Source organism: Salinibacterium amurskyense, assembly GCF_002797685.1.
Classification (GTDB): domain Bacteria; phylum Actinomycetota; class Actinomycetes; order Actinomycetales; family Microbacteriaceae; genus Rhodoglobus; species Rhodoglobus amurskyensis.
Genome location: NZ_PGFH01000003.1, coordinates 1 through 56060 on the forward strand (window position 1 = coordinate 1; position 56060 = coordinate 56060).

The window sequence follows — 56060 nt, forward strand, 5'->3', positions numbered from 1 at the left end:
TACATTCCGAACCCGGAAGCTAAGACTCTCTGCGCCGATGGTACTGCAAGGGGGACCTTGTGGGAGAGTAGGACACCGCCGGACTTAAATTGTGAGAAAGCCACACCCTCGGGTGTGGCTTTCTTGCGTTAACCAACCATTGTCGACAACCACCCGAAGTGCCGATAGCTAGCGCATCGGCAGGGCTTACGGCGCTACATCCACCCACTCGGCGCCCGCGGGCTCGAGAGTGCCAGCGCCGGCCGTGACGCCGGCAACGCGGGCAGCGAGATCAACTGCGCCCGGAGCGTCCGTTGCTAGCGTGAGAACCGCCTGCGCCGCGTAGTCCGTGCCGAGAACTGTCACTCCGTGCTGGCGCAGCTCGGCTTCTACGCGTCCGGCATCTGCATGGGACAAGGCCAAGCGAAATAGCTCACGGCGTTCGCGGACCACGAGGCGGTGCTGGGCTCGAGCTCCATCGATGGCTAGTGCCGCGGCATCCGAGTAAGCACGAATCAGGCCACCAGTGCCCAGAAGGGTCCCTCCGAAATAGCGGGAGACCACGGCGACGCAATCGATGAGATTGCGGCCATTGAGCACATCAAGGATGGGTCGCCCTGCAGTGCCGGAAGGTTCGCCATCATCATTGGAGCGTCGCACTTGCGAGGGCTCTGTTGCTGAGCCGAGTACGAACGCGGAGCAGTGGTGACGGGCATCCCAGTGAGTCTTGCGGGCGAGTTCAATGACGTCGCGGGCATCCGCCTCGCTTGCGACTCGCACCACGGTGCAGAGAAAGCGGGAGCGCTTTACTTCGAGCTCGGCTTCAGCCGTGGCGCCGGGGCCTCCGCGAAGCGTGTATTCGAGCATCCACCCATTGTGGCTCATGGGGACAGTGTCTGATGCTTGGCGCTTGGCGCTTGACGGGTCACAGGTGCTGGGTGCTGGGTGCTCTGCGTCGGGCGTAGGCTTGAGAACCATGGAGTTGTTTGCCGCAATCGTTCTATTCGTCAGCGCACTGTTCAATGTCGTCGCCTGGCCCCGCTTCTTCAAGCGTGTGAGCGGCGACCCGCGAGCTCGCGATTCCGCTGGCAAGCCGACGGCGTTTTATCGGGTGCATGCGGTACTGCTGGGGATTGCTATTGCGATCGCAGCGGCATCCGTGTTCGCGGGTATTTTGCTGCTCAGCAGCTAACGCAGCGTTGTCGTCGGAGCGGGTTTTGCTCGCATCCGTGGCGACACTGCCGGCTGTAAGCGGTCAAGGGCGTTGAGGAGATAGTCGCGGAGCACGTTCGCGTGGAGGTATCGTGATCGTGGTTCCACCAAGTGGGCAGCTCTGTAGTCGGCGCCGAGTTCGTGACGTTCCGTGGAAGTTCTCGGCGTTAACCCGGGTATGTGGGTGGAGTTGTCAGTATCGTCGCCCAGTATAGGGAGTATGAGTTTTGTGCTCCCTTCGCTGCGGAACCCCCGCCGCACCATCGGCAATCGAACCTTCGATTTTTCGCAGCGCGTGGCGGTGATGGCGATCGTCAACCGCACGCCCGACTCCTTCTACGACGCCGGCGCAAACTATGTGCTCGAAGATGCTGTGGCAGCGTCGCTGCGAGCGGTACGCGATGGCGCTGACTGGATCGACATCGGGGGTGTGCCGTTCGCTCCGGGTGACCCGCTCAGCGTCGAAGAGGAGTGCGATCGTGTGGTGCCGGTTGTCGAGGCACTGCGAGCAGAATCCGATGTCGTTATCTCTGTGGACACCTTCCACTCAGAAGTTGCGCGGCGCAGCATCGCCGCTGGCGCCACGGTGATCAACGACACCACGGGGCTCAGCGATCCGGATCTTGCCCGCGTTGTCGCCGACAGCGAGGCGTCGCTGATCCTGGTGCATTCGCGGGCCCAGCCGCGAACCCAGTTCGCTCGTCCGCAGTACGACGATGTCGCTATTGAGGTACGGGACTTTCTCGAGAGCCGAGTCGAGCGGGCTATGGACGCGGGGGTTCCGGATGACCGTCTCTTTGTTGATCCCGGGCATGACCTCAACAAGAACACGCTGCATAGCCTTGAGCTCACGCGTCGCCTCGATGTGATCACCGACCTGGGTCTGCCCACGCTCGTCGCCCTATCGAACAAAGACTTTGTCGGTGAAGTGCTCGAAAAGCCGAAGCGCCAGCGTCTCGAAGGCTCGCTCGCGGCCGCGGTGGCCTGCGTGCTGAACGGCGCCCGCGTCGTGCGCGTGCACGAAGTGGCCGAGACGGTGGATGCCGTACGAATGGCTGAAGCGATTCTTGGGCTCCGCGAGCCGGCGGTGCTGAAGCACAACATGTCCGACGCCAACGAAAGGTAGACCGTGGCCGCTGCATCCGACATCCACTCCCTGACTGCAGGAACTGCACTGACCGACGAGCAACTGCTCGCGAGCTACGCCGTGGCTGATCGAGCGAAGCCGTGGTTGCGCGCTAACTTCGTGTCGAGCATCGACGGGGCCGCTACTCATGAGGGCGTTTCGGGAGGTCTCGGAACACCGGCGGACGGGCGCGTGTTTCCTCTGCTGCGCAGACTCGCGGATGTCATCGTCGTGGGAGCGGGCACCGTGCGTCACGAGGGCTACCGCAATCTCGCCCTCGACGAGGAGTCGGTGTCCTGGCGAACCGCAAATGGACTCAGCGCGCAGCCGCCCTTCGCGATTGTTACCGCATCACTGCGGTTGGAGCCAAAAGACCTCGAGTCGTACGCCACACGGCCGTTCGTGATCACCACCGAGAAAGCTTCCGCTGAGCAACGCAAACGTATCGAAGAAGTCGCGGACGTCATCGTGGCGGGGGAGTCGCAAGTTGACACCGTGGAGTTGAAGCACGTGCTGACGGAGCGCGGGTATCCTCAACTGCACAGCGAAGGCGGGCCGACACTGTTCGCTACGATGATCGCCCAAGGCGTTGTCGACGAGCTGTGCCTTACCGTCAGTCCACGACTCGAGGGTGGGTCTGCGCGTCGCATTGTCGACGCCGCCGATGCGACCCCGCAAGACATGATGCTGGCCCACGCTTTAAGCGCTCCGGATGGGACGCTGCTGCTGCGCTACACGCGCTCGTAAGCGTGTTGGCTGCTAGCACTCGACGACGTTGACGGCGAGGCCACCCATCGACGTCTCTTTGTAGCGCGAGCTCATATCCTTGCCGGTCTCGGCCATCGTGATGATGACCTCGTCGAGCGAGACTCGGTGAGTGCCGTCGCCCCACAGGGCCATCTTGGCGGCGTTAATGGCCTTGGCCGCAGCAATGGCATTGCGTTCGATGCAGGGAATCTGCACTAGGCCGCCGATGGGGTCACACGTGAGTCCAAGATTGTGCTCCATCGCGATCTCCGCAGCGTTCTCGACCTGCTCGGGCGTTCCGCCCAGAATCTCGGCCAAACCCGCAGCCGCCATAGAGGAGGCTGAGCCGACCTCTCCCTGGCATCCGACCTCTGCGCCCGAGATGGAGGCCATGCGCTTGTAGAGCGCGCCCACAGCGGCGCTGGCCAGCAAGAAGCGCACGGTTGCGTCATCCTTCATCGCTTGGTCGGCGTCTTTCATGCCGGGAGCGTAATGCGTCGCGTAAAACAGCACGGCGGGGATGATGCCAGCAGCGCCATTAGTGGGGGCGGTGACAACGCGGCCACCAGATGCGTTCTCTTCGTTGACCGCGAGGGCGACGAGGTTTACCCACTCTTGCCAGAAGGCCGGGTCGCGATCGGGGTCTTCGGTGCGCAGTCGCGCGTGCCAATCAGGAGCGCGGCGGCGCACATTGAGTGTGCCCGGCAAGTTGCCGGTGCGCTCGAGGCTGTTGTTCTTGCACTCGTCCATGACGTCGCGGATGTGAAGCAGGCCGGCGCGAACCTCCGCCTCAGAGCGGCGGGCGAGCTCGTTGCGCAACATCACGCCACTGAACGAAAGGCCCTCGGAACGGCAGTGCGCGAGCAGCTGCGCCGCCGTGCGGAACGGCAGGGGATCCGCAACGTGATCGAGACCGTTGCTGCCATCGCGGTTGTCTCCCTCGCGATAGATGAAACCTCCGCCGATAGAAAAGTAAGTTGCTTCAAGAACGGGCTCGCCGGCATCCGAGAATGCGGCAAAACGCATACCGTTCGGATGCCCGTCGAGCACAGTCAGCGGGTGCAGGGCAATCTCGGCCTCGCGGAACGGCACTTCGTGACTGCCGGCCAGGCTGAGAGTTCCGGTCTCTTCGATCCTCGCGAGAATCTCTTCCATCTCGGTGGGGAGAACTCGGTCGGGGAGTTTTCCCTCTAAACCGATCAGCACAGCGCTCATCGTGCCGTGGCCTGCACCGGTTGCGGCGAGGGAACCATAGAGGCGCACATTCACGGTGGCGACAGAGTCGAGCATCCCGTGCTCAGCAAGATCAGCGGCGAAGGACGCCGCAGCGCGCATAGGGCCAACGGTGTGAGAACTCGAAGGGCCGATGCCGACCGTGAAGAGGTCGAAGCTGCTGAGCGGCACTTCTTCGAGAGAAGGAGTGGGTACTTCGGTGGTGGGGGTCAGATTGCGAATGGCCACGGTGACTCCATTTCTTCACCGCACAGCGTCGTACGGGCGTCGTTGAGTCCTCTCCGCTCTGTATTGGGCCTGAGAGTTTCCGCACGCTTGTGGCGTCGCGTTGCCCCGTCGGCGAGTCGGGCAGGGCCGACTACTTTTCAGAGTTGCCTATCCACTGCGGTACTGGGGCCTGAGAGATTCCCGGAGAGGGTTTGCTCCTACGGCGCCAACCATCGATCGGAAGGACTCTCCCGCGGCGGAATGACGGCTGTTCACTTGTGCCCTCAGCATACACTCGGGGCCGATTTGGCGGCCGGAAATGTGCACTGAAACAGGTGCTCAGTCGAGCACGCGCGGCCGACGGAGAGCCGTGCTCGCGCGTGCTCGCTGTGTTGCTTAGTCTTCGGGGTCGCTCGGGTCGATGGGAGCGTGGTGATCGGCATCCGTGACACCGCGACGCCAGTAGCCGTCGGCGGTTACCTGCTGCTTGGGGAGCCCCAGCTCGCGGCGGAGATAACGGCGCAGCGGCACCAAGGTTGTCGCTTCGCCGGCGAGGAAGACGAAGGTAGATTCGCCAATCTCGCCGAGGGCACGCAGCGCAGCTTCCAGTTGTCCGAGGCCATCGCGACGGTAGAACCACTGGGCGTCCATACGGGCGTTGAGCTCCTCGCTGAAGTAACTCTCGACGCTCTCGTCGGCCACGTCGAACAGCGCGGTGATGCGCACCGAGGTGGGCAACATTTCGATCCAGCGCGATGCAGCTGGAAGCGCGGTTTCGTCGGCGATCAGGATGACGTGCGTTGCGCCCTGCGGGAGAAGCTTCGAGCCGCGCGGGCCAGCAATGACGATCTCGTCGCCAACTTTTGCTTTTCCGGCCCAGGCGGAGGCGGGACCTTCGTCACCGTGGACGACGAAATCGATGTCGAGTTCGTGGTGCCCGTCGTGGCTGCGGAAGCCGAGCGGGGTGTAGTCACGGGAGAAGACCTTACCCTCGCCGACGCGCTTGAGACCGTCTTCAGTCATGGTGGGTGCCGTCAAAACACCGGTGGCGGGGTCGGGGAAGAAGGCCTTGACGTGATCGGTGGGGCCGCTGCTGATAAACCCCTCGAGCTCGTCTCCGCTGAGCGTAATGCGAGCGATCGACGGGGCGGGGTAGTTCACGGCGCTCACCGAAAGACGGCGTGCGGCGAGAGGGTGCTTGACGGATTCGCGTTCAAAAGTCATAGATTGTGGGCGCGAGGCGCCGGCTCATTTCGCTAAGAAGTTAGGGTTACCTAACTACTGTAGCTCGCCGGGCTGGTGAGGGCTAGGGAGAGTTGCTTCGAATTGCCTTTGAAGCGTCCACGCGCTGAGGTCCTTAGCCCTGAGGCTACGCGCCGTCGCGGTGTTCTAGCTCTGGGCGGCCAGCGTCGTGCTGATTGAGATTTCGCCCTCGAGCGAGCGGTGCACGGGGCACTTATCGGCGATGACGAGGAGCGAATCGCGTTGCTCGTCGGTGAGATCACCGTCGAAGGTGAGTTCGCGCGTAAAGTGCTCGACCATTCCCTCGGTCGACGTGCAGTGGTCGCAGTCGGCGGCTTTGATCCGTTCGCGCGTGAGCCGTACGCTGACGCCCTTGAGAGGCATCTTTTTGCGATCGGCGTACATACGAATCGTGATCGAGGTGCAGCTGCCGAGGCCCGCCAAAATGAAGTCGTACGGGGCCGGGCCGTGGTTTTCGCTGAGCGGTGCGGGTTCGTCGGAAATGATCTCGTGACCGGAAGCAAACACGCGTTGTTCGTAGCGCGCGGGCCCGCTCTCGGTGACGATGACGGCACTGCCGTCGACTGTCACTGTGGCGCTCGGGTTGACCACAGGCGCTGACGCAGTTGCCGATGCAGGCGCTGACGCAGTCGCAGGCGCCGTTGCAGACGCAGTCGCAGGCGCCGTTGCGGTAGAAGCCGCCGTCGAGTTCGACGGCGCGGTGTGAGGTGCGGCAGCAGCATCGGCGCGATCGAAAGCGTAGCGGGCGGCCCACGCGGCAATCATGCTCGCAGCGAAGGCAGCGTCATCCCGGTCGCTCAGTAGGTGGTCGGCGCCATCCAAGGCGACGAAGGACTTCGGATGCCGTGCCGCATCGAAAATTTCGCGAGCGTTGTCGACGCCCACCGTCTGGTCAATCGGGGAATGCAGCACCAGCAACGCGGCATCCAAGTCCCGTAGGCGTTCGCTTTGCGGCTGAGAAGCGATGTCGTCGAGCAGTTGCTTGCGGATGCGGAAAGGGCGGCCGCCCAATTGAACCGTTGCTTCTCCCTCCGCCACAATCTCGGCGCTGGCGTGGGAGAAGAGGTTGCTGATGTGAGCGGGGTCGCTCGGGCTGCCGAGAGTTGCTACGGCGCGGGCTGAGGGCACGCGGTGAGCGGCGGCCAACACAGCAGCACCTCCGAGGGAATGACCGATGAGGATGGTCGGCGCGCGGTAGTTGTCACGGAGATACTCGGTGGCGGCAACGACGTCGTCGATGTTCGAACTGAAGTTGGTGTTGGAGAAGTCTCCGTCGGATCCGCCCAGTCCAGTGAAGTCGAAACGTAGTACGGCGATGCCGTAATCGCCGAGTGCGCGAGAGATGCGAGACGCAGCGAAAGAGTCTTTGGAGCAGGTGAAGCAGTGCGCAAAGAGCGCATACGCCGAGGGCGTTCCCTCGGGAAGGTCGAGGCGGGCGGCAAGCATCGTGCCGTTGGAGCCGGGAAATTCAATCTTCATCGTTCGCTACCGCCTTGTTCTTTGCTGCTCCCAGCGTCTCGCAGGGAGTTACAGAGTGCAACGTCGCCGGGGGCGCGGTTTCTTCCCTTAACCGCACAACGGCCGGCGAAGAGCATGTCTTCACCGGCCGTTGGAGTGTGGCTAGTTACAGTCCGGAGCCTGCGAGCGAACCGGTGATCTGGTCGCCGGAGGGGTCATAAATGAGGCACAGGATCTCGCGGTCGCCCTCAGACCAGCTGCCCTCGGTGGGGTAGTACCAGGAGAAGTCGTACACGGAGTCGTCGTACTCGACACCCATGAAGGTGCTGAATTCGGCGTAGCAGTCGTTAGTGGCCTGCTCTTCGATGACGCTGTCACCGGGGAAATCGCCATCGGCGAGGTACGAAGCGGCGTACACTTCAGCGTCGTGCGGCTCAGCGCAGTCGATGGTCTTCGTGCTGGAGACCTCTCCACCGTCTTGGTTGCCGACTTCGCAGTCACCAATAACGAGGCTGAAAATGTCTTGCGTAGTGCCCGGGCCGGAGTCAACGGCGTCGCCGATTTGGTCGGTTACCTGATCGAGGATGCTGCATCCGCTCAGGGCCACGGCGGCGGCGGCTACCGCGGCAATGGCGATCGTGCGGCGCCAGATTGTCTCTGTCGACATAGAAGTAGGTCTCTTTCGTGTGAATGTGTCGCGCTTCGTACTGCATAAGCCTACTTAACACAGGCTTTTCACAGGTAACGAAAGAGGGTGAACTCCTAGTGAGATCGAAGAAAGTTCAACGAATCGTTATGAAGAATGCCATTTGTGGCGAGCGCACTGCCGTGCCAGGGGCCTTCTTCGCCGTCGACCGAGGTGAAACGTCCGCCGGCCTCCTGCACGATAGGGATGAGCGCCGCCATGTCGTAGGGCTGCAAATCGAATTCGCCCACGAGGTCTAGCGCGCCCTCAGCGAGCAACATATACGCCCACATATCGCCGATGGCACGTGAACGCCACGTGGCGCGCGTGAGCGCAATAGCGGCATCCAAGCGACCTGCGCCATCCCACCCCGACAGGCTGTTGTAGCTGATGGATGCGGCATCCAGCGCAGCCACCTTGCTGACGAAAATCTGCTCGGCCTCGCCATCGCGGGCCTGCGCGAACGCGCCGTGACCGGTTGCGGCCCACCAGCGCTTGCCGAGAGCCGGCGAGCTCACGACACCCACTTGCGGAACGCCGTCGATCACGAGCGAAATCAGGGTGCCCCAGATCGGGACTCCGCGCAAAAAGTTAGAGGTGCCGTCGATCGGGTCGATGATCCACTGACGGTTCGAGTCACCGGCCTCGCCGTACTCTTCACCGAGAATCGAATCGCCCGGGCGTGCAGCAGCAATGCCGGCACGGATGCTGCGCTCGACAGCCTTGTCGGCATCCGTTACCGGAGTGCGGTCAGGCTTCGTCGTGACCTCAAGATCGAGCGCGGTGAAGCGGTCGAGGGAGATGAGGTCGGCATCGCCTGCGAGAGCAAGGGCCAGAGAAAGATCGTCGGCGAGAGTGTATTCGGTCACAGTTACACGCTAGCGGAACCGAGCGTCGTGATGAGCCGCTGGAACGAGTCAAGACGTAGCCGGCCGACCTCGCCCAGAGCGCCGGAAGCGACAGCCTCGGAGATGGCGCAGTCGGGAGCATCCGGCAAGTGCGTGCAGCCGCGGGGGCAGTCTTCAGCGAGTTCGGCGAGATCAGTGAATGACGAAAGAATCTTGCTCGGGTCGATGTGCCCGAGCCCAAACGAACGTACACCCGGGGTATCAACGACCCAGCCAGAACCGACGCGGTACGACATCGTTGACGATGAAGTGTGGCGCCCACGACCGGTAACCGAGTTGACGCGCCCCACCGCACGATTGGCATCCGGTACCAGGGCATTGACGAGCGTGGACTTGCCCACGCCCGAGTGCCCAACGGCTACCGTCGTGTGGCCTTCGAGAGCAGCGCGCAACTCGTCGAGGGGAACCTCATCAGAGCGGCTCGCGATGACCTTCAAGTCGAGACCGGCGAAGTTCTCCAAGAACGGTGCCGGGTCTTGCAAGTCAGTTTTAGTGATGCAGAGAATCGGATCAATTCCCGCGTCGTACGCAGCAACAAGATAGCGATCGACGAGTCGCGGTCGCGGCTCCGGGTCTGCTGCGGCAACAACAATGAGCATCTGGTCGGCGTTAGCGACAATGATGCGTTCGACGGCATCCGTGTCGTCGGCGCTTCGGCGCAAAAGTGTGGTGCGTTCGCGAATGCGCACAATGCGCGAGAGGGTTCCTTCGGTGCCGCTCGTGTCGCCGACGAGATCAACCCAGTCGCCCGTGACGACAGAAACCTTGCCGTGCTGGTTGCGGCCTAGCTCACGAGCGCGGGCGGCAATGATCTGGCGTTCTTCGGGGGTTCCTTCGGCAACCCAGACGCCGTAGCGGCCGCGGTCGACGCTGAAGACGCGCCCTTCGATGGCATCCGAATGCTGCGGGCGAATTTTGCTGCGTGGCTTGTTGGCTTTGGGGTTCGGGCGCATGCGCACCGAACTCTCGTCGTATTCGCTGTAGGCGCGGTCGTCATCATCGTCGTCACCTGTGAGCCAACTCATTGTTAGAGCAGCCCGAGGGTGTCGGTGGTGAGGGGTGCGTCGCCGACCAGCGTGCGCCACAGCTCGGGGAACTGGGGGAGCGTCTTAGCGGTTGACTCGATGCCCTCGATCTCGATGCCCTCAACGGCAAGGCCAATGATTGCTCCGGCCGTCGACATCCGGTGATCTTCGTAACTGTGCCAGATGCCGCCGTGCAGATCGGCGGGCTCGATGTGAAGCCCGTCGTCGAGTTCGGTGACGGATCCGCCGAGTGCGTTGATCTCGGTGCGCAGAGCAGCAAGACGGTCGGTTTCGTGTCCGCGAAGGTGGCCGATGCCGGTGATTGTGCTGGCGGAGGACGCCAGCGCTGCAAGAGCGACGATCGCGGGAGCGAGTTCGCCGCCCGTGGAAAGGTCGAGCTCGATTCCGGGGTAGCGCTGACCGCCAACGACTCCCGCGCCTCCGTCGATCGTGAGTGCGCCATCTTTGCGAATGGCGGTTGCGCCGAACAGCGGGAGCAACTGCTCAAGATCAGCGCCCACCTGGGTGGTGGTATCGGGCCAGCCCTCAATCGTGACAGTTCCGCCCGCAACGACAGCGGCAGCCAAGAAAGGAGCAGCGTTAGAGAGATCAGGTTCGAGAACGACATCGATGGCGCGGATCGGTCCAGCGGGAACAACCCACACGCCAGGCTCGGGGCTTTCGACAACAACGCCGCGCGCAGCGAGGCACTCAACCGTCATCTCGATGTGCGGCATGCTCGGTAGTTTTTCGCCGGTGTGACGCAGCGTCAAGCCATTCTCAAAGCGAGCCGCTGCGAGTAAGAGCCCGGAAACGAACTGGCTGGATGCGGATGCATCGATGCTGACTTCGCCACCGGCTACCTTCCCCATGCCATACAGGCTGAAAGGAAGGGTGCCGCGGCCGTCGTCGGAGACATCGACGCCCAAAGCGCGCAACGAGTCAATCGTGGTGCGCATCGGGCGACGGAGAGCTGCTTCGTCACCATCGAACGCGACAGGGCCGAGTGCGAGAGCGGCAACGGGAGGCAGGAAGCGCATGACGGTGCCCGCAAGGCCGCAGTCGATGGATGTTCCGCCCTCGAGTTCACCGGGGGTGACCTGCAGGTCGGGGCCGAAAGCATTGCCGGTCGGGATCTCCGTGATTCCGACACCGAGCGCGCGCAAGGCCTGGATCATCAGGGCGCTGTCGCGCGAGTGCAGCGGAGAGTGCAGGCGCGAGGGGCCATCGGAGAGCGCCGCCAAGATCAATTCGCGGTTCGTGAGGCTCTTACTGCCCGGCAAACTCAGCGATGCCGAGAGTGCGTGAGTGACGGTCGGCGCCGGCCAGTTTCCGGGCACCGTGGTGTCTGGCACCGTCTCGTCGTCATACGGGCTGAACTCTGGGTTGGAATACTTAGATACGAACATCAGTTACTAAGAGTATCGGCGTTTTAGACCCCACGGAGGAGGCGCCCGTATGACAGCAGTACTGAGTACTCAGCAGGATGTAGTGATCAGCGAACTAGAATTGTCGCTAATGACTACCGACAGAGTTGAGCCCAGCGCCACTGATGCTGCCGCTGACGACAAGCGACGACAGTTTGAAGAGCAGGCGCTGCCCTTTATGGACCAGCTTTTTGGCGCCGCCATGCGCATGACCCGCAATCCCACCGACGCCGCAGATCTCGTTCAAGAGACCTTCATCAAGGCGTTTCAGGCATTCGGTCAATTTCAGCAGGGCACAAACCTGAAGGCCTGGTTGTACCGCATCCAGACCAACACGTTCATCAATATTTATCGCAAGAATCAGCGGAACCCGTATCAGGGCACCATCGATGAACTCGAAGACTGGCAGTTGGGTGGCGCAGAATCGGTCACTCAGTCGGTTTCGACGCGTTCGGCTGAAGCAGAAGCCATCGATCACCTGCCTGACAGTGCGGTGAAGGATGCCCTCCAGTCGATCCCCGAAGACTTCCGCCTCGCGGTCTACTTCGCCGACGTCGAAGGCTTCTCCTATCAAGAGATCGCCGACATTATGAAAACCCCCGTAGGCACCGTAATGAGCCGACTGCACCGTGGCCGTCGCATGTTGCGTGAACTACTGGCCGACTACGCGCGTGACCGCACCCCCGGCACGCCAGCAGCATCAAGGAGCACCAAATGACCGACTGCGGTTGCGAAAAAGCAAAAGCCGAACTCGAGGAATACCTCGACCGCGAACTCAACGAAGCAGATTTTCAGGATGTTTCGGATCACCTTGACAACTGCGAGTCCTGCTCAAGCGAACACCTCGTTGCTCTCGCGCTGAAGCTCAAGGTCAAGCAGGCCTGTCGTGAGACAGCGCCCGATAATCTGCGGAGCGCGATTCTGTCGAAGCTGGCAGACGCGTAACAAGAACTCCCACGCTGAGCACCCTGAGTGCTCACCGCATAACAAAAGCGGGCATCCTCCGAAGAGGATGCCCGCTTTTCGTTAACGCGGTTGCGGTTACGGCTGGGTAATCGCGTGGTCGATCAGTTCAGCCTGCTCGAGAGCGCTGCGCTTCGACGAACCGGTCGCCGGTGAGGCGGATGCCGGACGCGAGGCGAGCTTGATGTCGCGCGACTGAATGTGGCGCTGCAGTTCCAAGCTAATGAACGGCCAAGCACCCTGGTTCTCAGGCTCATCCTGAGTCCACACGATGTCAGCGTTCGGGTACTGGTCGAGCACGGTCGTCATGTCGGCAACGGGGAGCGGGTAGAACTGCTCGATGCGCACGACGGCGATGTGCTTGATCTCGCGCTTGTCGAGCTCAGCGACGATGTCGTAGTACGTCTTGCCTGAGGTGACGATAACGCGAGTGACGGCCGACTTGTCGTCGAGACGAACATCGTCAATAACGGGTTCGAAACGACCACTCGTGAAGTCAGCGACATCGCTCGTGGCACCGCGCAAGCGAAGCATCGCCTTGGGGGTGAACACGATCAACGGGCGACGCGGACGCGAGTACGCCTGACGACGCAGCAAGTGGAAGTACGACGCGGGAGTCGACGGGCGAGCCACGATCATGTTGTTCTCAGCACACATCTGGAGGTAGCGCTCGATGCGGGCAGACGAGTGATCGGGGCCTTGACCCTCGTAACCGTGCGGAAGCAGCATGACAACGCTCGAGCGCTGCGACCACTTCTGCTCGGCGCTCGAGATGAACTCGTCAACGACGATCTGGGCACCGTTGGCGAAGTCACCGAACTGGGCTTCCCACATGACGAGTGCGTCGGCGCGCTCTACCGAGTAGCCGTACTCGAAACCGAGTGCCGCGTACTCGCTGAGCAGCGAGTCATAGATCCAGAAACGTGACTGGTTCTCTGAGAGATTCTGCAGCGGCAGCCACTCTTGGCCGTTTTCGCGGTCGTGAAGCACCGCGTGGCGCTGCACGAAGGTGCCTCGACGAGCATCCTGACCGGCCATGCGAACCGGGGTACCCTCGAGCAGCACGGACCCGATGGCGAGCAACTCAGCGAAGGCCCAGTCGATGCCACCCTTGCGGCTCATGTCGGTGCGCTTCTTGAGTAGTGCCTGCAGCTTCTTGTGAACCGAGAAGTTGGCCGGAGGGTTGGCGTGAGCGTCACCGATGAGGTGAACAACGCTCTCGTCGATTCCCGTCGTGATGGGCTCACCAATGGCGTCGTCGCGCTGTGAACCAGGACGCTCAAGGTCAGAAACTCCGTTGCCATCCTTGGTGAGGATGGGCATCGAACCGGTCTGAGCGGCATGCGTTTCGGCGAAAGCGCGCTCCAGGCGGTCTTGGAAGTCCTGGTGGCTTGCTTCGTACTCTTCCTGAGTGATGTCGCCACGACCGACGAGGCCCTCGGTGTAGAGGGTACGAACGGAGCGCTTGGCTTCAATCAGGTTGTACATGAGCGGCTGCGTCATCGAGGGGTCGTCACCCTCGTTGTGACCGCGGCGGCGGTAGCAAATCAGGTCGATAACAACGTCGCGGTGGAACTTCTGGCGGTACGCGAACGCGAGCTCTGCAACGCGAACAACAGCCTCTGGGTCATCACCGTTCACGTGGAAGATCGGAGCCTGGACTGTCTTGGCAACATCTGTCGAGTATTGCGACGTGCGGCCTTCGCTCGGCGGCGTCGTGAAGCCAACCTGGTTGTTGATGTTCACGTGGATGGTGCCACCCGTGCGGTAGGCACGCAGTTGCGACATCTGCAAGATTTCAACAACGATTCCCTGACCAGCCATCGCGGCATCGCCGTGAACCATGACGGGCAGAACGGCGTACGAGCCGATGGGGCGACGGTCCTGCTTGGCGCGGACAATGCCTTCGAGCACGCCATCGACAGCTTCAAGGTGCGAGGGGTTAGCGGCGAGGTAGACGGGAATCTGGCGACCGTCAGCAGCAGTGAAGGTGCCCTCGGTGCCGAGGTGGTACTTCACGTCACCGGAGCCCTGAACGGTGCGCGGGTCTTGGGTTCCCTCGAACTCGCGGAAGATCTGACCGTAGGTCTTTCCGGCGATGTTCGTGAGCACGCTCAGGCGGCCACGGTGAGCCATGCCGATGGCAACCTCTTCAAGGTTGGCTTCAGCGGCCTTCTGAATGACGGCATCCAGCAGAGCAATCGTGGACTCGCCACCCTCAAGGCTGAAGCGCTTCTGCCCTACATACTTGGTCTGCAGGAACGTCTCGAAAGCTTCTGCCTCGTTGAGCTTGCCCAAGATGCGCATCTGCTCGTCGTGGGTCGGCTTCGTGTACGGCTTCTCAACGTGATCCTGAATCCAGCGACGCTGTTCAGGGTCTTGAATGTGCATGTACTCGATGCCAACGGTGCGGCAGTAGGCGTCGCGCAGCATTCCGAGAATTTCGCGGAGCAGTGCCTGGCGCTTGCCACCGAAACCACCCGTGACGAACTCGCGGTCGAGATCCCAGAAGGTAAGACCGTGGCTCGAAATGTCGAGGTCGGGGTGCGAACGCTGACGGTACTCCAGCGGGTCGGTGTCAGCCATGAGGTGACCGCGAACGCGGAAGGAGTTAATGAGCTCGTGAACGCGCGAGGTCTTGTTGATGTTGTCAGCAAGGTCGACGCTGATGTCGTTCGCCCAGTGAATGGGGTCGTACGGGATGCGCAATGCGGCGAAGATGTCTTCGTAGAAGTGGTTCTCGCCGATGAGACGCTCGTGAATCTTCTTGAGGAACTCGCCGGAACCAGCACCCTGAATGACGCGGTGGTCGTAAGTGCTCGTCAGTGTGATGGTCTTGCCGATACCCAGCTCAGTGAGGGTGCGAAGGCTTGCACCTTGGAACTCTGCCGGGTACTCGAGGGCGCCAGCGCCAACGATCGTTCCCGAACCGCGCATGAGGCGGGGGACCGAGTGTTCGGTACCGATGCCGCCGGGGTTGGTGAGCGAAATGGTGTTACCCATGTAGTCAGCGCCGGTGAGCTTGTTGGCGCGAGCGCGAGACACTACATCTTCATAGGCGGCAAGGAACTCGCCGAAGCCCATGGTTTCAGCATTCTTGATGCCGGGAACAACGAGAGAACGCGTGCCGTCAGGCTTCGGCATGTCGATGGCGATGCCGAGGTTGATGTGCGCGGGAGTAACAACCGAAGGCTTACCGTCGGGCTCGTCGTAGAAGACGTTCTGGCTCGGGAACTCCTTGAGAGTTTCGATGATGGCCCACGCGATGAGGTGAGTGAACGACACCTTGCCACCGCGAGCACGCTTGAGGTGGTTGTTGATAACGATGCGGTTGTCGATCATGAGCTTCGCCGGAATGGTGCGAACGCTCGTGGCGGTCGGAACCGTGAGGCTCGAGTCCATGTTCGAGGCGAGAGCCTTGGCTGCACCGCGCAGGGGAGCGACAACGTTCTCGGCCTTGGGCTTGGCGTCAGCCTCAGCCTTCAACGTCTCGATGGGAGTCGTGGTGGGGGCCTCGGCCGGAATCGGCTGGGGCTTCGCTTGGACCGAAGTCGTGCGAGCGACAGGCTGGCTGCCCGTGCTGGGGTTGGCCTCATCTGCGAAGGGCTTCTCAGCGGGTGCTGCTGCAGGAGCTGCAGGAGCGGCTTCGCTGGCGGCCTGCGGTGCAGCGGGCGTCGTCGCCGGTGCTGCAGCTGGCGCATCCGGCGTCGTTGACGCGGGAGCCGTTGTGGTGGGAGCTGAGTCTTTCGAAGGGTTATAGGTCTCGAGGAAGGGCCACCACGCCTCATCCACAAGATTCTTGTCTTCGAGGTACTTTGCGTACATCTCGTCGACCAACCATTCGTTGGCCCCGAAGTCGCCCGAGGAGTCTCCGTCCGCTGCGATTCCGGTTACTTGGCCTGACACGTCAAACCGCCTACTTTCAGTTCTGGTGTTCACTTCAACGACGCGCAGTCTGCGCGCCAGACATCCCCACCAATGTTAATCGCTTTGTTGTGCGTCTGCTGGTCGTGAGGCGGCGATCTTCGTTATTTTCATGACTTTTTTGCAGATTGTTTTCGAGTAGTGACCTTTAGGCTCGTGACCATGGATTTCTACGAGACCACGCCCACCCACGATTTGACCTACTCAGACGTGTTTTTGGTGCCGAGCCACTCGTCGGTGGGGAGCCGGATGTCGGTTTCGCTCGCCCCGGGAGACGGTACCTCGGCCACCATCCCTCTCGTTGCTTCGAACATGAACTCCGTCACGGGCCCACGCTTGGCCGCGAGTCTCGCTCGCCGCGGTGGACTCGGAGTGCTGCCGCAAGACCTCAGTGACACCGATATGGCGGATGCTCTGGCCTGGGTGCGCGCCCAGCCCATCGATCTCGATTCCGCCGTGTTCTTGAGCCCGCAAGACACCGTGGAACAAGCGCTACTTCTGGTTCCACCGCTCGCCGGCCACGGCGTTGTACTGATGAACGACGGCGCGCTCGCCGGAGTGGTGGATGCCGAACGCCTGGCCACTGCGTTGCCCGGTGCTGAACTGGGCGATATCGCCGGCGCTGACACCCACGCCATTGAGCGCGCAGACTTCGGTAGTGCCCGCGAGCTCTTCGACCTTCTGGTGGAGCGCGACCGTAACTTCGCCCCTGTTGTGGATGGTGGCACGGTAGTCGGCACCACAAGTAAGACGAGTGCGCTCCGTTCCACTCTCTATACCCCAGCGCTCGACAGCGAAGGCAAGCTTGCCGTCGCTGCCGCGCTCGGAATTAACGGTGACGTTGCCGCGAAGGCTCGTGCCCTCGTCGCCGCTGGCGCGAGCACCCTCGTTCTTGACACCGCGCACGGCCATCAAGAAGGGATGGTGCGAGCCGTTGAGATCGTGGCCGCGCTTGACCTGGGCGTACCGATTGTCGCCGGCAATGTCGTGACGAGTGCCGCCGTTCGCGATCTCGTGGGCGCGGGCGCCACGATCATCAAAGTCGGCGTTGGGCCCGGCGCCATGTGCACCACGCGCATGATGACCGCGGTCGGTCGCCCCCAGTTCTCTGCCGTGCTCGAAACCGCGGCAACCGCTCGTGAACTCGGCGCGCACGTGTGGGCAGATGGCGGAGTGCGCTACCCGCGTGACGTTGCGCTCGCGCTCGCGGCGGGCGGAGCATCCGTCATGATCGGCTCCTGGTTTGCCGGCACGATCGAAGCGCCGGGAGAGTTGCGCACCGACGACGCCGGCGCTCTCTACAAGACCAGCTGGGGGATGGCATCCACAAAGGCCGTACGCGCTCGCTTCGGCGGGCTCGACGCCTACGAACTCGCGCGCAAGGAACTCTTTGCCGAAGGTATCTCGGGCTCGAAAATCTACCTCGACCCTGCTCGCCCGTCGATCGATGACCTCGTTGACATGATCACCTCGGGAGTGCGCAGTTCGTGCACCTACGCCGGTGCTGCAAACCTGCGTGAGTTTCGGGAGCGCGCCCTCGTGGGAATCCAGTCGGCAGCAGGGTACGAAGAGGGCAAAGCCTTGCCTGTGAGCTGGTAACGCAACTCTCGTTTCTCAGCGATTTGTCCTATACTCAAGCCCATAATGGACGACCCTCCCTCTAGTCGTCGCCGGAGCCACGCTCCGTGCGACCATCACTTATTTTTCGCCCGTTCTCTACCTACCTCCGCGGCTGGAGGTGATCTGTCATGAATGAATGGCTTCTCTTCGCCGCTGGCCTCGTGCTGACTGTCGGCACCGGCTTCTTCGTCGCCTCCGAATTCGCGCTCGTGAACCTCGACCGTTCAGACCTCGAAGCTCGTCAAGAGCGTGGCGAAAAGCGACTCGCAACCACCATCGCGGCGCTCAAGCACACCTCGACTCACCTCTCGAGTGCTCAGCTCGGCATCACTCTGACGACACTGCTCGCGGGCTACACCCTCGAACCTGCTTTCAGCACCTGGCTAGAGGCACCGCTCGGTACCGTCTTGCCTGACGCAGCAGTGACCATCATCGCGAGCATCCTGGCCGTCACCTTTGCCACACTGCTGTCGATGATCGTTGGCGAGCTCGTGCCGAAGAACTTCGCGCTTGCACTCCCGCGAGCGACAGCCAAGTTCGTCGTTCCCTTTCAGGTGCTCTTCACGACGGTGTTCAAACCCGCCGTCAGCCTGCTCAACAACACGGCAAACGGCATCCTTCGTTCTGTAGGAATCGAGCCGAAAGAAGAACTTTCTGGCGCCCGCACCGCTGAAGAACTGACCTCGCTTGTGCGCCGCTCGGCCAGCCAAGGCAGTCTCGAAGCCGACACCGCAACGCTGTTGGCACGCACGCTGGCCTTTGCCGATCACACAGCGCAAGACGTGATGACTCCGCGACCACGGGTCGACAGCATCGACCGCACCGACAGCGCTCAAGACGTGATCGACCTCGCCAAGCGCACCGGTTTCTCTCGCTTCCCGGTAATCGACGACAGCATCGACGATGTTGTGGGTCTCGTACACATCAAGCAAGCCGTTGCGGTGCCCCACAAGAAGCGTGCCGACGTGCCCGTTTCGGCTCTGCAGACCGAAGCGCTCCAAGTGCCAGAAACGATGCGACTGGATGCCCTGCTCGCCGAACTGCGTGGCCGCGGTTACCAAATGGCCGTCGTCGTTGACGAATACGGCGGAACCGCCGGAGTCGCGACGCTCGAAGACCTCGTGGAAGAACTCGTCGGTGAAGTCTCCGATGAACATGACCGCTCGAAGGCCGACGTAGTCCGTTCTCGCGACTGGTTTACCTTCCCCGCAATTCTGCGCCCGGATGAGCTCCTCGAGCGCACCGGCGTTGAAGTTCCCGAAGAAGGCCCCTACGAAACCGTGGCCGGTTGGCTCATGAGCGAGCTCGGTCGCGTTCCGCGCACGGGCGACACGATTACCGCCGCAGGCGGAGTGTTCCGCATTGAACGACTGGAAGGTCGACGCATCGACCGCGTGAGGTTTACCCCTGATCCGATTGTCACCGCTACCGATGCCGAGGTGGTGAGCTAATGGACGTCTGGGGAATCATCTGGCTATTCGTACTGCTGCTCGTCAACGCTTTCTTCGTTGGCGCGGAATTTGCCGTTATCTCGGCACGTCGATCGCAGATTGAGCCGCTCGCGGCATCCGGTTCACGTTCGGCAAAGACTGCGTTGTGGGCCATGGAGCACGCGACGCTCATGCTCGCGGCCTGCCAACTGGGCATCACGGTGTGTTCGCTGCTGATCCTGAATGTGTCTGAACCTGCGATCCACCACTTGCTTGAAGTGCCGCTTGCGCTGACCGGTTTGAGCGAAGAGCTGATCAGCACCATCGCGTTCATCATGGCGCTCATCATCGTCTCGTTCCTGCACGTTGTGCTCGGCGAAATGGTGCCGAAGAACCTTTCGTTCTCGGTGCCCGACCGCGCGGTGCTGATTCTGGCTCCGCCACTGGTGTTCATCGCAACAGTGTTCCGCCCGATCATCGTTGCGCTCAACGCGACAGCGAACGGCATCCTGCGCCTCTTCAAGGTTGAACCCAAGAACGAAGCAAACAGTGTTTTCACGCTCGACGAAGTGGCGACGATCGTCGCACAGTCGACGCGCGAAGGCGTACTGACGGATGCCGGTGGCACGCTCACCGGTGCGTTCGAGTTCACGTCGAAAAAGGTTCGCGATGTCGCAATTCCGATGTCGGGGCTCGTCACGCTGCCCGAGGACGCCGCCCCGGCGGACCTCGAGAAGGCTGTAGCTCAACGAGGGTTCTCGCGCTACATCCTGCTGAACGATGCAGGGGAGCCCACCGGCTACCTTCACCTCAAGGATGTAATCGATCTCGACGAGAGCGAGTTCCACGAGCCTGTTCCGCCCAAGCGGATTCGCCAGCTCATTTCGATGTACTGCGAAACCGACCTCGAAGATGCCCTCGCGACTATGCGTCGCTCGGGCGTTCACGTGGCGCGCAGCTTCGATGCCACAGGCGAGACCACCGGTGTGCTGTTCCTCGAGGACATCATCGAAGTGCTCGTCGGCGAAGTGCAAGACGCCACCCGGCGTCGCTAACGACGTTCTCAACTATCGTTGTCATCCATGGATGCTGAGTCGATGTGGAGTGCTGCTGACGCGGCACGCCACATCGCTCTGCCCCGGGAAAGCGACGACAAGTACTCCCGCGGTGTACTCGGCCTGATCACCGGATCGGCCCAGTACCCGGGCGCCGCCGTGTTGGGGGTCGAGGCCGCCGCGCGTACGGGTGTGGGCATGATTCGCTACCTCGGAGCGCAGCGTGCTCAAGACCTTATTCTGCAGCGACGCCCCGAAGCCGTGATGGTCGATGGCAGGGTGCAAGCGTGGCTCATCGGTTCGGGCATGGATCATGCCGCGAGAGAGCCGGATGCCGAACGCCACATCACTGCTGCGCTCGGCCAGAACGTACCGCTTGTGCTCGACGGGGGAGCGCTCGACGTGGTGCACCGGGTCACCACGCCCACCGTGATCACGCCGCACTACCGCGAACTGGGCCGGTTGCTCGACGAACCCACGGAGTCAATCGCGGCAACCCCGCGCGACTGGGCGGAATCCGCCGCCACCCAACTCGGCTGCACTGTGCTGCTGAAGGGGCACACGACGTACGTGTCCGACGGCACGACGACGGCCGCGATTGCAGCTGCTCCCGCGTGGTTGGCTACCGCCGGCGCCGGAGACGCGCTTGGCGGCATCCTGGGGGCCCTCGTGGCCACTCATAGCCCTGCGGTGCTGGCAAACCCCGCACTACTCGTGGGGCTCGCTGCCACAGCCTCCTATGTGCACGGGCGCGCGGCAGCTCTCGCGAGCGACGGCGGCCCACTCACCATTCTTGATCTGTGCAGCAATGTCTCCCGGGTCGTCGCTGAACTTGCCGCGGCCTGCACGGACGCGGTCGCGACTGACACCCGACCGCAGTGCTGACCCGTCATGCGGTCAGCGCCATCGGGCTCTGGCTGCTCTTCATCGCGGCTCACCTCTGGCTCGGGCTGCTCAATCTCCACGGCCCCGGTAATCCGTTCGGTGACGTCACCATCGTTTACGCGGGGTGGGCGCAGCAGGCGTACGCCGCGGGCATTGTTGTGGGCGTGGACATCCCGTGGGTATATCCGCTGCTGGCCATTGTGCCGATCTTGGCATCGGTGAGCTTTGGCATCGAACTCATCGGCGCGACCTGGCTGACGCTCGTCATGCTGCTCAATCTCGTGGCGCTCGGCTTTCTCACCCGCTGGGGCCGCTCGCGTTCGGGTGTGATCATCGGATGGTGGTGGCTGGCCTTCCTCGTGGCCCTCGGCCCGATCGCGCTCGGCCGCATCGATGCCGTCACCGTCGCGATCGCCATGGTCGGAGTACGCCTCGTGACGACTCACCCTCGCGTTGCCGGAGTAGTTCTTGCCTGTGCCACGTGGGTGAAAGTGTGGCCCGCAGCGCTGATTCTGGCTGCGTTCATTGCCCTGCGTGAGCGTTGGGCGGTCGCAATCGCAGCAGCGGGAACCACGGCGACCGTCGTCGTCTTCGCCCTGCTGGCCGGGTCGGGCGGCAACGTATTCAGCTTCGTGACCGAGCAAACGGGCCGAGGCATCCAAATCGAATCCCCGGTCGCGGGCATCTGGCTCTGGCAGATCGTAGCGAAAGTGCCAGATTCGTTTGTGTACTACGACTCGAGCATTCTGACCTTCCAAGTCGCCGGTCCGGGAGTGGATGCCGTGGCTGCGATCATGACGCCGTTGCTGGCTCTGGTGGTGCTCACGATTGCCGCGCTCGGAATCCGCGCCGCCCGCACCACAGCGCGCCACGGAGGCAGCGCGCTACCGGTGCTCGCGCCCCTGAGCCTCGCCCTCGTTCTTGCCCTCATCGTCGTAAACAAAGTCGGCTCACCGCAGTTCGTGTCGTGGTTGGCGGTGCCCGTTGTGCTTGGACTTCTCAGCTCCACAATGCACTCCAGCTCCAGCTCCAGCTCACCTTTGAGCGACGGCATTCGCGCCCACACGAGCTTTCGGATGCCGGCAACGCTGAGCATCGCCATCGCCGTGCTCACGCAGCTCGTGTACCCGTTCTTCTATGACCGCTTGCTCTTCGCCGATCCGCTTCTGGTGGCGATCGTGAGCGCACGCAATCTGCTCTTGGTGACCCTGATGGTGTGGGCGATCGTCGAGCTCGTGAGGCTTGGTCGCCCGGCTTTCAGGCTTCCTCACGCCACCCCATCCACCGAAAGCCCTATGGCAAAGGAGTCAGCATGATCGTCGCATTCTCAATCGCACCCAGTGGTGGTTCGGATGGAACCGATTCGGTTCACGATGCGGTCGCCGCAGCCGTCAAGGTCGTCCGCGACTCGGGGCTGCCCAACCAGACTGATTCGATGTTCACGACCATCGAGGGAGACTGGGATGAAGTGTTCGCGGTCGTCAAAGCCGCGACCGAAGCAGTCGGCCAGTTTGGGTCGCGCGTTTCGCTCGTGCTGAAGGCCGACATCCGCCCCGGTCGTACTGGCGAAATGACCGGAAAGGTCGAGCGCCTCGAGCAAGCGATCATTCGCGCCGAGAGCTAACCAGCCAGCGCACTGCTGCCGCACAACACAATCGCCCTGACCCACACGAGTGGGGTCAGGGCGATTGGTGTTAAGCGTGGTGCCGAAAGATGCAGCCTACAAAGGGTGTGGCTTAGAGGTGGTGCATCGTGTCGGTCTCGATCAGGATGCCGTCTTCAAGAGCGCGCTTACGCAGTGCAACCTTGGTCCCGACATCGAAGCCCGCGACGCGGTACTTCTCGCGAATGCGCTTGAGGTAGCTCTTGGCGGTCTCTTCGGAGATGCTGAGTTGGTACGCCACCGACTTGACCGGCTCGCCGCCGCCGTAGAGCGCCATGACGCGACGCTCTTGAGCGCTGAGCTTGGGAGCGCCACCGATCTCGTCGGCGTTGATGGCCAAGTCGAGTTCGGCGGAGATGAACGACTCGCCCTTCGACGCTGCGCGGATCGCTTCAACGATCATGTCGGCGTCTTCGCTCTTGACGAGGTACCCGAGCGCGCCAGCAGCTAGGGCTTCGCGCACCACGTTCGGCTCAGAGTAGGTGCTCATGAGGACGACGCGAACGTTCATCGACTTGAGGGTGTTGATCTTGAGCGAGACGGGGATGTTGTCTTTGAGGTCGAGGTCGAGCAATACGACGTCGACGGGGAACTCAGGGTGAATGGTGAGTTCGGGCCAGGTGGGAACGGCAACGACCATATCGATGTCTTCCGCAGCCTTGCGGATCCACTCGGTGAGCGCACCGAGCAGCATTCGGTGGTCGTCAACGAGTGCGAGCCGGATGCGCTTTGTTGGTTCAGTCACGGTGAATTCCTCTGGTAGATCGTCTTATCTTACGAATTTATTGGTCTGCTGGGTTATCGACAAGGCATTCGATGTCGAGACGCACGCTCGAGTTCTCGATGGAGTCGGTGTAGGTTCCGACCTTCGCGACTGCCTCCCACGTTGAAGCATCGACTCGATTTCGTGCAACTCCGCTCGACGTGATCGAAATACCGACCGCCACTTTGTCTTCGAAGCCGGGCGCCAAAACGGTAGTTGATGGCGCGATTGTGATGTGGACGGAGTTTTTGGCTCCGCGCTTCGTGGTGTCGGTGACAAACAGCCAGGCGGTGGAGAGCAGGCCGTCTCGCTGCACCGGGTCGAGGAGGCCAGCAAGGCTGCCCTTGTCAGTGAGCGTGACTGATTTGCCGAGCAGGTCGGACTCGGTGATGGCGTGGTACAGCCAGGTTTCGCGACGCCCCTCGATGAGGTGCAGTCGCAATTCCGTAGCAAGCGACGCCGCTGTGGATGCGATTTTGGGTTCCAGCGGCAGCTTGGTGGTGCCATTCGCTACGGAGTCGAGCAGCTTTTCGGCGGCAAGGTCGAGACGAGCCAGTTCTTCGGATGCCATCATGCCGACCGCAAAGCGAGGTGCGGTGAGCGTGCTCTGCACCAGCACTCGGTCGAGTTCCACTTGCACAAGTTGCCGGAAGTTCGTGATGAGCGAGAGGCCGATCACGGTGGGCAACACGGCGAAGGCGACCGTGGTCACCTGGGGTGCGAGGTTATCGGTCGTCAGCGGAACGTTGATCAGGATGACCGCGGTCAGGCCAACGCCGACGACAGAGACCGCAACGATGAGCTCAGTGGTGGGGCGCACTGTGAGAACGAGCAGCAACGCCATTCCTGCAGCGACTGCCGCCGTGGCGTAGCCGCCGATGTCGTGGAGCTCCCAGACCGCGTAAATGTCGAGAGCCATCACGGCGGCAAGACCGACGACGAACAAGTAGAAGATCCACTGCGGAAGCTGTCCGCTCGTGAGCTGAACGATGGTGATGGTCGCCGCAATGAGCAGAACGAGGAGACCCCAGGCCACCGCAGCAATGATCGGGTTGGGATAGATGTCCCATTGGATGACGAGCCAGACGAGCCCGTAGATGGCACGGAGGCTGACGAGAATAGCGGCGCCGACGCCGACGAAACCGGTGCCGAGGCTGGTGAGTCGGGGGCTGTCATCCCGAGCAAGGCGACGAACTGTGGCGTTCTTAGAGTGGCGACCCTTCTCGCCGACGATGACGCCGAGAGTGTTCTCTTCGGGGGGAGCGTAGGTCATCGGGGAACCTCCAGCACCACGGTCGTGCCTGAGCCGGGGGTCGAGAACAAGCGGGCCTGACCGCCGACCTCTTTGAGACGAGCAACAACCGACTCCTTGAAACCGAGGCTTGCTGAATCGACGTCGTCGAGAATGAAGCCAACGCCAGAGTCGGTGATCATCGCCCGAACGGTTTTTTCGTCTTCGGTGATGGTGACGTGCGCTTCGGTGACTCCCGAGTGGCGACGAACGTTCTCGAGGCACTCAGCGAGCGCGAGCAAGAAAGCGTCGAGAACATCGCTGGGTAGGAGTACCTGACCGGTGCCGTGCCAGCTGACTTCGAGCCCCATGCGTCCGAAGCGTTGCTTGACCGATTCCAGCGTCGTGCCGAGAACGGTTTCGCTGACGGGGGCGCTGAGGTTGTAGTCACCGGAGGCCTGCGGCGTGGGGGTTGCCCCTAGACGCAATTGGCGTAGCAGGCGAGCGTCATCCCCGGCTTGCTGGCGCATGGCCTCCGCGGAGACGCCGACCCCGGAGTGGGCGAGCAGCGTGAGCGTCGCCAAGACAGTGTCGTGCAGCAGGCGGGCACCCTGGCGGCGCTGAGCTTCCGTCTCGCTGGCTTGCCGTTCAGCGCGGTGTGCGCGCCCGATGCTCGCGATGCGGCGAACGGCCTGCGGAACACCGGAGCTGATCCAGAATCCGATGAGCGCCGCGAGAATCCAGCCGAAAACCAGAAGAGCCAGCGTGCGCACGGGAGTCTGGAACGGCTCCATCGAAATGACGGTGACGCTCGAGACTGTCGCAAAACTCACGAGCAAAACGATGCGGCGGATGAGAGTGGTCGTCAGCACGATCGCGAGGCAGGCGAGCGACGCCGACGACAGTTGCGCGACAGCGGAGAGGCCGGCCTGGGTGGGCCCACCGGGAGTGCCAGCGACGAGCAGAATTACGATGCTGCCCGCAATGAACGAGGGAATGACCCAGCCGAGGGAGCGGCTGTTCCCCATCTGAAATTGCACTACAGCCATGACCGCATACAACGGGAGACAGAGGAACAGGGTGACCGTCGCGACGGCTCCGGGGATGCTCAAGCAGATGACCGATACGGTCAGAAAGCTGAGGCTCGCTACGCGCGCAGTGCGCTGCAGTAGGCGATCCCGTTCTTTAGCGATGAGGTCCATTTGGGGCAATGTTTGCACATTTCGTCCCTCTATCGGGGGTGACGCACCGCCTTTCGCATGAGGAAACGCCATTTTTTGACTAACACGCGAGTCTTCGGGCGATTCTCAGCAGGGTTACACGGCAAGCAGGCGCGTCAGTTGTTCGCTCATGAGTTCGGATTCAATGAGGAAGCCATCGTGGCCGAACGGCGAGTGGATGACGTGCGGAACGTTGCCATCGAGGTTGCCGGGCAGGTGCTCGGCAATAATCTCTTGACCGGAGACCGGGAATAACCGGTCACTGTCGATGCCGAGTACGAGCGCGGGCATGGTCGCGCGGGCAAGTGCCTGCTGCACCGTTCCGCGACCGCGCGCCACGTCGTGCGAGCTCATGGCTTCGACAAGGGTGATGTAGCTGTTCGCATCAAAGCGGCGGGCGAACTTGTTGCCGTGAAAATCGAGGTAACTCTCTACCGCGTAGCGGCCGCCCTTGCCCCACGGGCTCACTTCGCTCTGCCACGTGCGCTCAAAACGGTCGTTGAGCTCATCGGAGGAGCGGTAATTGATGAGGGCCAATCGGCGGGCAAGGGCTAAACCGCGGTGGGGACCATCGCCATCCGCTGCGTCGTAGTAGGCGCCGTCGGCAAAAGCGGGGTCGGTGCGAATCGACTCGACCTGCACCGAGTTGTGGGCGATCTGGTCGGCCGTCGATACGGGCGGCGCGGCCAGAATGGCGACCTTGGCGACACGCTCCGCATGCCCGACGGCCCACTCGAGGGCGTGCATGCCGCCCATCGAGCCACCGATCACGGCCGCCCAGCGGTCGATGCCGAGCGCATCGCTGAGCGCGACCTGCGCCGCGACTTGATCGCGGATGGTGACGAAGGGAAAGCGTGCGCCAAATTCAGCACCGTCGGGGGCGTGGGATGCCGGACCGGTGCTGCCTTGGCAGCCTCCCAAGATATTGGGGGCGACGACGAACCAGCGGTCGGTGTCGATGGCCTTGCCCGGCCCGACGAGATCGTTCCACCATCCGCCCGTGGCATGACCAGCACCGGGAGCTCCGATGATGTGGCTGTCGCCGGTCAGCGCGTGAGCGACGAGGATCGCGTTCGAGGCATCATCGTTGAGCGTGCCGTGCGTTTCGTACGCAATGCGAGCCGAGGGCAGCCTTCCGCTGAACTCGAGCGGGAGGTCGGTGACCGTAACGAACTGGCGCTCGCCCGTGGGATCTCCCTCTCGCCAGGCACCCGTCGCCTGGGGCTTGCCGAGGAGCGAACGCACGTTTGCGTCAGTGATGAATGCCGAAGGAACAGTGTCTTCAGGTGTCTGCCAGTCCATGTCTCTCCCAGTATCGCGAACGAACCTGTACGGCACGAAATTATTACGCCGGAGCGGGAGAGCTATTCCGATGAACGACGAGCAATTCCGGTGAAGGATGAGCGCGGATGTCGGATGCCGGATGCCGGATGCCGACCAACTCCTTAACGCAGCGATGGCGGTGACCCCCGTGAGGAGTCACCGCCATCGTAAGCAGTCGCCGAGGTCGGTTGCGACCTAGGCGCTCGCGCGGAGCTCTTCCGTCTTCGCGCGGGCGGCAGCGAAGCCAGCCTGGAGGTCAGCCTTGATGTCCTCGATGTTCTCGAGGCCCACCGAGAGGCGAACGAGCCCAGGGGTGACTCCAGCGGTCAACTGTTGCTCGGGGGAGAGCTGCGAGTGAGTGGTGGATGCCGGGTGAATGATGAGGCTGCGCACGTCACCGATGTTGGCAACGTGACTGAACAGCGAGACACCGTTCACGAAGGAGCGACCAGCGTCGACGCCACCCTTGAGCTCGAAGGAGAGAACTCCACCGACACCCTTGGGTGCGTACTTGTTGGCGCTGGAGTACCAGGGGCTCGAGGGGAGACCGGCGTAGTAGACGGTGTCGACATCCTCGTGAGCGTCGAGCCACTCAGCGATTGCTTGAGCGTTCTGAACGTGACGTTCAATGCGCAGGCTGAGGGTTTCGATGCCCTGAATGAGCGAGAACGCGCTGTCGGGGGAGATGGCGGCACCGAGGTCACGCAGCAGCTGCACGCGCGCCTTGATGATGTACGCAATGCCGTCGCCGAGTACTCCCGTGTAGCTCGCACCGTGGTACGAGGGGTCGGGCTCGGTGAGGCCGGGGAACTTGTCGACGTTCTTTGACCACTCGAATTTGCCGCCATCCACAATGACGCCACCCAGAACGGTGCCGTGACCGCCCAAGAACTTCGTGGCCGAGTGCACCACGATGTCGGCGCCGTGCTCGAGCGGGCGAATGAGGTACGGGGTGGCGATGGTGTTATCGACGATCAGCGGAACTCCGCTGGCGTGAGCAACGTTAGCCACGAGCTCGATGTCGAGAACGTTGATGCGTGGGTTACCGATGGTCTCGGCGAACAGGAGCTTGGTGTTGGGGCGCACGGCGGCGGCCCACTCTGCAGCGTCATCCTGGTTCTCAACGAAGGTGGTTTCGATGCCGAGCTTCGCGAGCGTGTACTTGAAGAGGTTGTAGGTTCCGCCATAGACCGACGACGACGACACGATGTGGTCGCCTGCCTGAGCAATGTTGAGAACAGCAAACGTGGTGGCCGACTGGCCAGACGCGAGCAACAGTGCTGCGGTTCCGCCTTCGAGAGCGGCAACGCGCTGCTCGACGACATCCTGAGTGGGGTTCTGGATGCGGGTGTAAATGTTGCCGAATTCGGCGAGCGCGAAGAGGTTCTTCGCGTGATCCGCGTCGTTGAACACGTACGCGGTCGTCTTGTAGATCGGAGTGGCCCGCGAGTTGGTCGTGGGGTCAGGCTGCGCGCCCGAGTGGATCTGCTTGGTTTCAAAGTTCCAGTCGCTCACGGCGGCCTCCTCGTATCTCTGGGTGGGTCGGGACATCCGCCACACTGTGAGCCTAAGGAGCCCCTGTGGGGCGGTCAATCACTCGTGAAATATGTCGTAACTCAACGTTTTTGGGTAGACAGATCGGTCTCTTTGGGTAAGGGAACAAAGACCCAGTTGGGTTTTGGCTCGATAAGAGGGCGGAAGATCTTCTTCACGATCGGCATCGAAAGAACGAGGGCGATACCGATGGAGCCGAGGATCATGCTCACGAGCCACATGGCCGAGGCCCGCTCATCCAGCAGCAGTCCGCTCTCGCGCAGCGGGTAAAGAACGAAGCTGTGCAGCAGGTAGACGTACATAGTGGCTTGGCCGGCATCCGTTACCCAGGTGTGGCGGCGGGGCACGAGAGCGAAGAAGGCGGCGCTGAGAATGACGGCGAGCACAATGAGGCCCAGCCGCACTCCACCCGCCCACCACTGGTCTTCGCCGAGCCCGTGATAGGAGGCGTCATAGAAGAACCAGAAGCGCAGATCGATGGTGCGCCAGAGCTCGATGTTGCCGAGAATGACCGCCATGAAGCCCGCGAAGACCGTGACCGCGAGCGCCCGCAGTAGTACGACGAGGCGCTCTGCGACGTTCCAGCGATCCATGAGGCCCCACTCGCGCAGTTTCCAGCCGAGCACGAAGAACGGGAGGATGCCGATGGCACGAGAGAGCGAGAACGTGCTGTCGACGTTGTCGAGATACCCGACACCGATTGACGCGATCACCGCCCAGAGCAGCGGCCAGCGCACTTGGGAGAGGTACGGCAAGATGAGGCGGAAAATGCCGAGCGCAAGCAAGAACCAGAGAGTCCAGCTCGGAGTAGAGGGGTTGAGGTCTGTTTTGCCTTCTACCAAGAACTTCACAAGAGTCCAGATGGTCTCCATGATGAAGTACGGCACGATGATGTCGGTGATGACCCGACGCATCTGAAGCGCGGTCGGGGCGCCGGGCTTCGAGAAATAGCCACTGATGATCGCGAACGCGGGCATGTGGAACGCGTAGATGAAGAGATACAGCGCGAGTGCGTAATTGGAGTCATACGTCATCCGCTGAATGCCGTGGCCGATCACGACCAGAGTGACCGCAAGAAAGCGTGCGTTATCCCAGTGCGGCATGCGCACCTTGGCGGTGCGAGCAGGCTGGGGCGTAGTGAGAGAAGCTCCGGTCATTCGTCGAAGTGTAATACCGCTACTTTGGAAGAATGGTGAATCGGCGAGTAGTAGTTACAGGAGCAAGTTCAGGCATCGGCGAAGCGACCGCGCGACGGTTCGCGAAACATGGCTGGCAGGTGGTGGCTGTAGCGCGTCGCGCTGATCGACTTGCCGCTCTCGCCGCCGACACCGGCATCGAAACCTTCGTTGCCGATGTGACGAAACAGGATGATGTCGAAGCGCTCGCCGCTTTCTTGCGTGAGCTCGGCCCCATCCACGCTCTCATCAATAACGCGGGTGGTGCGCTCGGCGTCGCTAGCGTAGAAGAGAGCGATGCGGATGACTGGCTGCGGATGTTCGACGTGAACGTTGTCGGCACCAAGCGCGTCACGAGCGCCCTGCTGCCGCTGCTGCGCGAAGGGATCGTGGAGGGTGACACGGCGAGCATCCTCATGGTCACCTCCATTGCGGCTTCCGTGCCTTATGAGGGCGGCAGCGGCTACAACGCCGCCAAGTTTGCTCAGCACGCGCTCACGGCTGTGCTTCGCCTTGAGCTTGCGGGGGAGCCGATCCGGGTGATCGAGGTTGCGCCCGGCATGGTGAAGACCGAAGAATTCGCTCTCGTTCGATTTGGCGGTGATGCGGCCAAGGCTGACACCGTTTACGAGAATGTGCCTGACCCGCTCGTCGCCGAGGACATCGCGGAGACGATTGTGCACGCGATTGAGCTGCCGCCCTTCGTGAACCTTGACCTCGTGACGGTGAAGCCTGTTGCCCAGGCCGCACCGCACAAGATGATCAGAGGCGAACTCAAGCCGCGCTAGTCGGCGACGGTAGCTTCGTTGCTCGCTTCGTTGCTCGCTTCGTCGCTCGTTTCGTCGCTCGTTTCGGTCGGTTGGAGCTCCTCGAAGTCGTCTACGACATCCGCAAACGCGAGCTTGGGTACCAAGAACAACAGCACGGCCGCGACGAGAGCGCCAGCACCGCAGATCGTGAAGACCGTCAGGTAGCCGAACAGACTCGACGCGGTTTCGGTGACCGCGGAGGCAGCACCGGCGAGCAGCACGATGGCGAAGATCGCCGAGGCGAAGGAGCCACCGATCGTCTTCGTGGTGTTGGTCAGCGCCGTGGCGATGCCGGTCTGGCCGCGCGGGGCAGCCGCAGCCGCAGCGGCGGGGAGCGCGCCAACGAGGGCACCCGAGCCGAGGCCCGCAATGCTCATGTTGAGGAAGACGCTCAACACCGTGGTGTGGAACGGTAAGAACATCAGATAGCCAGCGGCGACGAAGAAGGTGGCCACGATCAGTGCCACGCGGGGGCTCTTCCACTTCGACAGAATCGGGAAGAGAAGCGCTCCGACGATCATCGAGACAAGGTAGGCGCCGATGATGTACGAAATCTCATCGGATTCCATGCCGAGGCCGTACCCGTTGATGGGGTCGGTGCCGGCGAAGGTCGCGAGCGGTGCCTGGGCGCCAAGCAGGCTGATACCGACGAGGCCCGCCGTGAGTTGGATGGGCCACATGCTCGGGTCGCGCAGCATCCGAAGATCGATCGCGGGGTCTTTCTGGCGCAGCTCGTAACGGCCCCACGGAATGAAGGTCGCAACTCCAGCGAGCATGACGAGGTAGACCCACCAGGCGCCGGGCCCGTTGATGCGCAAGAACGTCAGACCCGAGGTGATCAGCAGCAGGCCGATCGTGAGGAGCACGAAGCCCCAGAAGTCGAGCGTGCGGCCGGGCAGCGGTTTTGATTCGGGTACTCCGAACAGGATGACGAAGAAGACGATTGTCACGGCAATCGCGGGGATCATCAGAGTTTGTTGAACGTTCTCGCCGAAGGCTTTGAAAATGCGGCCGCCACCGAGGGCACCCATGATGGCGCCGGCTTCGAGAGCAACGACGAGGAATCCCGCAGCGCGGCGGGTTTGCGACGCGCCCATGCCCGTTGTGCGTCCGCGGTCAAAGATCAGCGCGACCTCTAGCGGGAGCCAGACAACGTAGAAGCCCTGCAGGGCCCACGCAATGAGGAAGCTCGTGAAGTCACCCGTGAATGCAAGCCACCAGGTGGCGCCCGCGGTCAGAACGGTCGAGATCAGCAGAATGCGTTTGTGGCCGTGCATGTCGCCGAGCTTCGCCAAAATCGGCACCACGATGGCGCTCAGTAGTAGCTGGGCGGCCTCAAACCAGTTGAAGTCAGCATCGCGGATGCCCAAATGCTGCACTAGATCGGGAATGAGGGGGATGTAATACCCCTGCAAGATTCCGCTCACTAGCTCGACAAAGAAGAGGTAGCCGATGAGGCCCACGGTGATAGCACCGGACTTGCCGCGCAGGAATGACATGAACGGATGCTATCGGTAGACAGGGCGCGCATTAGCGTAGTGACATGGACTTGAGCAGTGTCGACCCCGGGTGGTCTCGCGCACTACACCCGTTAGGGGCACAACTGGATGCTGTTCAGGCATTTCTTGACGCCGAGACCGTCGCCGGCCACGACTGGCTCCCCGAACCGGATGCCGTACTGCGGGCTTTCGAAGCGCCCCTTGATGACGTGCGAGTCCTCATCGTCGGCCAAGACCCGTATCCGACGCCGGGGCACGCCGTGGGGCTCGCATTCTCGGCCGACCGAGCGGTGCGACCGCTACCGCGGAGCCTCGCCAACATTTACAAGGAACTGCACGACGACCTCGGCATCCCGCCCGCTGCGCACCCCGATTTGAGTGCGTGGCAACGCCAAGGCGTGCTGCTGCTCAACAGGGTGCTGACGGTGCAGTCAGGGGAGACCGGCTCCCATCGTCGACACGGCTGGGAAGAGGTGACGGCTCACGCGATTCGGGTGCTCGCGGCGAGGCCGCAGCCACTTGTTGCGGTGCTGTGGGGCAAGGATGCGGCATCCGTCGCGCCACTGCTCGGGGATACGCCGGCGATTGTGAGTGCTCACCCGAGCCCGCTCTCTGCCCGCCGCGGGTTCTTCGGTTCGAAGCCGTTTAGTCGAGTGAACGCGGCGCTTCAGGCTCAGGGCGCTGAGCCCATCGACTGGCGAATCGACGCGTCACCAGCCCCATAAAATAAGAGTCTCGTCACCCTCGGGGCGAGACAGTTTTCACCACTTACCTTCTTTGTCACGACACCTCGGGAGCAGCCATGGCACACCACTTCAGAGACGCCATCGCAGCGGATGATGTGGCGCTCGCCGAAATCTACGGCCACTACGTGAGTACGACTGTCGTCACCTTCGACATCGTTGAGGTCACCCCCGAGATCATGACCGCCAAGCGGGTCGCCGTGGAAGAGTCGGGACTGCCGTTCATCGTTGCGGTCGACGACACCGAGCGCGTGCTCGGCTATGCCGCCATGTTCCCGTGGCGCCCCAAAGCTGCCTACAAGCACACCGTCGAAGGGTCGATTTATCTGTCTCCCGCTGCCACCGGTCAGGGCGTGGGCGGCGCTCTGCTCACCGAACTGCTCGATCGCGGACGGCAGATCGGCATCCGCGAAATCATTGCCGTGATCTCGGATGAGGGCACCGAGGCTTCCGTGCATCTTCACCAGAAGCTGGGCTTCGAATCCATTGGGCACCTCAAGCGTGTCGGTTTCAAGTTCGACCGTTGGGTCGGCACGTACCTGCTGCAGAAGTCGCTCGACGCGTAGCTCTTCGCCCACGAACCACGACGTCATAAACGCACGAATGCCCGGCCTCCCGCGAGGGGAGAGCCGGGCATCCGCAGCTCTGGGTTCGTCTGGGGGCCGCAGCCTTCTGACTAGGCTGCGTTACGTGGAGTCGCTCGCCGCAGCAGCGTGAACCCGGCCACGGCGCTGATCGCGGTGAGCACGAGGCTCCAGGCGGCGACGCCGAGCACGCCGAGGTCGACCAACGTGGCGCCCACTGCCGACCAAGAATCGGTGAAGGTCGCCAGCGCGATCAAGCCCACGAGCAGCGCCGCAACGACAATGAAGAACATCGTCACGCCGGTTGCCTTCCATCGCACCCAGACTGCGGCAATCGCTGATCCGAAGAAGAGGAAGAACAGGAACGCCACGAGTTGCACGAAAATGCGTTCCGCGATGCCCGCCCCGAAGTAGACGGGCGCAAAAATGGTGACACCCATTCCCCAACCGTCAGTCATCGTTTCGGCGGCTGAGATCAGCGTGAGCCCCGCGGTGTAGATCACGGCTAGCACCACGAAAGCAAGAGCGCTGCCGAGGTAGTAGTCGCGGCGGGTAACGCCGTAGCCGAGTGCGAACGGGAACGTAATGCTGATCGCCTGGATCGCCACGACCATCATGTAGATGTAGATGAAGAAGCTCGACCCGGAGAACTGGGTACCTTCTAGTGCGCCAGCGCGGTCGGCAGGATCGATCGCCGAGTAGATCAGCCACCAGATGGTGAGCATGCCCACAAAAATCACGCCGAGAATGATCCACGGCAAGCCGAGGGTCGTCCACGGGTTGGCGAAGTGCAGCTTGGCCACACTCGTGATGCGCTTTATCGGGCTTGCCGGATGGGCGAGAGCCGTTGTTGTGGTGGTCATGCGCTGGCCTCGAATTCCTTGGTCTCGGTGCGGGTGAGTTGGATGATGAGCTGCTGCAACGACACCGGTGACAGTTCCAGCCCGGCAGAGTGCGCGTCGCGGCGCTCGCTTTCGCTGAGCCCGGCAACGGTCACGGAGCTGAGCCCGCCGATGCCGTCGCGGTGCAACACTTCGCGGTTGCCGATAAACGTCTCGACGGCGGTCTTCATGCCGACAACGTTGGTCGCGCGATTGCGGAGAGTTTCGGCATCCTCGTTGATGAGGAGCTTGCCTTCGTCGATCACAAGAACGTGTTCGAGCAGGTTGCTGACCTCGTCGATGAGGTGAGTGGAGAGGATCACGGTGCGCGGGTGGGCGGCGTAGTCCTCCAGAAGTCGGTCGTAGAAGATTTGGCGAGCCACGGCATCCAACCCCAGGTAGGGCTCATCGAAGAAGGTGAGCGGTGCGCGTGAGGCGAGGCCGACGATGACGCCGATGGAGGAGAGCTGGCCGCGCGAGAGCTTCTTGATGCGGCGGTCGACGGGGAGACGGAAGTCGGCGATGAGGCGATCGGCGAAGTCTTGGTCCCAGTTGGCGAAGAACCAGGGCGCGGTCTTGAAAACGTCTTTGGGGCGGAAGTCTTCGGGGTAGCGCTGGCTCTCTTTGATGAAGCAGGTATTCTGCAGAACCTTGGCGTTCTCGACCGGAGTCTGTCCGAACAGCGAGATGGTGCCGCTGGAGGCGAATTCTTGGCCGGTGAGCAACTGCATGAGCGTGGTCTTGCCGGCACCGTTGCGCCCGAGCAGGCCGTAGATCTTGTTCTCTTCGACCGTGAAGCTCACGTCGTTGACGGCGTTCACTTTGCCGAAGTTCTTGCTGAGGTTAGTTACCTCGATGGTGGAGGTCATGAGTTATTCGCCTCCTTGGCGATCATCTGGGTGAGTTGGGCGGAGTCGATGCCGAGCTTTTCTGCTTCGGCCAAGAGAGGGCGAACGTACTCGCTGCTGAAGCTGTCGCGGCGGGCACCTTTGAGTTGTTCTTGAGCGCCGGTGGCGACGAACATTCCGATTCCTCGTTTCTTGTAGAGAATTCCTGCATCGACGAGCACGTTGACGCCTTTGAGGGCGGTCGCGGGGTTGATGCGGTAGAAGGCTGCGAACTCGTTGATCGAGGGAGCCTGGCCTTCTTCGGGCAGTGCGCCGGAGATGATGTCGTTCTCAATGTTCTCGGCGACCTGCGCGAAGAGGGGGCGAGAGTCATCCATGTGAGCCTCCTTTCTGAGTGCGGGTGGTGATCTAGCGGTGCTGCGCTGCTGCGGCGGCTAGTTGGTTAGTTGGTGATGTAACTAACCAACCAGCATGGCGGGTCGTTGTCAACCCCCTTAGGCTGAATTCGTGTCAGAACTTCATCGCCTCACCGCCCTTGAGCAGCTCCATCTCGTGCGATCGGGCGAGCTGAAGCCCAGCGAACTCGTGGAGTGCTACCTCGATCGCATCGAACGCCTCAACCCTGAGCTGGGTGCGTTTACGGTCGTGACTGCTGATGCTGCGCGCCAGCGTGCTGCGGAGCTAGAAGCCTCTGGCTCCCGCGCCTCCGCTCTCTGGGGGCTTGCTTCGGGCGAGAAAGACTTGTGGGCCCGCGCCGGAGTGCGCACCGCCTACGGATCGCGCGCCTTCGCCGACTTCGTGCCCGAGGAGTCGGATGAGATCGCCGACGTTCTCGATGCTGCCGGCGCGATCAGCCTCGGCAAAACAGCGACTCCCGAATTCGGCCTCCCCGCCTACACCGAACCGCTCTCGGATGCCCCGGCCGTGAACCCCTGGAACACCTCGCTGGGCTCCGGCGGCAGCAGCGGGGGAGCGGCGGTCGCCGTTTCCGCGGGGCTCTTGCCGTTCGCGCCCGGCTCGGACGGTGGTGGCTCGATTCGCATTCCCGCCGCCGCGACCGGACTCGTCGGCCTCAAGCCTTCGCGTGGTCGCGTACCCGCGGGCAGCGGCTTCGGCAGCCTCGGCCAGCTTCCCGTTACCGGGCCTCTCGCTCGCACGGTGGCGGATGCCGCGTTACTCCTCGATGGCATTGCCGGCCCTTCGCCGTTCTCGGTCGGCCCGCCCACGTGGGACGGCGGCGCCTTCCTCAACGCCGCGATCCGCGGTGAGGGCACCTTCAGCATTGGCGTCATGACAACCTCGCCGTGGGATGACACCTACGAGATCAGCGTCTCGCCCGAAGCTCAGGATGCTCTCACCCTCGCTCGCACCGCGCTCGACCAGCTCGGCCACGGCAGCGAAAACTTCGCGCTCGACCCCTCACCCGAATACGCCGAAGCCTTCACGGTGCTGTGGCAAGCGGGAGCCGCCGGAATCCCGCTCGATGGCGATCAACTTGAGCTCGTGGAACCCCTCACGAAATGGCTTATCGAAAGCGGACGTCGGATGAGCGCGTGCGACGTGGGCGTCGCCATCGCGACGCTGTCTCGGTTTGAGCGCAGCGTCATCCGTCAGTTCTCGACATACGACGCTGTGCTGACGCCGGCAATGGCGATGACCCCACGCCCGCTCGGCTGGTTTCATGCCGAGGATGCCTTCGAGAACTTTGCGAAGCAAGTGCAATACACGCCGTGGACAAGCTTCGTCAACGTCTCAGGCCTGCCCGCGATCAGCCTCCCCGTGCACGAAACCGCGGAAGGACTGCCGATGGGCGTGCAACTCATTGGCCGCCCCGGTCGGGAGGATGTGTTGCTCGCGATTGGTGCGCAGCTCGAGCGCGGCTTCCAGTGGGGCTCGCGGCATCCGGCGGCGTTTGGGGCTTAGCGCTACTGGTTCGCTTTCCAGCTCTCGTCTTGATCAGGAGCGAAGTGCACACCCAGCTCGCGTGCCAGTGCTCGCATTTGCTGAGCGAGCACGCGCCATTCTTTCTTGGTGATCTCACCGATCTCGAACCCGACTCCGCGCACTGCGCCGTCGGCAACGAAGACGGTCGCACCTGCCACTGAGCCGAGGGCAAGATCAGCGTGCCCGGCAGGAAGCCACACGGCGGGATCGGTGATAGTGCCGCCGCCACCCAAGCTCGCATCCATCTCTAGGAGAGCGTGATGCACGACCGCAGAGTCCAACGGTTGACCGGCGGCAAGATCGTCGGGGTCATAGTCGCGGGGCGCGACCATGAACTCGTCTTCTTCCAGCTGCGCAACGGCCGGAGTCGACTCGTCGGGGGCGACCCTGGGCTCAGACACAAACTCGGGAGGATTGCGCAACGAATCGAAGTCACTGAGCGGACGCTCGACCAGTGGGGCAAGGATTGAGGGTCCGCGGGGGTCCCCCTTTGCTAGGGCGTGCCAATCGTCGAATTCGGTTGAGAACCAGGCATTGAACTGGTGGATATCGGAGTTCCTGCTATTGGTGCCGGCTCTTGCGGCCCACCTTCGCAAATCTGCAAAGAGTGGCTCGCTACCGGACTGAGAGCGAAATGCCAGCTCGTTGTAGTCGACATGATCTTTGCCTTCAGCGCTGGCAAGACAGAGACGTGTCGATGCATCCAGCCGGTGTAAGACCTCGAAAATGTAGCTCGGCCACGCCTGCACGATGTACTGGGTGCGCCGGAATTGGAGCTCGGGGACAAAGCCAAATCCGATCGACTGGTCCGTTCGCCACTCGGCGGGGACCGCCTCCGCTACCTCAGTGCTAATGAACGATTGGGTCCACTCCCACAGGGTCCCCACACTCGCCCAAGACGCATCCATCTCGTCGATGGGGCCATCGCTGGCGGCCATCCAATGCGCTAATTCGGTGAGCCGAAACTCTCGCGTATTCTCCGCGTGCGCCAAGTGGCGATTCGCTTGCTCGCGACTCAAGTCGGACGGGCGGAGGTGCATCATGTGAGGTGCCAATCGATGAGGGGGATCATGCTCGAGTCCTGTGAGGTTCACGGTTCCGGGGGTTCGTGGTCGTGACGCTCGCAACCCAAAAGCTCGCAGCGGCCAGGAAGCTGGCTGGCACTCCGAGCCACCACGCAGTACCGAGATCCTTTTCGACAATGACGTAGTCAGGCTCGTCGGATGGTGCCTCGGCGTAGAACGAGCACTCAAGCGCGAGCGGCAGAACTGTAACCCGCGATTTGGTCTGCACGACATATTCCGAGGCGCTCAAACTCGCGGGAACATAATCAGCGCAGGACGACTGGCTGTTTCTCTCCGCCAAGCTCGCGTACGCAGAGAGCGAGCCAATCCAGAGGAGTCCCAGTGCTGCCAAAGAGATCGTAACTGAGCGCAGGACCTGTGGGCGTTGATTCGGCACTGCGTCACGTGCGCGGATTAGCGAAGAGTGCACTTCAGCTGCGCGACCACGATCGTGGCAGGTAAGCCCACACAATCTGCGCAGCGATCAGAACCACGATCAGAAGTGCGCTGGCGGCCATTAGCCAGATCGACCAGTACCAGATTGTGGACATCCATTCAGCCGCGGTATTGCTCCAGTCGTGTCCTTGCGTGCGCGCGACCGAAGTGAATCCGAGGATGCCGAGATAGAGCGCAAGGCTGATCCCCAAACCCCAAAATGCGCCGATTGTTGCTCGCTTCATGGAGCCAGCGTACGTTCCGAACCTCCTATGAACAAGATGAATTCTCACAAACACGTGTAGCAGCGCGACGGAACTGAAGCCGGAGTATGCGACTTTCATTACCCCAGGACGTCCAGATAGGCCGCCGACGTTCGCTGCTTGGAGTCCGCCGAGAGCGCTTCGTTATTTAGGTAAGGCATGCCTATACTGGGATCAATGTTTCCCGAACTCTTCACCCCGCAGATCGCCTGGAATCCCCAGTCGGCTGACCGCGTGCTGCTCGCGGGAGACGAGACCTCGATCGACGCCATCTCGATGATCCTCGCGACGTTGCCGGCCCGTTCACGTGGCCAAGTGTTCATCGAAGTTGACTCGGCTGACGACATCCAGCCGCTATCGGCTCCCGGCCGTTTCAGCGTGTGCTGGCTGCTGCGCGAACGCGGCCAAAGCGTTGCCCGTTCGGTCGACGCGTGGCTCAGCGAAATGCTGCCGGTGAGCGCATTCGGTGAGAGCACCGTCTACGCCTGGGTTGCCCATCAGGGCCCCGCGCGCCTGCTCAGCTCGAACTAGTTCGAACCCAGCATCCGCGCTCTATTCCTTCACAGGTTTCGGCGCACGCGTTGATTTCGCGCGCACATAGCCACCCAACTCCAGCCCCGCCTCAATCTCAAAACGGTTCGTCAGCGGGTTTTGCCCGGCCAGCAGATACAGCGGAATAAACCACAGCCCATACTTGCGCCACTGCTCGCGGTGCACAGCCTCATGTGCGAGCACGTTATCGCTCGCGTTGTCGCAGGTCAGATACACGGCGCCAATCGTGGTGCCGCCGCGACCAAAGGCCCAGCGAGGCACGTGCTCGGCAACGATAACGCCGCCCCGAGAACGCACCCGCAAACCGCTCAGCACGCCACCCCACAGCAGCCCGGATGCCGTAGCAAACCAGTAACCGGGTCGCGTAACGACGGGGTGCAGCAGCACTCGCTGAGCACGCGGATTGTGTTCGGCGCGCGCCAGAGCGTGCCCGAGCCGCGTGCCCAGCGTTAGTGCTCGGCTCACGGACGCCCGATGGTTTCGAGCAGTCGCAGCCACACCTCACTGATCGTGGGGTACGAGGGAACCGCGTGCCACAGGCGCGCGATGGGAACCTCGCCCACGATGGCGATGGTGGCCGAGTGCAGCAACTCCGCAACATCCTGCCCCACAAAAGTAGCGCCGATAATGACTTGACGTTCGCGATCAATCACGAGTCGCGCCTGGCCTTCGTAGCCGTCGGCCTGCAGGCTCGCGCCGGCAACCCAGCCAATGTTGTAGTCGACCACCTGAGCGTCAATTCCCTGCTTCTCGGCGTCGTGAGACATGACTCCGACCGAAGCGACTTCGGGATCGCTAAACGTGACTTGCGGCACAGCGCCGTGGTCGGCGGTCGCAACGTGCGCACCCCAGGGGGCGTCATCCACGGTTTCGCCCTTAGCGCGGGCAGCAATCACGTCACCCGCAGCACGCGCTTGGTACTTGCCCTGATGGGTGAGCAGCGCGCGGTGGTTGACGTCGCCAACGGCGTAGAGCCAGTCGGTGTCGGGCACGAGCATGGTGTCATCCACCCGGATCCAGTCGCCCGGAGTGAGACCCACGGTCTCGAGCCCAATGTCGTTCGTGCGAGCGGCGCGACCGGTAGCAATCAAAATTTCGGATGCCGTGAAGCTGCCTTCCGGAGTCTCAATCACGACGCCGTCAGCGGTGCGCTCCACGCGCGTGGGCGAGGTTCGCACGATGGTGACGCCGCGCTCCTTGAGCGCCTTCTCCACCATCTCGCCGGCGAAGTCTTCTTGACCGTTGAGGAGTCCGCTGCGTGCAAACAGAGTCACCTCGGCACCGAGGTCGAGGTAGGCAGTGGCCATCTCGACGCCCACAACGCCGCCGCCGATGATGGCGAATGATTCGGGAACAACTTTCACGGAGGTCGCTTCACGCGGGGTCCACGGCTTCGCGTCGATCAGCCCGGGAATGTTGGGAAGCTTCGGATCGGAGCCCGTCGCGACGACAACAGCGTGGTTCGCGGTGAGGGTCGTGACGGTTCCGTCGTCAGCAGTGACGGTGACCTTCTTCTCTCCGGCGAGCCGAGCGTGACCGCGCTCAAGCCCGATTCCCGCTTTCTTTACCCACTTCACTTGACCCGCGTCATCCCAGTTGCTCGTGAAGCTGTTGCGGCGGGCGAGGAGCGCTTCGACGTTGATGCCACCCGTGACAGCTTCGGCAGCACCGGGAAGCTTCTCGACCGCCCGCAAAGCGAGACCGCTGCGGATGAGAGCCTTCGACGGCATGCACGCCCAGTACGAGCACTCACCACCCACGAGTTCGCTCTCGACAAGCACCACGCTCAGTCCGCCCTGAACAGCGCGATCTGCCACGTTCTCACCAACCGCTCCGGCTCCGATGACAATGACGTCCCAGTTGTTCTCGGTCATGAGTGAACTCCTTCGCGTTGGTGGTGCGGATGCTGCTTCTGCTACCTGCCGATGAACTCGGCGATCGTGCGGGTCATAAAAGCTTCCATGCCAATTCTGGCATCTTTACTCTGAGCAACGGCTACGAGCGCGGGCTGAAGGCCAGCCTCGGCGGCGGCATCGCCCTCGCGAATCGCGAGGTTGGCGTTGGCGAGCGCCGCCTGAACCGCGAGGGGAGCTTGGGCCGCAACGCGGTGCGCCAGCTCGAGGCCGCGCGCATACTGCTCGCCGTGGGGCACAACTTCTTGCACCATCCCGATGCGGTGAGCTTCGGCGGCGTCGAAGCTGTCGCCGGTGAGAATCCAGCGCATCGCGTTCGACCAACCAACTTGGCGCGGGAAGCGAATGGTGGCCCCGCCGAAGGGCAGGATGCCGCGCGATACTTCAACCTGACCGAACACGGTCGAATCAGCGGCGACGGCGATGTCGCTTGCGAGCAGCAGCTCGATGCCGAGCGTGAGGCAGGTGCCCTGCACCGCAATCACGACGGGCTTCGAGAGCTTTTCGCCCGAAACTTGCCAGGGGTTGATGCCGCCCTCGGGAACCATGTCGAGCCCGTCCGCGCCGATGCGGGGGCCGATGTCAGCGAGGTCGAGGCCGCCCGTGAAGTGGTCGCCGTGGGCGAAAACGAAGCCGGCACGCAGCTCGGGATCGCGCTCAAGCTCGCCATACGCCAGTGCAAGCTGCTGCAACATATCCATGTCGGCGGCGTTGCGCTTATCGGTGCGGTTGAGGCCGATGAGCAAGACGTGGCCGTCTCGCTCCACAGTGATCTTGGGGGTGCTCGAGTTGGAGTCAGTCATAGCCCCAGACTACGACTGCGCGGCGGCCATCGGTCGGGATGCTGGCGATAAGCTCATACCCACACCAACTTTTCGGAGGCTCCTGTGTTGCGATCCGCAATTCTCGTTTGTGCTGTTGCGACGGCGGCTCTTCTCAGCGGCTGCAGCAGCGAACCGCCCGTCGAGGTTTCCGCGAGCTCTATCGCCGCGACGGCAGTCTCCGCGCTCGAACAGGCCACGGGCGAATCACCCGAAATGGACTGCGGCGACGAGACCGTGGAGCTCAAGAACAACACCACGCTCGAGTGCGTTCTCACCGACACCACCCTCAACGAAGAGTTCGACAGCGAAGTGACGATCACGGATGTCGACGGGGCGAGCTACTCGGTTTCAGTCGACGTCGCTGAAGAACCGCGCGAATAGCGACCGGCGCTGTTCAGAGCGCCCAGCAATCTCAGAATCGTGGGGGAGTCATCCACTGCGCTCGTCATCGAGGCGGGAGCAAATTCGGTGATGCCAGCGCCCGCAAGGGCATACTTGCCGACGACGGCACGAATCGCCTCAACAAGCACGGCTGCTTCGATGCCGAAAGGCACGGGGGAGCCGAGCCCCGCAAAATCAGCAGGATCGAGTACGTCGAGATCGATGTGAAGATACACCGAGTCGGCGCCCGTTGCCGCGATGGCATCGAGCAGCGTCTCCGCCGAGAAATCGGTGGGGCCGAGCATCCGGATGCCGGACTGCCCGATGTAGTCATCTTCCGCGGTATCGATCGAGCGCACGCCCGCAAGGATCACCCGATCGCCGCGAACCGGATGCGCGGGTACCAACTCGGAGGGACCATCGCCCAGGAGCGTGCGCAACACCATTCCGGTGAACGCGCCGGAGGGACTCGTCGCGGCGGTATGCAGATCAGGATGCGCGTCGAGCCACACCACGGCGGGCTCGCTCGCGCTCACATGCTCGATCGCCGCGAGCTCGACGCCGCAATCGCCACCGATGGTGACATGCGTGTCGACACCAGCTTCGGTGCCCTCGGCGAGAGCGTGGCGTAGCCGGTCGCGCACGAGCAACAGCGAACTGTAGCGGTGCACGCCCGTGCCCTGGTGATCGCCCGCTTCGAGGGGAATGTCGACGGTGCGAGTCGATGCTGAGGGAAGATCTCCCCGAATCGACTCGGCACCGTCCACAAGTTGCATGGCGCGGGACGAACCCGAACCCTGCCACTGCGGAACGACAACGTAGTTAATTGTCATCCGTTGAACTTTCGAGTCGTCGAACTACTCGCCTGCGGTGAGGGCCTGAGCGCCGCCGGCTTTGAGAGCCGCGAGACGGGCCTCAACTTCGGTCTGCTTGCCGAGGTCTTCGAGGCCTTCGAACTGAGCGTCGAGGCTGGATGCTGCGAGCTCCTGCTGCCCCAGAACCTTGGCCTCTTCGCGGCGAATCTTGTCTTCGAAGCGGCCGAGGTCGCTCGTCGGGTCAAGAAGGTCGATCGACTTGAGCGCGTCGTGAACCTGCGACTGAGCTTCAACCGTCTTGGAGCGAGCAACAAGCTCGTCACGCTTGGCGGTGAGTTCGCTCAGCTTGGCGCGCATGCCGTCGAGGCCACTCTTGAGCTGGTCAACAACCTGAGTCTGCGACGCAATGGTCGGCTCAGCGGTGCGAGCTTCGTTCTCGGAAGAAACTTGGCGACCAATGGCGATCTTGGCGAGGTTGTCGAACTTGTCGGCATCCACACTGTTGCCACCGGCACGCAGTTCGTCGGCCTTAGCGCTGGCCGCGAGAGCCTTACGGCCCCAGTCAGCAGCAGCGTTCATGTCTTCAGCGTGGTCCTGCTCCATGAGGCGCAGGTTGCCGATGGTCTGAGCTACAGCGCTCTCCGCATCCGCAATGGAGTTGGTGTAGTCGCGCACGAGCTGGTCGAGCATCAGCTGAGGGTCCTCGGCCGAGTCGAGGAGCGAGTTGATGTTCGCCTTCAGTAGTTGTGAGATTCGTCCGAGAATTGACTGCTTTGCCATGCGACGTGCCTTTCGTGAGTTTTCTGAAGGAAACCGTAATTAGAATCTACCGCCGCGGCTGCGGCCACCACCACTGCGGCGAGGCGATCCGCCCGAGCTGCGGCCGCCCGAACGTGAACCGCCGCGCGATCCTGAACTGCCCGAGCGCGAACCGCCGCCCCAGGAGTAGCCCGACGAGGGGCGCGACGAGCGTGAGCCGAGGCTGCCACCGATGAGCCCACCGATGATGCCGCCGAGCACATCTCCGCCGCCTGAATTCGAGCCACCAAGCAACCCGCCAACACCGGCATTGGAGCCGCCGGAGAATTGGGAGACCTCGCGCTGAGCGATGTCGTACGCACTTGCCGCCAACTGGTCAGCCGTGCGGGCGTGGGTCAAGGCAGTCACGGGGTCGGATGCCTGCAGCGCGAGCGCCTGCTTGAGCTGACGATCCGCTTCCGCGATCTTGGTTCGCGCCGAAGAGCCGACGCCACCGCGACGTGTCGTGATGAACTGCGCCGTCGTGGTGATGCGAGACTGCGCTGCCGCCAGCGCCGCCGACAACTGGGTCGCTGCTTGAGCAATTGCTGCCTGCTGGTCGCGCACGCCTACAAAGACCGTTTCGAGAGCAGCGTTGGCATCACCGAGTGCGCTCAAACTCGCGACAGGATCGGCGGTCGCCGACTGGGCGGCAGCCAACGCGGCTTCCGCACTCGCGATCGAGGGCTGCAGGGCTGCTGCCGTGCTGTCCGCGGGAAGCGCGCGGGCCGCAGCGATGTCGTTCGTGGTGTCCGTGATGGCGGCGGCAAGCTTCTGCTCTGCCGCCTGCAGCTCTTCGGTCAACGAATCGACGGCATCCATCAGCTGGATGGCCTGGCCCAGTTCCGCTTGAGCGGCGCGCACAGCGACAGCAGCTTCACTCGGTTTCTGCGCTTCGATGGATGCTTGCGCTGCGGTCGAGGTGCTCACAGCCGAATTCAGCAATGCCTGTGCGCGTGCACCGTTGTCGGCAACGGCCTCAATCGCGGCTGGCGCGTAGCGCGCGGTGAGCGCTGCGAGGGCTGCCTCGGTGGCGGGGAGTCGCTGAGCCGCAGCCGCAATCGCGGTGGAGGTCTCAGCGAGTACCGCGGGGGCGTTTGTCTCAAGCTGGCGAAGCTCCTCAAACGCCTCGGCCTGTTCGTCGAGCAAGTCGTCGGCGTGCTCGCACAGCTCGATAATTTCGATCGTCATGGCGCGCTTCTGCTCGGCCGTTTCAGGCTCACTGTCATCGAGTTGCTGGCGGATGCGGAACGCCCTCGCCACAGCGGCATTCGCTTCGTCGAGCGACTTCTGGAACCCGGCGGTGGCAGCCGAACCAAACTGTGCTTCGGCAAAGCCAAGCTCTTGCTCGCTGGTCTTGACCGCATCGTCCAGATCGACCAGAGCGCTACCGGCCTGGCGGTCGAGCTCTTCTTGCGAAACCTCAGCGGTAGGAGCAGCGCTGCGATCACCTTTGCCGCCACGACGCACACGGTAAATCACATAGGCGCCGGCGCCAACAACCGCGACACCGCCCACAATCGGCAGAATCGGGATGCCGCCGCTCGAGGCGTCGGACGTCACGGCTGTCGAACCCTCACCCGCGAGCGAGTTGGCGCCCGCGATGGCAGCCTGCCCCCAGTTGTCGTTGCGGAGCTCTGACTCGATCGCACTCTCGGCCGCATCCAGCTGGTCAGAGGTCACGGGAGCATCGAGGGCAACGGAGAGCGCGTATTGGCGCTGCGAAACAGCGACGGCAAGCAACAGGTCGTTGTCGCCGAGCCCGTTGTTATCGGCGGTGGTGTCTGCCCAGTCAACCGGGTCGCTGGGGTTGGTGAACTCGTCAACGTAAACAACGAAAAGTTGGATGCCCTGGCTCTCGTAGAGCGAATCCAGAGCACCATCGATCGCACTCGAATCGCCGTCGAGCACGCCCACCGAGTCGACAACGTAGCCGCCGTCGAGGCTCACGGGGTCATTCGCGAGAGCCGGCCCTGCGGTGAGCAGGCCGAGTAGAGCGGCAAGCGCCAGAGTGGTGCCCAGTCGAGCTTTCACGGGTGCTCCTTCGTCGACGACAGTGACACGGGGAGTCTAGCGAAGGCGACTGTGGCTACTGCAGTGTGATTGCTGATTTTGCGCTGCGAACTTCGGCAGCGGCGCCATCGGCGGGGTCGGTGGGCACAAAAGCGAGCGTCGCATTCACGGCATAGGTGCCCGGCTCCACCATTCCGCCGGTGTCGATCGTGGTGCAGTCGAAAACATCGATGGCGACATCAAAAGCGATGCTCTGGCCAGGCTGCAGATTCACGGGCATGACCGACAGAATCTGAACATCCGGGCTGTGCGAAATCACAATCGAGTCGCGCAGCAGGTTTACATCGGGCACGTTCGCCGTTGAGCCGGTCACGGGCTCGTCAGACGTATTGGTCAGGCGCGCTGTGCCGTAGGCGCTGCCGGAAGCCACAACTTCGGCGGGCAACTCTAGTTCGAGCGATAGCCCGAACGGCGTTGTTTCATCGGTGCGGATGCTCGTGCCACACGCCGCGGTGATCGGGCTTGTGTCGGGGGCGGCCTGTGATTCGTCTGACGGGGCGGCGTCGCTTTCGCTGTCGGTGTCGAATGACTCGTCTGCGACGACCCCTGCCGTCGTGCTGATGGGGTCCGCCTGCCGGAACGTGCTGATGCCTGCGAAGACGAGCGACGTTGCCGCGAGCAGACCCACCGCTCCTACCGCGAACTGGCGTGGGAGGCGGCGACGTTTGCTGCGTGAAATCACTGCAGCGGTATCAATATCGATTGCGGGCAGTTCTGTGCCCGAAAACTGGGTGCGCAGTTCGTTCTCATCAACCACGGTGGCCTCCCAGATCGTGTGCGTCGGCGCGGTCTAGGCTCACGGCCATGCGGGCGAGTCCGTCGCTCAAATAGCGTTTCACGGCGCCCGAGCTGATATCTAGGGTCGCGGCAATGTCATCCACTTTGAGGTCTTCGTAATACCGCAGCACCACGCAGGCGCGTTCGCGCGGGCGAAGCTTCATCAGCTGGGACTGAAGGTCTAAGCGAGCTTCGGTATCCGCATCCGCCGATTCATGGATGTCGGGCTCCACCGTCAGGTGGGCGATCTTGCGCCAGCGGCTGATCTTTCGACCGCGGTCAAGGTACGTGTTCAGAATCGCTCGACGCACATAAGCCTCGGCGCTGGCGATGCCAAAGCCGTTGCGCAGACGACCGAAGGTTTTCACGAGGGCATCGTGCACAAGGTCGGAGGCGTCGTCGCGGTTTCCCGAAATCAGGTACGCGTAACGCGTCAATGCCTCACCTCGCTCGGCGACGAGTTGTGCGGCTACGTCTTCCCAGCGGGCAGGGGTGTTTTTGGTCTCAGTCACTGAGCCCCTCCTCGCCGTCGTCTCTATTGTGGCCGAGGAATGGCCAATAGTTAGCGCAATTGTGGTCACACTAATAAAGACGAACGGCGAGGGGGTTTCGTTGGTTAGCTTGTGAGGCGTGCTTTCAACTGCTCAAGCTGGCGTGTAACGGCAGCGGGAACGCGACCATCGAAGGTTGCAAAGAATTCTTCCGTGGATGCCGCTTCGGCGAGCCATGACTCCGTATCGATAGCAAAAAGCTGTTCCATGACGTTTTCGTCAAGGTCGAGGCCGTCGATATTGAGGTCGCCTTCGCGGGGGAGCAGCCCGAGGGCACTCTCCTGTGCAGCAACTTGACCGTCGACGCGTTCGAGAATCCACTCGAGCACGCGAGAGTTCTCGCCGAAGCCTGGCCAGAGGAACGAGCCATCCGCACCCTTACGGAACCAGTTGACTTGGAAAATGCGCGGCACAGTGCCTGAACTGCGGAGGTTCTGACCGACCGAGAGCCAGTGGGCCCAGTGGTCTGCCATGTTGTATCCGCAGAACGGCATCATGGCAAACGGGTCTCGCCGTAGTTCGCCAATGGTGCCTTCGGCGGCCGCCGTCCGCTCAGATGAGATAGTGGCGCCCAGGTAGACGCCATGCTCCCAATCTCGTGCCTCCACCACTAGCGGCACGTTGGTCGCGCGGCGACCGCCGAAGATTATGGCGTCAATAACGACGCCCTGTGGCGATTCCCACTCATCTGCGATGGTGGGGCATTGTGCTGCTGCCACAGTAAAACGTGAGTTCGGGTGTGACGACGGGGTGCCCGATTCGGGCGTCCAGTCGTTCCCCTGCCAATCGATCAAGTGCTCAGGCACCTCATCGGTCATGCCTTCCCACCACACGTCGCCGTTGTCTTTCAGCGCCACGTTGGTGAAGACGGTGTTGCCCCAGATGGTGTCCATCGCGGTCTCGTTGGTGGCGATTCCCGTTCCCGGAGCCACACCAAAGAAGCCAGCTTCGGGGTTGATCGCGCGAAGGCGGCCGTCAGCTCCCTTGCCGAGCCACGCGATGTCGTCACCGATCGTCTCGGCTTTCCAGCCGGGAATCGTGGGCTTGAGCATCGCGAGGTTTGTCTTGCCGCAGGCACTGGGAAATGCCGCAGCGATGTGGAAGACGCGACCACGAGGGTTCGTGAGCTTGAGGAGCAGCATGTGCTCGGCGAGCCATCCTTCGTCGCGAGCGATCACTGAAGCGATGCGCAGGGCGAAGGACTTCTTCGCGAGAATTGCGTTGCCGCCGTAAGCGGAACCGAACGACCAGATTTCGCGAGTCTCGGGGAAGTGGCTGATGTACTTGGTCTGGTTGCAGGGCCACGGCACATCCGTGTCGCCGGCAGCGAGCGGGGCTCCAACACTGTGGATGGCGCGCACCCACTCGGTGGAGTCATCAATCGACTGAAGAACAGCGGTTCCCATTCGCGTCATGATGCCCATGCTCATGACGACGTAGGGGGAGTCGGTGACCTGCACGCCGATTTTGGCGAGGGGGGAACCGAGCGGACCCATGGAGAACGGAACAACGTAGAGGCGGCGGCCACGCATCGCGCCCTCAAAGAGGCCGTCAAGCGTCGTACGCATTTCTGCCGGGGCGGCCCAGTTGTTGGAGGGGCCGGCATCGCTCTCGTTGACCGAGCAGATGAAGGTCCGCGATTCGACCCGAGCGACATCACTGGGGTCGCTGCGGGCGAGGAAGCTGTGGGGACGGTATTCATCGTTGAGACGGGTCAGCGTGCCGGCCTCAATCATGAGTTCGGCGAGCTCGTCAGCCTCTTCGGGGCTGCCATTGCACCAGACAACTTCGTCGGGCTGGGTGAGGGCGGCGATCTCTTCCACCCAGGCAATAACGCTCTGATTTGTTCCGTCGGGTGCGGAGAAGTGGGTCCTTGTCATCTCGGCGATGCTCATTTCTACCTTCCGCTGAAGTGTTGTTGTAGTGAAAAAACTGTTGTTATTCGATGATGACCCACTTTTGCCCGCCTTGCTGACGAATCGGGTGGAAAGAATCCTCGTTCTTTAGTTATAGTGAACGTGTGAATGATCTTGTGACTCTCGGGCAACGCATCCGACATTTCCGTACCACGGCCGGACTGACCCTCGACCAACTCGGCGACAAGGTGGGAGTCGCGGGTAGCCAGCTCTCTCTCATGGAGAACGGGCGGCGCGAACCCCGACTGACTCTGCTGTCGGCAATTGCGTCGGCCACCGACATCCAACTCGCCGATCTGCTCGAAGAGACCCCGCCGACCAAGCGGGCCGCGCTCGAGATTGAACTCGACCGTCTGCAGCGCAGCACGATCTACGCGTCGCTGGGGCTTCCGAAGATTCGCCCGTCCAAGGGCATTCCGGATGAAACGCTCGAGGCAATCGTGGGCCTTCACCATGAACTTTCCACACGGTCGCGCCAGGCCATTGCCACGCCGGAGGAAGCGCGTCGCGCCAACACTGAGCTGCGGCAGCGCATGCGCACCCTCGATAACTACTTGCCCGACCTCGAAAAAGAGGCCGAAAAGCTCACGATCGCGGGCAACCACACGACGGGGGCGCTCACTCACCGCGCCGTGAGTCTGATGGCGGAATCCCTTGGCTTCGAACTAGTTCACGTCCATGATCTGCCGCATTCGGCACGATCGGTCACCGACCTCAAGCACGGGCGCATTTACTTGCCGCCGGCATCTATCCCGGGTGGGCACGGCCTGCGTTCGATGGCGCTACAAGCAATGGCGCACCGCGTTCTCGGCCACACGGAGCCGACGAGCTACGCCGAGTTCTTGCACCAACGTCTCGAAATCAACTACTTTGCGGCGGCTGTGCTCATGCCGCTCAAGCAGTCGGTGGCGTTCTTGAGCCAAGCTAAAACGGATCGCAATATTGCGGTCGAAGACTTTCGGGATGCCTTTGGTGTCACCCACGAAGCAGCCGCGTTGCGCTTCACCAACCTCGCGACCTCGCACCTCGACCTCGAAACGCACTTCTTACGCGTCGGCGACGATGGTGCCGTGTACAAGGCCTACGAGAACGATGGACTTCGACTACCGGTGGATGTCACGGGCTCGGCCGAGGGCCAGTTTGTGTGCCGCAATTGGAGCGCTCGTACCGCGTTTACCCGCACCAACCGCACCACGGAGTTCTACCAGTACACAGACGCTCCGGAGGGCAGCTTCTTCGAATCAACCCAAACGGGAACCACGGATGCCGAAGAGTTCTCCATCACTATCGGGGTGCCGTTTTCGCACTCCAAGTGGTTCCGCGGCCGTGCCACCGACGTGCGTCGTTCATCCACGTGCCCCGACGAAACCTGCTGCCGCAAGCCCGAGGGCGAATTGCGCGACCGCTGGGCGGGCAACGCGTGGTCGAGCGCCAAGCTGCACGCCCACATCCTGTCGCCGCTCCCGTCGGGAACCTTCCCCGGCGTCGACGACCGCGAACTCTACGAGTTCTTGGAGTCGCACGCGAGCGACGCGAGCTAAGCAGCGCGGGGCCCGGCAGTGACTGGCGCGAGCGCGCCCGCTAGCAGTCGCAGTCGGGGCCGGCGGCTGGGGCGGTGAGCACGTCGGGCTCGCGCACGATGCGGCCCTCGTCGCTTTCGACGGGGAAACCTTCTTTGGCCCAGTACTCGAAGCCGCCGATCATTTCGCGCACTTCATAGCCGAGCTTCGCAAACTCGAGGGCGCCTTTCGTGGCGCCGTTGCAGCCGGGGCTCCAGCAATACACGACAACCGGAGTGCCGGCGGGGATCTCTGCTGCAGCCCGCGCCGCGATTTCACGCGTCGGCAGGTGGCGCGCGCCGACGGCGCGGCCCTGACTCCAGGCGACGTCACCGCGGGTATCCACGAGCGTAAGAGACTCGCCTGCGTGGATAGCGGCGTGCACGTCGGAGGGGTCGGTTTCGAATTCGAGCTTGAGCGAAAAGTGTTCGATACGGCCGGCGGCCGTGGCGCGAGAAGTCATGGCAACAGGGTAGTGGCGTGAGCGGTCAGTGCTGTCGGGTACCGTGAATTGTTCGCCAATGTTACGAGGGCGCGTCCGCATCCTCTCTCTGGCGAAGAGTATGAGAAAGAGCACCATTCATGGCCAAGAAATCTCTCACCGCCGCCCCTCGTTTCGACCAACTCGCGCTGACAAATCTGTCGATCGGTGACCCGGACGCTCTGCAGGCGCACGAAAGCTACAGCGGAGAGCGCTTCGAGGGAGTCGATCTCAGCGAGCGTGACCTCTCGGGAATCTCGCTGTCTGAAACAGAATTCGTTGACCTCGAAGCCAACGAGGTGGTGTTCCGTTCAGCGGACTTCGTTGACACTCGCTTCGAGAAGCTCAACGCGCCCATTTTTTCGGCGCCGCGCACGAGTCTGCGTGACGTGAGCTTCGAAGGATCGCGTCTTGGCTCTGCTGAGTTTTACGAAACGCGCTGGAGTTCGGTGCGGTTTTCGCACTGCCGCATCGGTTACCTCAACCTGCGCGGGGCTCACCTTGAAGATGTTCTCTTCACCGATTGCCTGATCGATGAACTCGACCTGGGGGCCGCCACGGCCAACCGGGTGTCGTTCGTGAACACGCAGATCAACAACCTCGACCTCACGCGCTCGACCCTCACCAACTTCGACCTCCGCGGCGTCGAGCTGCGGCAGCTAGGGGGAGTCGAACACCTCAAGGGTGCGACGCTCAACTCCTACCAGCTCGCCGAGCTCGTTCCGCTTTTCGCCCGCAATCTGGGCATCGTTATCGACGACTAGCGCGGTGCGATCGTCGCGGCGAAGGCCTTGGCGTCAGCGTTAGCATCCACCACCCGTCGAGCAGCACACGCCCGACTCGGGCAGCATGAGGTTCACGCGGCCAGCGCTTTCTGCGTCTCCGGCGATGGCCGCAACAACCGAGCGAACCTGTTCGTAGCCGGTGGCCATCAAGAAGGTCGGCGCGCGCCCGTAGCTTTTCATGCCGACGATGTAGACGTTCTTTTCGGGATGCGCGAGCACGCTGGCCCCGTGAGGTTCAACGGTCCCGCAACTGTGCACATTGGGGTCGATGAGCGGTGCGAGTTCAATGGGAGCTTCAAGCACCGGGTCGAGGCTGAGGTGCAGTTCACGCAGGATGCCGATGTCGGGGCGGAACCCGGTGGCGGCGGCGAGAGCATCCACGGTCACTGAATGGTCGCCGTCGGGGTTGCTGCTGGTGACCGTGAGACGGCCATCGGGCTGCGGGGTGAGTTCGGTGACGGTGAAGTCGGTCAGGAGCGTAATTGCCCCAGATTCGACGGCAGCCTTGAGGCGAGTGCCGAGCGCGCCACGACCGGGCAGTTCATCGGCAGCTCCGCCACCGTAGAGGCGGCGAGCCGAGCGGCCTCGAATCGCCCAGGTGATTTCGGTGGCGGGGTCGCTCTCGCGCAGTTCGGCGAGGGCAAGAAGCGTATTGGCGGCGGAGTGGCCCATGCCGATCACGAGCGTGTGCTTGCCGGCGAAGCGCGCGCGGTCGCGGCCGAGAACATCGGGCAGCGGTCCCGTGAGCCACGCGCTAGCTTCGGTCTCGCCCGTTGCCGGGAGCCCTGATGCGCCGATGGGATTGTTGTGACACCAGGTTCCTGACGCGTCGATGATTGCCGAGGCGAGGATGTCGTACACGCCATCGGGGGAGTCGACGCGAACGAGCAGCGGTCGGCGCTCGCGGCCAATGGTCTTGGTGGAGTCGATGCCTTGGCGCGACATCCCGATCACTCGGCTGTTGTAGTGGATGACGGGTGCGAGCTCGGCGGTCGCAGCGAGCGGCTGCAGGTATTCGCGCACGAGGTCGGCGCCGGTGGGAAGGATCTCGGCGTCGGGGGAGACCCAGTCGGTGCGTTCAAGCAACTCGCGGCCGACGGGATCGATGCTGTAGCGCCACGGCGAGAAGAGGGAGACGTGGCCCCAGTCGCTGATGGCGGCACCGGCGTGGGCACCAGCCTCGAGCACGACGGTGCGGATGCCGCGGCTCACGAGGTTGGCGGCGGACGCAAGCCCGATGGGGCCAGCCCCGACAACGACGACGGGCAATGCGCTGGGTGCAGAGTGTTCGGTGGTCATGGCGCTCCTCGTAATCAACTTCAGTGTTTGCTCACGATAACAGTAACTACTGTTGATAACAAAGAGTTGATGTAGGATTGCGAGCATGAGTACACCGGTAGATCTTCTGATGATTCAGAAGCCCACGTGGTCGGCAACGGCCGAGCGGGCTCAGAGTCTGGCGCCCTTGTTGCGCGCCCTTGGGGACCCCAACCGGCTACAGCTCGTTCTGCTGCTCACCGAGCGCGCCCACACGGTGCGCGAACTCACCGACGCCACCGGCCTCAGCCAAACGCTCGTCAGCCATCACTTGGCGCCATTGCGCGACAACGGCCTTGTCACCGTGACCCCGCGCGGCCGCGCCAACGTTTACGAACTGTGTTGCGAAGCCTTCGCGGAGCCCGTGAAGATGCTCGCGTCTGTCGCGACCAGCACGGATGCCGGGGCAGAAGCCTGCTGCGTCGTTTCGAACTAGCTCACGCGTTAGAAAGCAAAACAGCCGCACAAGAAGTGCGGCGTTGAGCTAATAACAGTGCCCCCGGAGGGAATCGAACCCCCGACCTACGGTACCGGAAACCGGCGCTCTATCCCCTGAGCTACGAAGGCAAGGAGGCTAGCTTAGCAAGCAATTCTTCCCACGTTTAGCACCCTGTTGACATCCGCGCTTCAGATTCGCATGACAGTATCGACGCATGCTGCGCACCGTTTCATCCCACCAAGAACTTGACCTTCGTGGTCGCACCGAAATGGTCTTCAGCATTGCTGTCGCAGCGCCGTGGCCGCTGGCATCCGAGTCGATAAATTTTGTGTTGGATGGCGTACCCCAGAAGCCCACAGAGTTGGTCGATGTCCGCGGAACCCGCTTGCACTCGCTCATTGCGGGGCCGGGGCAGCTAGTGGTGGATTACGCCGCCATCGTCGAGGCCACTCCCGAGCCCGCGCCGCTCAACGCTGTCGATCGCGTCGAGTACTTGCGCCCCAGCCGTTACTGCGAGTCAGATGTGCTCACGCCAACTGCCCGCTCCCTCTTTCCCACGCAGTCCGGCCATGAACTCGTGCAGGCGGTTCGCGATTGGGTGGCGCACAGCCTCCGCTACAGCCCGGGGATGTCGGCAGCCACCGATGGCGCCTCCCATTCTCTGCTCACGCGTCGTGGAGTGTGCCGAGACTTCGCGCACCTGACGATCGCAATGCTGCGGGCGAAAGATGTACCTGCCCGATATGCATCGGTGTACGCCCCAGGCCTGAGCCCGATGGACTTTCACGCCGTAGCCGAAGCGTATGTCGACGGTCAGTGGTGGGTCGTTGATTCGACCGGACTCGCACCGCGTCAATCACTCGTGCGCATTGCGACAGGCCGCGACGCAGCTGATGTCGCGTTTCTCACGAACCACTGGGCAGACCTGTTCCTGCAGAAGCTGGAGATCACGGCAACCGCCGACGACCTCCCCGTTGACGATCACAGTTCGCCGGTGCAGCTCGGCTAACCGTTCCGCGGTTCGCCGCTACTTGATAGCGGCGGCGACTTCGGCGACCAGATCGGACGCATCGGAGGCTTCGAAGAACGCTGGCGAACTCAGAGTTGCCCAGTAGCCGCCCGAGAAGACTTGCGCGGTTCCCGTTCCGCCAGCGACGGCAAAGTAGCCGTCAAATCCTGCGGCGGCGGCGCCAGCATTCGCTTTGAGCGCATCGAGTTTCCCTGGGGCGGGCTGAGCTACTGAGACATCGATTGAGACTCCGCTCGTTGAGTTCTCCCACCGGCACACCACACCTTGCGCCTCGATTGCGGCCGCGGCGGGCGACCCAGCTGACGGCGTAAACGAGTTAAGCAGCAGGAAGTTCGGGTTGAAGTCGTACATCGCTTGAGGGCTAATGAGCTCGCCGCACGCGATGTCTACCGGCGTCGCTTCAGGATCGGGTGTGCCCGTAGCTGTGGGTTCCGGAGCAGCCGTCGGAGTGTTTTCCGGGTCGATAGTGCGCGTGGGGTTGGGCCCGACCGGGTCGGGCTCAGTGGGAACGCACGCGCTCAGAAGGAGAGCCGAGGCGCTCAGTGCGATCACTGCTGGAATTACGCGAAGTCGAAAAGCCATAACCCCATTCTCGTGACTCGAAGCAGCATCCGAGCGCAGTGACCCGGCAGTGTCGTGAAGTGTCAACCGATCTGTGACCTTAAGGCCGCATCCAGCTCGCACCGAATGCGTGTAACCACCC

The 56060-nt window shown here is 62.5% G+C and carries 54 protein-coding genes, 1 tRNA gene, 1 rRNA gene and 1 riboswitch; of the genes, 22 read left to right on the plus strand and 34 right to left on the minus strand.

The window, feature by feature from the left end; genetic code table 11:
- Positions 1-84, plus strand: a 5S ribosomal RNA gene (rrf, locus tag CLV85_RS12120); the annotation flags it as partial.
- Between the two features lie 102 nt (positions 85-186).
- Here the strand turns inward: rrf and CLV85_RS12125 are convergent.
- Positions 187-864 (minus strand): IMPACT family protein, encoded by a 678-nt coding sequence (locus CLV85_RS12125; RefSeq protein WP_229820446.1) that lies wholly within the window; start codon positions 862-864, stop codon positions 187-189.
- A 91-nt stretch (positions 865-955) separates the two neighbouring features.
- Between CLV85_RS12125 and CLV85_RS12130 the strand changes: the two genes are divergently transcribed.
- The 3 genes from CLV85_RS12130 to CLV85_RS12140 all read left to right on the plus strand — a co-directional run bounded on the left by CLV85_RS12130 (position 956) and on the right by CLV85_RS12140 (position 3064).
- The gene (locus CLV85_RS12130) at positions 956-1171 is read left to right on the plus strand and encodes an SCO4848 family membrane protein (protein ID WP_100389907.1); all 216 of its coding nucleotides are present in this window, start codon (positions 956-958) and stop codon (positions 1169-1171) included.
- Positions 1172-1411: 240 nt separating this feature from the next.
- On the plus strand, positions 1412-2317 hold the full coding sequence (gene folP / locus CLV85_RS12135) for a dihydropteroate synthase (protein ID WP_100389908.1): 906 nt from the start codon (positions 1412-1414) through the stop codon (positions 2315-2317).
- Between the two features lie 3 nt (positions 2318-2320).
- Positions 2321-3064 carry a pyrimidine reductase family protein gene (locus CLV85_RS12140; RefSeq protein ID WP_100389909.1) on the plus strand — a complete coding sequence of 248 codons (744 nt, stop codon included), beginning with the start codon at positions 2321-2323 and terminating at the stop codon, positions 3062-3064.
- Positions 3065-3076: 12 nt separating this feature from the next.
- On the opposite strand, the gene CLV85_RS12145 is transcribed toward CLV85_RS12140, so the two are convergent.
- The 7 genes from CLV85_RS12145 to aroA form a co-directional block, all read right to left on the minus strand.
- A complete protein-coding gene (locus CLV85_RS12145; RefSeq protein ID WP_100389910.1) occupies positions 3077-4525 on the minus strand; it encodes an L-serine ammonia-lyase in 1449 nt (482 codons plus the stop codon).
- 147 nt (positions 4526-4672) lie between these two features.
- Positions 4673-4768: riboswitch (glycine riboswitch) on the minus strand.
- Between the two features lie 132 nt (positions 4769-4900).
- Complete coding sequence (locus CLV85_RS12150; RefSeq protein ID WP_100389911.1) at positions 4901-5728, minus strand: siderophore-interacting protein; 828 nt, start codon at positions 5726-5728, stop codon at positions 4901-4903.
- A gap of 165 nt (positions 5729-5893) precedes the next feature.
- Positions 5894-7246 carry a bifunctional alpha/beta hydrolase/OsmC family protein gene (locus CLV85_RS12155; RefSeq protein WP_100389912.1) on the minus strand — a complete coding sequence of 451 codons (1353 nt, stop codon included), beginning with the start codon at positions 7244-7246 and terminating at the stop codon, positions 5894-5896.
- A gap of 145 nt (positions 7247-7391) precedes the next feature.
- Positions 7392-7892: a septum formation family protein gene (locus CLV85_RS12160; RefSeq protein WP_100389913.1), complete on the minus strand. Its 501-nt coding sequence runs from the start codon at positions 7890-7892 to the stop codon at positions 7392-7394.
- 95 nt (positions 7893-7987) lie between these two features.
- A complete protein-coding gene (locus CLV85_RS12165) occupies positions 7988-8779 on the minus strand; it encodes an inositol monophosphatase family protein (protein ID WP_100389914.1) in 792 nt (263 codons plus the stop codon).
- 2 nt (positions 8780-8781) lie between these two features.
- A complete protein-coding gene (rsgA, locus tag CLV85_RS12170) occupies positions 8782-9843 on the minus strand; it encodes a ribosome small subunit-dependent GTPase A (protein WP_100389915.1) in 1062 nt (353 codons plus the stop codon).
- Between the two features lie 2 nt (positions 9844-9845).
- Entirely contained in the window at positions 9846-11252 is a 1407-nt protein-coding gene (gene aroA / locus CLV85_RS12175; protein WP_100389916.1) for a 3-phosphoshikimate 1-carboxyvinyltransferase, read from the minus strand.
- 109 nt (positions 11253-11361) lie between these two features.
- Between aroA and CLV85_RS12180 the strand changes: the two genes are divergently transcribed.
- Both CLV85_RS12180 and CLV85_RS12185 read left to right on the plus strand, forming a co-directional pair.
- Entirely contained in the window at positions 11362-11988 is a 627-nt protein-coding gene (locus CLV85_RS12180; protein WP_229820449.1) for a sigma-70 family RNA polymerase sigma factor, read from the plus strand.
- Positions 11985-12215 carry an anti-sigma factor family protein gene (locus tag CLV85_RS12185; RefSeq protein ID WP_100389918.1) on the plus strand — a complete coding sequence of 77 codons (231 nt, stop codon included), beginning with the start codon at positions 11985-11987 and terminating at the stop codon, positions 12213-12215. Before CLV85_RS12180 ends, CLV85_RS12185 begins: the two co-directional genes overlap by 4 nt.
- A 96-nt stretch (positions 12216-12311) precedes the next feature.
- Here CLV85_RS12185 and CLV85_RS12190 read toward each other — a convergent pair whose 3' ends face one another.
- Positions 12312-16139, minus strand: a complete 3828-nt coding sequence (locus CLV85_RS12190; RefSeq protein WP_100389919.1) for a multifunctional oxoglutarate decarboxylase/oxoglutarate dehydrogenase thiamine pyrophosphate-binding subunit/dihydrolipoyllysine-residue succinyltransferase subunit — start codon at positions 16137-16139, stop codon at positions 12312-12314.
- 180 nt (positions 16140-16319) lie between these two features.
- Between CLV85_RS12190 and guaB1 the strand changes: the two genes are divergently transcribed.
- From guaB1 to CLV85_RS12220, 6 genes are all read left to right on the plus strand, one after another.
- Entirely contained in the window at positions 16320-17756 is a 1437-nt protein-coding gene (gene guaB1 / locus CLV85_RS12195) for a GMP reductase (protein WP_100389920.1), read from the plus strand.
- A gap of 149 nt (positions 17757-17905) precedes the next feature.
- Entirely contained in the window at positions 17906-19228 is a 1323-nt protein-coding gene (locus CLV85_RS12200) for a hemolysin family protein (RefSeq protein ID WP_100389921.1), read from the plus strand.
- Positions 19228-20262 carry a hemolysin family protein gene (locus tag CLV85_RS12205; RefSeq protein ID WP_100389922.1) on the plus strand — a complete coding sequence of 345 codons (1035 nt, stop codon included), beginning with the start codon at positions 19228-19230 and terminating at the stop codon, positions 20260-20262. The genes CLV85_RS12200 and CLV85_RS12205 overlap by 1 nt, the downstream gene beginning before the upstream one ends.
- Before the next feature lie 27 nt (positions 20263-20289).
- A complete protein-coding gene (locus CLV85_RS12210; RefSeq protein ID WP_100389923.1) occupies positions 20290-21147 on the plus strand; it encodes an ADP-dependent NAD(P)H-hydrate dehydratase in 858 nt (285 codons plus the stop codon).
- Entirely contained in the window at positions 21141-22463 is a 1323-nt protein-coding gene (locus tag CLV85_RS12215) for a glycosyltransferase 87 family protein (protein ID WP_100389924.1), read from the plus strand. Before CLV85_RS12210 ends, CLV85_RS12215 begins: the two co-directional genes overlap by 7 nt.
- Positions 22460-22771, plus strand: a complete 312-nt coding sequence (locus CLV85_RS12220) for a thiamine-binding protein (protein WP_100389925.1) — start codon at positions 22460-22462, stop codon at positions 22769-22771. The genes CLV85_RS12215 and CLV85_RS12220 overlap by 4 nt, the downstream gene beginning before the upstream one ends.
- A gap of 112 nt (positions 22772-22883) precedes the next feature.
- Here CLV85_RS12220 and CLV85_RS12225 read toward each other — a convergent pair whose 3' ends face one another.
- The 6 genes from CLV85_RS12225 to CLV85_RS12250 form a co-directional block, all read right to left on the minus strand.
- The gene (locus CLV85_RS12225) at positions 22884-23555 is read right to left on the minus strand and encodes a response regulator transcription factor (protein WP_100389926.1); all 672 of its coding nucleotides are present in this window, start codon (positions 23553-23555) and stop codon (positions 22884-22886) included.
- Between the two features lie 37 nt (positions 23556-23592).
- Positions 23593-24846, minus strand: coding sequence for a hypothetical protein (locus CLV85_RS12230; RefSeq protein ID WP_100389927.1), 1254 nt, complete (start codon positions 24844-24846; stop codon positions 23593-23595).
- On the minus strand, positions 24843-26006 hold the full coding sequence (locus tag CLV85_RS12235; RefSeq protein ID WP_100389928.1) for a sensor histidine kinase: 1164 nt from the start codon (positions 26004-26006) through the stop codon (positions 24843-24845). The genes CLV85_RS12230 and CLV85_RS12235 overlap by 4 nt, the downstream gene beginning before the upstream one ends.
- A 114-nt stretch (positions 26007-26120) precedes the next feature.
- Entirely contained in the window at positions 26121-27326 is a 1206-nt protein-coding gene (metX, locus tag CLV85_RS12240; RefSeq protein ID WP_100389929.1) for a homoserine O-acetyltransferase MetX, read from the minus strand.
- A gap of 216 nt (positions 27327-27542) precedes the next feature.
- A complete protein-coding gene (locus CLV85_RS12245; RefSeq protein WP_100389930.1) occupies positions 27543-28898 on the minus strand; it encodes a bifunctional o-acetylhomoserine/o-acetylserine sulfhydrylase in 1356 nt (451 codons plus the stop codon).
- 65 nt (positions 28899-28963) lie between these two features.
- Complete coding sequence (locus tag CLV85_RS12250) at positions 28964-30058, minus strand: acyltransferase family protein (protein ID WP_100389931.1); 1095 nt, start codon at positions 30056-30058, stop codon at positions 28964-28966.
- A 32-nt stretch (positions 30059-30090) separates the two neighbouring features.
- Between CLV85_RS12250 and CLV85_RS12255 the strand changes: the two genes are divergently transcribed.
- Positions 30091-30864, plus strand: a complete 774-nt coding sequence (locus CLV85_RS12255; RefSeq protein ID WP_100389932.1) for an SDR family oxidoreductase — start codon at positions 30091-30093, stop codon at positions 30862-30864.
- Here CLV85_RS12255 and CLV85_RS12260 read toward each other — a convergent pair.
- Positions 30861-32384: an MFS transporter gene (locus CLV85_RS12260; RefSeq protein ID WP_100389933.1), complete on the minus strand. Its 1524-nt coding sequence runs from the start codon at positions 32382-32384 to the stop codon at positions 30861-30863. The genes CLV85_RS12255 and CLV85_RS12260 overlap by 4 nt on opposite strands.
- Positions 32385-32428: 44 nt before the next feature.
- Between CLV85_RS12260 and CLV85_RS12265 the strand changes: the two genes are divergently transcribed.
- Positions 32429-33109, plus strand: a complete 681-nt coding sequence (locus tag CLV85_RS12265; RefSeq protein ID WP_100389934.1) for a uracil-DNA glycosylase — start codon at positions 32429-32431, stop codon at positions 33107-33109.
- Positions 33110-33186: 77 nt separating this feature from the next.
- On the plus strand, positions 33187-33693 hold the full coding sequence (locus CLV85_RS12270; RefSeq protein ID WP_100389935.1) for a GNAT family N-acetyltransferase: 507 nt from the start codon (positions 33187-33189) through the stop codon (positions 33691-33693).
- Between the two features lie 110 nt (positions 33694-33803).
- On the opposite strand, the gene CLV85_RS12275 is transcribed toward CLV85_RS12270, so the two are convergent.
- The 3 genes from CLV85_RS12275 to CLV85_RS12285 are packed head-to-tail and all read right to left on the minus strand — an operon-like array spanning position 33804 to position 35817.
- Positions 33804-34574, minus strand: coding sequence for an ABC transporter permease (locus tag CLV85_RS12275; protein ID WP_100389936.1), 771 nt, complete (start codon positions 34572-34574; stop codon positions 33804-33806).
- Complete coding sequence (locus CLV85_RS12280) at positions 34571-35461, minus strand: ABC transporter ATP-binding protein (RefSeq protein ID WP_100389937.1); 891 nt, start codon at positions 35459-35461, stop codon at positions 34571-34573. Before CLV85_RS12280 ends, CLV85_RS12275 begins: the two co-directional genes overlap by 4 nt.
- Entirely contained in the window at positions 35458-35817 is a 360-nt protein-coding gene (locus CLV85_RS12285) for a GntR family transcriptional regulator (RefSeq protein ID WP_100389938.1), read from the minus strand. The genes CLV85_RS12280 and CLV85_RS12285 overlap by 4 nt, the downstream gene beginning before the upstream one ends.
- 130 nt (positions 35818-35947) lie before the next feature.
- On the opposite strand from CLV85_RS12285, the gene CLV85_RS12290 reads away from it, so the two are divergent.
- On the plus strand, positions 35948-37363 hold the full coding sequence (locus CLV85_RS12290) for an amidase (RefSeq protein WP_100389939.1): 1416 nt from the start codon (positions 35948-35950) through the stop codon (positions 37361-37363).
- Positions 37364-37365: 2 nt separating this feature from the next.
- On the opposite strand, the gene CLV85_RS12295 is transcribed toward CLV85_RS12290, so the two are convergent.
- The gene (locus CLV85_RS12295) at positions 37366-38322 is read right to left on the minus strand and encodes a hypothetical protein (protein ID WP_100389940.1); all 957 of its coding nucleotides are present in this window, start codon (positions 38320-38322) and stop codon (positions 37366-37368) included.
- A 557-nt stretch (positions 38323-38879) separates the two neighbouring features.
- A complete protein-coding gene (locus CLV85_RS12305) occupies positions 38880-39128 on the minus strand; it encodes a hypothetical protein (protein WP_100389942.1) in 249 nt (82 codons plus the stop codon).
- A 177-nt stretch (positions 39129-39305) separates the two neighbouring features.
- On the opposite strand from CLV85_RS12305, the gene CLV85_RS12310 reads away from it, so the two are divergent.
- Positions 39306-39677, plus strand: a complete 372-nt coding sequence (locus CLV85_RS12310) for a siderophore-interacting protein (protein WP_211283034.1) — start codon at positions 39306-39308, stop codon at positions 39675-39677.
- Between the two features lie 21 nt (positions 39678-39698).
- Here the strand turns inward: CLV85_RS12310 and CLV85_RS12315 are convergent, their stop codons facing one another.
- The 3 genes from CLV85_RS12315 to CLV85_RS12325 are packed head-to-tail and all read right to left on the minus strand — an operon-like array spanning position 39699 to position 42414.
- A complete protein-coding gene (locus CLV85_RS12315) occupies positions 39699-40163 on the minus strand; it encodes a hypothetical protein (protein ID WP_229820451.1) in 465 nt (154 codons plus the stop codon).
- Positions 40160-41572 (minus strand): dihydrolipoyl dehydrogenase family protein, encoded by a 1413-nt coding sequence (locus CLV85_RS12320; RefSeq protein WP_100389943.1) that lies wholly within the window; start codon positions 41570-41572, stop codon positions 40160-40162. The genes CLV85_RS12315 and CLV85_RS12320 overlap by 4 nt, the downstream gene beginning before the upstream one ends.
- A gap of 41 nt (positions 41573-41613) precedes the next feature.
- Positions 41614-42414, minus strand: coding sequence for a crotonase/enoyl-CoA hydratase family protein (locus CLV85_RS12325; RefSeq protein ID WP_100389944.1), 801 nt, complete (start codon positions 42412-42414; stop codon positions 41614-41616).
- An 84-nt stretch (positions 42415-42498) separates the two neighbouring features.
- Here CLV85_RS12325 and CLV85_RS12330 point away from each other — a divergent pair, with 84 nt between their 5' ends.
- The gene (locus CLV85_RS12330) at positions 42499-42816 is read left to right on the plus strand and encodes a DUF4333 domain-containing protein (protein WP_100389945.1); all 318 of its coding nucleotides are present in this window, start codon (positions 42499-42501) and stop codon (positions 42814-42816) included.
- Here the strand turns inward: CLV85_RS12330 and CLV85_RS12335 are convergent.
- The 6 genes from CLV85_RS12335 to CLV85_RS12360 all read right to left on the minus strand — a co-directional run bounded on the left by CLV85_RS12335 (position 42774) and on the right by CLV85_RS12360 (position 49710).
- Positions 42774-43649: an arginase family protein gene (locus tag CLV85_RS12335; protein WP_100389946.1), complete on the minus strand. Its 876-nt coding sequence runs from the start codon at positions 43647-43649 to the stop codon at positions 42774-42776. The genes CLV85_RS12330 and CLV85_RS12335 overlap by 43 nt on opposite strands.
- A gap of 24 nt (positions 43650-43673) precedes the next feature.
- Complete coding sequence (locus CLV85_RS12340; protein WP_100389947.1) at positions 43674-44411, minus strand: PspA/IM30 family protein; 738 nt, start codon at positions 44409-44411, stop codon at positions 43674-43676.
- A 39-nt stretch (positions 44412-44450) separates the two neighbouring features.
- Positions 44451-46463, minus strand: coding sequence for a TPM domain-containing protein (locus tag CLV85_RS12345; protein ID WP_100389948.1), 2013 nt, complete (start codon positions 46461-46463; stop codon positions 44451-44453).
- A gap of 55 nt (positions 46464-46518) precedes the next feature.
- The gene (locus tag CLV85_RS12350; protein ID WP_100389949.1) at positions 46519-47259 is read right to left on the minus strand and encodes a hypothetical protein; all 741 of its coding nucleotides are present in this window, start codon (positions 47257-47259) and stop codon (positions 46519-46521) included.
- Positions 47252-47791 (minus strand): sigma-70 family RNA polymerase sigma factor, encoded by a 540-nt coding sequence (locus tag CLV85_RS12355; RefSeq protein WP_100389950.1) that lies wholly within the window; start codon positions 47789-47791, stop codon positions 47252-47254. Before CLV85_RS12355 ends, CLV85_RS12350 begins: the two co-directional genes overlap by 8 nt.
- Positions 47792-47895: 104 nt before the next feature.
- A complete protein-coding gene (locus CLV85_RS12360) occupies positions 47896-49710 on the minus strand; it encodes a phosphoenolpyruvate carboxykinase (GTP) (RefSeq protein ID WP_425319451.1) in 1815 nt (604 codons plus the stop codon).
- A 140-nt stretch (positions 49711-49850) separates the two neighbouring features.
- Here CLV85_RS12360 and CLV85_RS12365 point away from each other — a divergent pair, with 140 nt between their 5' ends.
- Positions 49851-51287, plus strand: a complete 1437-nt coding sequence (locus CLV85_RS12365) for a helix-turn-helix domain-containing protein (protein ID WP_100389952.1) — start codon at positions 49851-49853, stop codon at positions 51285-51287.
- Between the two features lie 40 nt (positions 51288-51327).
- On the opposite strand, the gene CLV85_RS12370 is transcribed toward CLV85_RS12365, so the two are convergent.
- Positions 51328-51768: a rhodanese-like domain-containing protein gene (locus CLV85_RS12370; protein WP_100390121.1), complete on the minus strand. Its 441-nt coding sequence runs from the start codon at positions 51766-51768 to the stop codon at positions 51328-51330.
- 119 nt (positions 51769-51887) lie between these two features.
- Between CLV85_RS12370 and CLV85_RS12375 the strand changes: the two genes are divergently transcribed.
- On the plus strand, positions 51888-52550 hold the full coding sequence (locus tag CLV85_RS12375; protein ID WP_100389953.1) for a pentapeptide repeat-containing protein: 663 nt from the start codon (positions 51888-51890) through the stop codon (positions 52548-52550).
- A gap of 39 nt (positions 52551-52589) precedes the next feature.
- Here CLV85_RS12375 and CLV85_RS12380 read toward each other — a convergent pair whose 3' ends face one another.
- Complete coding sequence (locus CLV85_RS12380) at positions 52590-53870, minus strand: NAD(P)-binding protein (RefSeq protein WP_100389954.1); 1281 nt, start codon at positions 53868-53870, stop codon at positions 52590-52592.
- Positions 53871-53955: 85 nt separating this feature from the next.
- Here CLV85_RS12380 and CLV85_RS12385 point away from each other — a divergent pair, with 85 nt between their 5' ends.
- On the plus strand, positions 53956-54324 hold the full coding sequence (locus CLV85_RS12385; RefSeq protein WP_100389955.1) for an ArsR/SmtB family transcription factor: 369 nt from the start codon (positions 53956-53958) through the stop codon (positions 54322-54324).
- Between the two features lie 58 nt (positions 54325-54382).
- On the opposite strand, the gene CLV85_RS12390 is transcribed toward CLV85_RS12385, so the two are convergent.
- A tRNA-Arg gene (locus tag CLV85_RS12390) sits at positions 54383-54455 on the minus strand.
- Between the two features lie 86 nt (positions 54456-54541).
- Between CLV85_RS12390 and CLV85_RS12395 the strand changes: the two genes are divergently transcribed.
- On the plus strand, positions 54542-55336 hold the full coding sequence (locus CLV85_RS12395; protein WP_100389956.1) for a transglutaminase-like domain-containing protein: 795 nt from the start codon (positions 54542-54544) through the stop codon (positions 55334-55336).
- Between the two features lie 18 nt (positions 55337-55354).
- Here CLV85_RS12395 and CLV85_RS12400 read toward each other — a convergent pair whose 3' ends face one another.
- Positions 55355-55939: an arginyl-tRNA synthetase gene (locus tag CLV85_RS12400; RefSeq protein WP_100389957.1), complete on the minus strand. Its 585-nt coding sequence runs from the start codon at positions 55937-55939 to the stop codon at positions 55355-55357.
- Positions 55940-56060 lie beyond the last annotated feature (121 nt).

Bases quoted from the DNA above. Each gene is read 5' to 3' on its own strand.
- CLV85_RS12260 (WP_100389933.1), bottom strand. From the start codon at position 32,384: ATGTCATTCCTGCGCGGCAAGTCCGGTGCTATCACCGTGGGCCTCATC.
- metX (WP_100389929.1), bottom strand. From the start codon at position 27,326: ATGGACTGGCAGACACCTGAAGACACTGTTCCTTCGGCATTCATCACT.
- CLV85_RS12125 (WP_229820446.1), bottom strand. From the start codon at position 864: ATGAGCCACAATGGGTGGATGCTCGAATACACGCTTCGCGGAGGCCCC.
- CLV85_RS12370 (WP_100390121.1), bottom strand. From the start codon at position 51,768: ATGACTTCTCGCGCCACGGCCGCCGGCCGTATCGAACACTTTTCGCTC.
- CLV85_RS12250 (WP_100389931.1), bottom strand. From the start codon at position 30,058: ATGACCGGAGCTTCTCTCACTACGCCCCAGCCTGCTCGCACCGCCAAG.
- CLV85_RS12220 (WP_100389925.1), top strand. From the start codon at position 22,460: ATGATCGTCGCATTCTCAATCGCACCCAGTGGTGGTTCGGATGGAACC.
- CLV85_RS12375 (WP_100389953.1), top strand. From the start codon at position 51,888: ATGGCCAAGAAATCTCTCACCGCCGCCCCTCGTTTCGACCAACTCGCG.
- CLV85_RS12180 (WP_229820449.1), top strand. From the start codon at position 11,362: ATGACTACCGACAGAGTTGAGCCCAGCGCCACTGATGCTGCCGCTGAC.
- guaB1 (WP_100389920.1), top strand. From the start codon at position 16,320: ATGGATTTCTACGAGACCACGCCCACCCACGATTTGACCTACTCAGAC.
- CLV85_RS12310 (WP_211283034.1), top strand. From the start codon at position 39,306: ATGCCTATACTGGGATCAATGTTTCCCGAACTCTTCACCCCGCAGATC.
- CLV85_RS12230 (WP_100389927.1), bottom strand. From the start codon at position 24,846: ATGACCTACGCTCCCCCCGAAGAGAACACTCTCGGCGTCATCGTCGGC.
- CLV85_RS12160 (WP_100389913.1), bottom strand. From the start codon at position 7,892: ATGTCGACAGAGACAATCTGGCGCCGCACGATCGCCATTGCCGCGGTA.
- CLV85_RS12325 (WP_100389944.1), bottom strand. From the start codon at position 42,414: ATGACTGACTCCAACTCGAGCACCCCCAAGATCACTGTGGAGCGAGAC.
- CLV85_RS12385 (WP_100389955.1), top strand. From the start codon at position 53,956: ATGAGTACACCGGTAGATCTTCTGATGATTCAGAAGCCCACGTGGTCG.
- CLV85_RS12360 (WP_425319451.1), bottom strand. From the start codon at position 49,710: ATGACAAGGACCCACTTCTCCGCACCCGACGGAACAAATCAGAGCGTT.
- folP (WP_100389908.1), top strand. From the start codon at position 1,412: ATGAGTTTTGTGCTCCCTTCGCTGCGGAACCCCCGCCGCACCATCGGC.
- CLV85_RS12280 (WP_100389937.1), bottom strand. From the start codon at position 35,461: ATGACCTCCACCATCGAGGTAACTAACCTCAGCAAGAACTTCGGCAAA.
- CLV85_RS12270 (WP_100389935.1), top strand. From the start codon at position 33,187: ATGGCACACCACTTCAGAGACGCCATCGCAGCGGATGATGTGGCGCTC.
- CLV85_RS12155 (WP_100389912.1), bottom strand. From the start codon at position 7,246: ATGAAGATTGAATTTCCCGGCTCCAACGGCACGATGCTTGCCGCCCGC.
- CLV85_RS12285 (WP_100389938.1), bottom strand. From the start codon at position 35,817: ATGGATGACTCTCGCCCCCTCTTCGCGCAGGTCGCCGAGAACATTGAG.
- CLV85_RS12320 (WP_100389943.1), bottom strand. From the start codon at position 41,572: ATGACCGAGAACAACTGGGACGTCATTGTCATCGGAGCCGGAGCGGTT.
- aroA (WP_100389916.1), bottom strand. From the start codon at position 11,252: ATGTTCGTATCTAAGTATTCCAACCCAGAGTTCAGCCCGTATGACGAC.
- CLV85_RS12295 (WP_100389940.1), bottom strand. From the start codon at position 38,322: ATGGCCGCCAGCGATGGCCCCATCGACGAGATGGATGCGTCTTGGGCG.
- CLV85_RS12205 (WP_100389922.1), top strand. From the start codon at position 19,228: ATGGACGTCTGGGGAATCATCTGGCTATTCGTACTGCTGCTCGTCAAC.
- CLV85_RS12235 (WP_100389928.1), bottom strand. From the start codon at position 26,006: ATGGACCTCATCGCTAAAGAACGGGATCGCCTACTGCAGCGCACTGCG.
- CLV85_RS12335 (WP_100389946.1), bottom strand. From the start codon at position 43,649: ATGACAATTAACTACGTTGTCGTTCCGCAGTGGCAGGGTTCGGGTTCG.
- CLV85_RS12200 (WP_100389921.1), top strand. From the start codon at position 17,906: ATGAATGAATGGCTTCTCTTCGCCGCTGGCCTCGTGCTGACTGTCGGC.
- CLV85_RS12400 (WP_100389957.1), bottom strand. From the start codon at position 55,939: ATGGCTTTTCGACTTCGCGTAATTCCAGCAGTGATCGCACTGAGCGCC.
- CLV85_RS12255 (WP_100389932.1), top strand. From the start codon at position 30,091: ATGGTGAATCGGCGAGTAGTAGTTACAGGAGCAAGTTCAGGCATCGGC.
- CLV85_RS12185 (WP_100389918.1), top strand. From the start codon at position 11,985: ATGACCGACTGCGGTTGCGAAAAAGCAAAAGCCGAACTCGAGGAATAC.
- CLV85_RS12210 (WP_100389923.1), top strand. From the start codon at position 20,290: ATGGATGCTGAGTCGATGTGGAGTGCTGCTGACGCGGCACGCCACATC.
- CLV85_RS12395 (WP_100389956.1), top strand. From the start codon at position 54,542: ATGCTGCGCACCGTTTCATCCCACCAAGAACTTGACCTTCGTGGTCGC.
- CLV85_RS12150 (WP_100389911.1), bottom strand. From the start codon at position 5,728: ATGACTTTTGAACGCGAATCCGTCAAGCACCCTCTCGCCGCACGCCGT.
- CLV85_RS12305 (WP_100389942.1), bottom strand. From the start codon at position 39,128: ATGAAGCGAGCAACAATCGGCGCATTTTGGGGTTTGGGGATCAGCCTT.
- CLV85_RS12130 (WP_100389907.1), top strand. From the start codon at position 956: ATGGAGTTGTTTGCCGCAATCGTTCTATTCGTCAGCGCACTGTTCAAT.
- CLV85_RS12265 (WP_100389934.1), top strand. From the start codon at position 32,429: ATGGACTTGAGCAGTGTCGACCCCGGGTGGTCTCGCGCACTACACCCG.
- CLV85_RS12245 (WP_100389930.1), bottom strand. From the start codon at position 28,898: ATGTCCCGACCCACCCAGAGATACGAGGAGGCCGCCGTGAGCGACTGG.
- CLV85_RS12380 (WP_100389954.1), bottom strand. From the start codon at position 53,870: ATGACCACCGAACACTCTGCACCCAGCGCATTGCCCGTCGTCGTTGTC.
- CLV85_RS12275 (WP_100389936.1), bottom strand. From the start codon at position 34,574: ATGACCACCACAACAACGGCTCTCGCCCATCCGGCAAGCCCGATAAAG.
- CLV85_RS12340 (WP_100389947.1), bottom strand. From the start codon at position 44,411: ATGGCAAAGCAGTCAATTCTCGGACGAATCTCACAACTACTGAAGGCG.
- rsgA (WP_100389915.1), bottom strand. From the start codon at position 9,843: ATGAGTTGGCTCACAGGTGACGACGATGATGACGACCGCGCCTACAGC.